This window comes from Natronorubrum halalkaliphilum (genome assembly GCF_009834785.1).
Lineage (GTDB): Archaea > Halobacteriota > Halobacteria > Halobacteriales > Natrialbaceae > Natronorubrum > Natronorubrum halalkaliphilum.
Genome location: NZ_WUYX01000047.1, coordinates 1 through 40969, shown reverse-complemented (window position 1 = coordinate 40969; position 40969 = coordinate 1). Strand labels below are relative to the sequence as shown.

The 40969-nt window shown below is 62.5% G+C and carries 40 protein-coding genes and 1 tRNA gene; 21 read left to right on the top strand and 20 right to left on the bottom strand.

From position 1 onward, the window contains the following. The first annotated feature begins 410 nt into the window (after positions 1 to 410). Complete coding sequence (locus GS429_RS15255; protein ID WP_160066217.1) at positions 411 to 1241, top strand: Nmad3 family putative nucleotide modification protein; 831 nt, start codon at positions 411 to 413, stop codon at positions 1239 to 1241. Positions 1242 to 1268: 27 nt separating this feature from the next. Here the strand turns inward: GS429_RS15255 and GS429_RS15250 are convergent, their stop codons facing one another. Next, the gene (locus GS429_RS15250) at positions 1269 to 1607 is read right to left on the bottom strand and encodes a DUF7344 domain-containing protein (RefSeq protein WP_160066216.1); all 339 of its coding nucleotides are present in this window, start codon (positions 1605 to 1607) and stop codon (positions 1269 to 1271) included. 190 nt (positions 1608 to 1797) lie between these two features. On the opposite strand from GS429_RS15250, the gene GS429_RS22505 reads away from it, so the two are divergent. After that, positions 1798 to 2382, top strand: a complete 585-nt coding sequence (locus GS429_RS22505) for an acyltransferase (RefSeq protein ID WP_328821424.1) — start codon at positions 1798 to 1800, stop codon at positions 2380 to 2382. Positions 2383 to 2519: 137 nt separating this feature from the next. Here GS429_RS22505 and GS429_RS15240 read toward each other — a convergent pair whose 3' ends face one another. Then, positions 2520 to 3689 carry an NAD(P)/FAD-dependent oxidoreductase gene (locus tag GS429_RS15240; RefSeq protein ID WP_160066215.1) on the bottom strand — a complete coding sequence of 390 codons (1170 nt, stop codon included), beginning with the start codon at positions 3687 to 3689 and terminating at the stop codon, positions 2520 to 2522. Positions 3690 to 3805: 116 nt separating this feature from the next. Next, complete coding sequence (gene rocF / locus GS429_RS15235) at positions 3806 to 4726, bottom strand: arginase (RefSeq protein ID WP_160066214.1); 921 nt, start codon at positions 4724 to 4726, stop codon at positions 3806 to 3808. A gap of 86 nt (positions 4727 to 4812) precedes the next feature. On the opposite strand from rocF, the gene GS429_RS15230 reads away from it, so the two are divergent. The 3 genes from GS429_RS15230 (at position 4813) to GS429_RS15220 (ending at position 7254) form a co-directional block, all read left to right on the top strand. Further along, on the top strand, positions 4813 to 5493 hold the full coding sequence (locus GS429_RS15230; protein WP_160066213.1) for a metal-dependent transcriptional regulator: 681 nt from the start codon (positions 4813 to 4815) through the stop codon (positions 5491 to 5493). Positions 5494 to 5646: 153 nt separating this feature from the next. After that, positions 5647 to 6579, top strand: a complete 933-nt coding sequence (locus tag GS429_RS15225; RefSeq protein WP_160066212.1) for a ZIP family metal transporter — start codon at positions 5647 to 5649, stop codon at positions 6577 to 6579. Positions 6580 to 6720: 141 nt separating this feature from the next. Next, positions 6721 to 7254 carry an Rrf2 family transcriptional regulator gene (locus GS429_RS15220; protein WP_160066211.1) on the top strand — a complete coding sequence of 178 codons (534 nt, stop codon included), beginning with the start codon at positions 6721 to 6723 and terminating at the stop codon, positions 7252 to 7254. Positions 7255 to 7512: 258 nt separating this feature from the next. On the opposite strand, the gene gyrA is transcribed toward GS429_RS15220, so the two are convergent. The 5 genes from gyrA to ggt all read right to left on the bottom strand — a co-directional run bounded on the left by gyrA (position 7513) and on the right by ggt (position 15548). Then, entirely contained in the window at positions 7513 to 10011 is a 2499-nt protein-coding gene (gyrA, locus tag GS429_RS15215) for a DNA gyrase subunit A (protein WP_160066210.1), read from the bottom strand. 16 nt (positions 10012 to 10027) lie between these two features. Next, positions 10028 to 11956, bottom strand: a complete 1929-nt coding sequence (gene gyrB / locus GS429_RS15210; protein ID WP_160066209.1) for a DNA topoisomerase (ATP-hydrolyzing) subunit B — start codon at positions 11954 to 11956, stop codon at positions 10028 to 10030. A 120-nt stretch (positions 11957 to 12076) separates the two neighbouring features. Then, positions 12077 to 12802: an archaeal proteasome endopeptidase complex subunit beta gene (gene psmB / locus GS429_RS15205; protein WP_160066208.1), complete on the bottom strand. Its 726-nt coding sequence runs from the start codon at positions 12800 to 12802 to the stop codon at positions 12077 to 12079. Continuing rightward, on the bottom strand, positions 12795 to 13535 hold the full coding sequence (gene psmA / locus GS429_RS15200; protein WP_160066207.1) for an archaeal proteasome endopeptidase complex subunit alpha: 741 nt from the start codon (positions 13533 to 13535) through the stop codon (positions 12795 to 12797). Before psmA ends, psmB begins: the two co-directional genes overlap by 8 nt. 258 nt (positions 13536 to 13793) lie before the next feature. Continuing rightward, on the bottom strand, positions 13794 to 15548 hold the full coding sequence (gene ggt, locus GS429_RS15195) for a gamma-glutamyltransferase (protein ID WP_328821423.1): 1755 nt from the start codon (positions 15546 to 15548) through the stop codon (positions 13794 to 13796). 571 nt (positions 15549 to 16119) lie between these two features. On the opposite strand from ggt, the gene GS429_RS15190 reads away from it, so the two are divergent. From GS429_RS15190 to GS429_RS15170, 5 genes are all read left to right on the top strand, one after another. Then, positions 16120 to 17376: a divalent metal cation transporter gene (locus tag GS429_RS15190; RefSeq protein WP_328821422.1), complete on the top strand. Its 1257-nt coding sequence runs from the start codon at positions 16120 to 16122 to the stop codon at positions 17374 to 17376. Between the two features lie 178 nt (positions 17377 to 17554). After that, positions 17555 to 18334, top strand: a complete 780-nt coding sequence (locus tag GS429_RS15185) for a sulfite exporter TauE/SafE family protein (RefSeq protein WP_160066206.1) — start codon at positions 17555 to 17557, stop codon at positions 18332 to 18334. Between the two features lie 129 nt (positions 18335 to 18463). Next, entirely contained in the window at positions 18464 to 18892 is a 429-nt protein-coding gene (locus GS429_RS15180; protein WP_160066205.1) for a universal stress protein, read from the top strand. A 191-nt stretch (positions 18893 to 19083) separates the two neighbouring features. Further along, positions 19084 to 19587, top strand: coding sequence for an SPW repeat domain-containing protein (locus GS429_RS15175; RefSeq protein WP_235920827.1), 504 nt, complete (start codon positions 19084 to 19086; stop codon positions 19585 to 19587). 189 nt (positions 19588 to 19776) lie between these two features. Beyond that, the gene (locus GS429_RS15170; RefSeq protein WP_160066203.1) at positions 19777 to 21024 is read left to right on the top strand and encodes a hypothetical protein; all 1248 of its coding nucleotides are present in this window, start codon (positions 19777 to 19779) and stop codon (positions 21022 to 21024) included. Between the two features lie 137 nt (positions 21025 to 21161). Here GS429_RS15170 and GS429_RS15165 read toward each other — a convergent pair whose 3' ends face one another. Further along, positions 21162 to 21392 (bottom strand): hypothetical protein, encoded by a 231-nt coding sequence (locus GS429_RS15165; protein WP_160066202.1) that lies wholly within the window; start codon positions 21390 to 21392, stop codon positions 21162 to 21164. Positions 21393 to 21494: 102 nt separating this feature from the next. Then, positions 21495 to 23447, bottom strand: a complete 1953-nt coding sequence (locus GS429_RS15160; protein ID WP_160066201.1) for an MEDS domain-containing protein — start codon at positions 23445 to 23447, stop codon at positions 21495 to 21497. A 151-nt stretch (positions 23448 to 23598) separates the two neighbouring features. Here GS429_RS15160 and GS429_RS15155 point away from each other — a divergent pair, with 151 nt between their 5' ends. The 3 genes from GS429_RS15155 (at position 23599) to GS429_RS15145 (ending at position 28295) form a co-directional block, all read left to right on the top strand. Continuing rightward, positions 23599 to 24603 (top strand): potassium channel family protein, encoded by a 1005-nt coding sequence (locus tag GS429_RS15155; RefSeq protein WP_160066200.1) that lies wholly within the window; start codon positions 23599 to 23601, stop codon positions 24601 to 24603. Between the two features lie 105 nt (positions 24604 to 24708). Beyond that, on the top strand, positions 24709 to 27207 hold the full coding sequence (locus GS429_RS15150; RefSeq protein WP_160066199.1) for a DNA topoisomerase VI subunit B: 2499 nt from the start codon (positions 24709 to 24711) through the stop codon (positions 27205 to 27207). Then, a complete protein-coding gene (locus GS429_RS15145; protein WP_160066198.1) occupies positions 27204 to 28295 on the top strand; it encodes a DNA topoisomerase IV subunit A in 1092 nt (363 codons plus the stop codon). Before GS429_RS15150 ends, GS429_RS15145 begins: the two co-directional genes overlap by 4 nt. A 31-nt stretch (positions 28296 to 28326) precedes the next feature. Here GS429_RS15145 and GS429_RS15140 read toward each other — a convergent pair whose 3' ends face one another. The 3 genes from GS429_RS15140 to GS429_RS15130 form a co-directional block, all read right to left on the bottom strand. Beyond that, positions 28327 to 29286, bottom strand: a complete 960-nt coding sequence (locus tag GS429_RS15140; protein ID WP_160066197.1) for a DUF8108 domain-containing protein — start codon at positions 29284 to 29286, stop codon at positions 28327 to 28329. Positions 29287 to 29364: 78 nt separating this feature from the next. Beyond that, on the bottom strand, positions 29365 to 30081 hold the full coding sequence (locus GS429_RS15135; protein WP_160066196.1) for an MBL fold metallo-hydrolase: 717 nt from the start codon (positions 30079 to 30081) through the stop codon (positions 29365 to 29367). Between the two features lie 64 nt (positions 30082 to 30145). Then, positions 30146 to 30883 carry a fumarylacetoacetate hydrolase family protein gene (locus GS429_RS15130; protein ID WP_160066195.1) on the bottom strand — a complete coding sequence of 246 codons (738 nt, stop codon included), beginning with the start codon at positions 30881 to 30883 and terminating at the stop codon, positions 30146 to 30148. 437 nt (positions 30884 to 31320) lie between these two features. On the opposite strand from GS429_RS15130, the gene GS429_RS15125 reads away from it, so the two are divergent. Beyond that, positions 31321 to 31395: transfer RNA gene (locus GS429_RS15125), tRNA-Glu, on the top strand. Between the two features lie 379 nt (positions 31396 to 31774). Here the strand turns inward: GS429_RS15125 and GS429_RS15120 are convergent. The 6 genes from GS429_RS15120 to GS429_RS22420 all read right to left on the bottom strand — a co-directional run bounded on the left by GS429_RS15120 (position 31775) and on the right by GS429_RS22420 (position 35919). Beyond that, positions 31775 to 32479: a TOBE domain-containing protein gene (locus GS429_RS15120; RefSeq protein ID WP_160066194.1), complete on the bottom strand. Its 705-nt coding sequence runs from the start codon at positions 32477 to 32479 to the stop codon at positions 31775 to 31777. Positions 32480 to 32532: 53 nt separating this feature from the next. Next, positions 32533 to 33300, bottom strand: coding sequence for an amino acid ABC transporter ATP-binding protein (locus GS429_RS15115; RefSeq protein WP_160066193.1), 768 nt, complete (start codon positions 33298 to 33300; stop codon positions 32533 to 32535). Continuing rightward, entirely contained in the window at positions 33297 to 34019 is a 723-nt protein-coding gene (locus GS429_RS15110) for an ABC transporter permease (protein WP_160066192.1), read from the bottom strand. Before GS429_RS15110 ends, GS429_RS15115 begins: the two co-directional genes overlap by 4 nt. 11 nt (positions 34020 to 34030) lie before the next feature. Next, complete coding sequence (locus GS429_RS15105) at positions 34031 to 34972, bottom strand: ABC transporter substrate-binding protein (RefSeq protein ID WP_160066191.1); 942 nt, start codon at positions 34970 to 34972, stop codon at positions 34031 to 34033. Positions 34973 to 35357: 385 nt separating this feature from the next. Continuing rightward, positions 35358 to 35675: a hypothetical protein gene (locus GS429_RS15100; RefSeq protein WP_160066190.1), complete on the bottom strand. Its 318-nt coding sequence runs from the start codon at positions 35673 to 35675 to the stop codon at positions 35358 to 35360. Between the two features lie 115 nt (positions 35676 to 35790). Next, complete coding sequence (locus GS429_RS22420) at positions 35791 to 35919, bottom strand: hypothetical protein (RefSeq protein WP_268892304.1); 129 nt, start codon at positions 35917 to 35919, stop codon at positions 35791 to 35793. Positions 35920 to 36020: 101 nt separating this feature from the next. Here GS429_RS22420 and GS429_RS15095 point away from each other — a divergent pair, with 101 nt between their 5' ends. Continuing rightward, positions 36021 to 36512: a DUF309 domain-containing protein gene (locus tag GS429_RS15095; RefSeq protein ID WP_160066189.1), complete on the top strand. Its 492-nt coding sequence runs from the start codon at positions 36021 to 36023 to the stop codon at positions 36510 to 36512. Positions 36513 to 36653: 141 nt separating this feature from the next. Then, complete coding sequence (locus tag GS429_RS15090; RefSeq protein WP_160066188.1) at positions 36654 to 37451, top strand: M14 family metallopeptidase; 798 nt, start codon at positions 36654 to 36656, stop codon at positions 37449 to 37451. A 121-nt stretch (positions 37452 to 37572) separates the two neighbouring features. Here GS429_RS15090 and GS429_RS15085 read toward each other — a convergent pair whose 3' ends face one another. Then, positions 37573 to 37932 carry a DUF7344 domain-containing protein gene (locus GS429_RS15085; protein WP_160066187.1) on the bottom strand — a complete coding sequence of 120 codons (360 nt, stop codon included), beginning with the start codon at positions 37930 to 37932 and terminating at the stop codon, positions 37573 to 37575. A 176-nt stretch (positions 37933 to 38108) separates the two neighbouring features. Here GS429_RS15085 and GS429_RS15080 point away from each other — a divergent pair, with 176 nt between their 5' ends. From GS429_RS15080 to GS429_RS15060, 5 genes are all read left to right on the top strand, one after another. Continuing rightward, the gene (locus tag GS429_RS15080) at positions 38109 to 38564 is read left to right on the top strand and encodes a response regulator (RefSeq protein ID WP_160066186.1); all 456 of its coding nucleotides are present in this window, start codon (positions 38109 to 38111) and stop codon (positions 38562 to 38564) included. A 190-nt stretch (positions 38565 to 38754) separates the two neighbouring features. Further along, positions 38755 to 39243: a YeeE/YedE family protein gene (locus GS429_RS15075; protein WP_160066185.1), complete on the top strand. Its 489-nt coding sequence runs from the start codon at positions 38755 to 38757 to the stop codon at positions 39241 to 39243. Next, entirely contained in the window at positions 39240 to 39707 is a 468-nt protein-coding gene (locus GS429_RS15070) for a DUF6691 family protein (RefSeq protein ID WP_160066184.1), read from the top strand. Before GS429_RS15075 ends, GS429_RS15070 begins: the two co-directional genes overlap by 4 nt. A gap of 109 nt (positions 39708 to 39816) precedes the next feature. Then, positions 39817 to 40161 (top strand): glutaredoxin family protein, encoded by a 345-nt coding sequence (locus GS429_RS15065; protein WP_160066183.1) that lies wholly within the window; start codon positions 39817 to 39819, stop codon positions 40159 to 40161. A gap of 119 nt (positions 40162 to 40280) precedes the next feature. After that, positions 40281 to 40862 (top strand): DUF7110 family protein, encoded by a 582-nt coding sequence (locus GS429_RS15060; protein ID WP_160066182.1) that lies wholly within the window; start codon positions 40281 to 40283, stop codon positions 40860 to 40862. Positions 40863 to 40969: the final 107 nt, after the last annotated feature.

Genomic DNA, 40969 nt, shown 5'->3' with positions numbered 1-40969 from the left:
TTTCCATAGACAGAATCGAATTCCTCGGCTTCATCCTTCTAAGCTAGTGATATCGGCGGATTAGATCGCTATTCAACAGAGCACTCTGTACAAATCTCGGATGCAGAGAACGCGGGCGTGTACGGTGGATGGTGGTTGCGGTCTCTCCGGTCCAATTCCGGCTTTCCGAACCGGTGACTTCAAACGAGGTAACGAGGCGAATTCCCCGGGCCACCGTGCCCAAGGTTGAATTCTGTGTTCCGAGTTGCGCCCCACCACATCGCGTAGCGCAAGGACGTTCGAGCACACGGTCGAAGCGTGTCGGTTCCGTGTGATCGTGCGATCGAGACCGGCGGCGACTCGAGTCTGGTCGCCGCCTCGCAGCCGTCCGACCGGCGGCTTTACGTCTCCGCTATCCCCATCACGAGGTAATGACAGTCGTCCTCGCCGGTGTGGGTGCCGACAGCACGAACCTGGGAGCGCTCGCTCCCCTGTACGATGACGGCCGCTTCGAGTACGTCCCGATCCCCGAAAAGACCCGCGAGACGGACGAAACGGCCACCCTCGGTTCGTGGCCCCTCCGAGATGGCGACCGGACTGCAGCCGACCTCACCACCCGGATCACGCCACAGCCGATCGGCGACGGCGACACCACCGTTACCGGCGACGCGCTCGAGTCCTGGCCGCTCCATCGCGATCCCAACTTCGCGGCGCTAACCTACGGCGAACACCGAACCAGCGGCTACGTCTCGAGACTCAGCGCGCTCGAGTCGGGAGACGTCGTCGGGTTTTACGCCGGCCTGCGCCGCCCCGACGGTGACCGTGCCCATCGATATCTGGTCGGCTACTTCACCGTCGACCGCGTCGACGTTGTTACCCCCGAGATGACTCCGGCCGAACGTCGGCGTATTCTCGACGCGCACCCGGAAAACGCACACGCGAAACGCGCCCGCGACGGCGAATGTTACCTCGGCAAACCGGTCGTGCTCATCGACGGCCGTGAACCCGGTGGGCTGTTCGACCGATACCCGATTCGGCTGAGCGACTACTACGTCAAAGAGGGCAACGAACGCGCACAGTACTACCTACGCGAGTCGATCGCTGACGACTGGGACGTCCGTGCCGGCGGCGAGAATATGATGTACAAACCGGCCTATCGGTGTGGGCTCTCGGGCGAGGCCTTCCGCCAGCGCGTCGGACTCCCCGGGGACCGAACGAGCGAGTACGCAACGCCTACCGGTGAGCCGGCGGTCACCGAGTAACGCCGTGGCCGTGTCGGCTCCCGTTTGCTACTGTGAAATCGGCTCCTCGAGATCCGAGACGAACGGTTCGACGGCGTCGAAGTTCGGGCCGATGCGGATCTCCTCGCTCGAGTGATCGTACTCGACGACGTCGTACTGGTCGAGTCGCGGAATGTGGTTGTGGAGCAACCGGATGATGACGGTCCGCCGACTGACCTCGTCGGCTCCGTCCATCGTCTGCCGTTTCCACCTGACGACGACGTCGGCAACTTCCGCTGTCGTCGCGGAGCCGGCTTCCGAGAGATAACAGAGTACGTATTCACGCTGTCGATCCGAGAGCAGTGAATACACCGTCCCACGGTCGAGTTCGTCTGATTGGCCCATCATGTTATCCCTCAGTACGACGCCATCCCGAACAACGATTGGGCCTAACGAGTTGGGTACCCGAGGGTTGTATCCGAGCCGATGACTGTCTCAACATCGAGCGTGTCCGTCAACCGCGCTACTCGATGGCTGCCAGAACGAATCGCGGTCGCAACCGGTCGGTTTCATGTGGTGACGGGTCCTATCACCGGCAGTGACTGACGAGACGGACTCCCGCCACGACCGCATTCGACGCCATCCGACACCAGGACCGGGCAACTCGCTTGCGAGTTGGCCGCGCGCTCGCAACCCCCTTCGGGTCGCGATCAATTACGTCGTCGTCTGGCTCGTCCGTATCTCGCCGAGCCTCCGACTCAAGCGCTGGCTGTTACGTCGGATCGGCGTCTCCGTCGGTCCCGGCGTCTCCTGGGGCTTAGAGGCTACACCGGACGTCTTCTGGCCCGAACTGATTACGGTCGAAACGGAAGCGATCGTCGGTTACGACGCGACGATCCTCTGTCACGAGTTCCTTCAGGACGAGTATCGCACGGGCGAGGTTCTGATCGGCGAACGGGCGATGATCGGCGCCGGAGCGATCGTTCTCCCGGGCGTCGAAATCGGTGCCGATGCACGCGTCGCGGCGAACTCGCTCGTGACGCGGGACGTGGCGCCGAACACGACGGTTGCGGGCGTCCCGGCCGAACCGATGGGATCGAGAGCGGACGGCGAAGACGGGAACGAAGACGACGAGTTCGAAGCCGGGACCGGTTCCGATGCCGTCGATAGCGACGAAGGCTGATCTGCCCGTACTCGTTTGCTAGTCTCCTGCAGCGATACCGTGTCTTTCGGGTCGATCAGTAACGACGGGTCTCGAGAGCGCACGTAGAAAACGCGAATCGAACGAGATCGGAACCAACCGAAACTGACGAGAACGACTTACAGCGACGACCAGGACTTGCGGGCCTGGTTCCAGGAGGTGATGTCTGCAATCCAACGGGCGGCGATCATCTTCTTGAGTTTCTGGGCCGGGAAGCCGCCGAAGGTGTCGACGGGGAGGGAGACGCCCATCGCTGGCTTGACCTCGTGGGCGACGGCCTTCTCGCCGACGGAGACGACGGTCCCCTTGTCGTTGTACTCCCAGGTCTTCAGCGGTCGGTTCTCGATGGCACGAGAGATGTTCTCGCCGGCGACCTCCGCGGCCTGCCAGGCGGCCTGTGCGGTCGGCGGTGCAGGCTGGTCACCCTGATCGACGATCGCCGAGTCGCCGACCGCGAAGACGCGTTCGTCGGAGGTCTGGAAGTTCGCCGCCGTGTTGACGCGGTTGTGCTCGTTGTCGAGGTCGACGTCGTCCATCGCGTCGCGACCCGTAATGCCGCCGGTCCAGACGAGCACGTCGTGCTCGAGCGGTTCACCCTCGTCGAACTCGATGACGTCCGCTTTGGCCTCGGTGATCGGGTCGTCCGTGTGGATCTGGACGCCGGCATCCTCGAGCAGGTCGCGAAGCGCCTGCTGAATTTCGGGATCGTTACCGGGGAAGATCTCCTCGAGTGCTTCGACGAGGTGGATCTCGATCGGTGCGCGGTGGTTGTCGCGGAACTCCGCGATCTCGCCGGCGCTCTGGATGCCCGAAAGGCCGGCACCGCCGATGACGACCTGTGCAGGGTCGCCGCGGGTTGCCTCCTGGCTCGCGTTCTTGATCGTCTCGTGAATCTCGAGCGCGTCGTCGAGGCTCTTGAGCGTCAGCGAGTGCTCCTCGAGACCGGGGATGCCGTAGTAGGCGGTCTGGGTGCCGAGTCCGACGAGGACGTAATCGTACTCGACGTTCTCGGTGTCGGCGAGTTCGACGACCTGTTCGTCGACGTCGAGGCCGGTGACCTCGTCCTGGACGAATCGGGTCGACGGATCCGCAATTTCCTCGACCGGGAACGTAATGTCCGATCGGACGTCGGGATCGCGGATGACGCGGTGTGACTCGTGGAGAACCAGGTGGTAGTCGACGTCTGCAATCCAGGTTAGCCGCGCGTTGCCCCCGAGCTCCGATTGGAGCTTGTTGACCGCACCAGCACCGGCATAGCCAGCGCCGAGCACGACGACGTTCTCAGTCATATTCGACAATCTGATACACTACGATACAAAGGTGTTGGAACGCACATCCTCGTGGTAGATGTTCTCACCACCCAGGATTCTGGATAGTACCGATTCGAATAGACGACAGCTGTCGGTCAGAGAATCCGTTTTCCGAACGCACTCGCGGTGAGTTCGGCCGCGACCGTCGCCGTCTCGTTGCCTTCGTCGAGGATCGGGTTTACCTCGACGACGTCCATCGAGCGGAGGATCCCGTCAGCGTCGTGGCGCTGGGAGACGGTCTCGAGGGCGGCGTGAGCCTCCCGATAGGTGACCCCGCCGCGAACGGGCGTTCCGACGCCGGGTGCCGTTTTCGGATCGAGCCAGTCGAGGTCGAGACTGACGTGGACGCCGTCGGTGCCGTCGGTCGCGACGTCGAGTGCATCCTCGACGACTGCCGTCATTCCGCGTTCGTCGATGTCCGCCATCGTAAACGCCGTCATCTCGCTTTCTCGGACCAGTTCCCGCTCGCGCTCGTCGATGCTTCGCAGTCCGACGTACGCGATGGCGTCCTCGCGGACACGGGGTGCGGTGGCCCACTCCGTCGTCTCGAACATGCCCCGCCCGAGCGTTGCGGCGAGGGGCATTCCGTGGACGTTCCCGCTGGGTGAGGTTTCGGGCGTGTTCAGGTCGGCGTGAGCGTCGAACCAGATCGTTCCGAGGTCGGCATCCCGCGCGGAGCCGTGCATCGAGCCGATGGCGACCGAGTGGTCACCACCCAGCACGAGCGGGAATTCGCCATTCGCGAGCGCGTCCGCGACCTGGTCGCTCAGTCGACGGCAGATGTCTTCGACCTCCCGGAGGAACTTCGCGTTCCCGTGACTCGGCTGGTTGGCGTCGGGATCGCGTTCTTCGGCCCGCGGCATCAAGAGGTCGCCGGCATCGACGGGATCGACACCCGCACGCTCTAACCCGTCGGCCAGTCCCGCGTACCGAATAGCCGATGGTCCCATGTCGACGCCGCGACGATCAGCGCCATAATCCATCGGCGCGCCAATAATTCTAACGGTCGTACCCATATCTTGGCGTACAGAACGGAGTGATTTGATCGTGGCGATTTTCGGGGCGACAGATTTAGGGTTAGACGGCTCTAAAACGATACACGATGATGCTGAGCGACGTGATGGAAGACTACCTCAAGGCGATCTATCAGCTCCAGCGCGAGACCGACGACCGAATCAAGACGTCGGCCATCGCCGAGGAGTTAGACGTCACGTCGCCGACCGTCACCAGTATGCTGGATAAACTCGAGGACCGCGGTTTCGTCGACCGCGAGAAGTACCGCGGCGTCACCCTGACCGACGAAGGTGAGACCGTCGCCCTCGAGGTCGTTCGCCACCACCGGCTGCTCGAGGCTTATCTTACGGAACACCTCGATTACGACTGGGCGGAGGTCCACGAGGAGGCCGACCGGCTCGAACACCACATCAGCGAGGACTTCGAGGCCCGCGTGGCCGACGCACTCGGCGAACCGACGGTCGATCCGCACGGTTCGCCGATCCCCAGCGCCGACCTCGAACCGCCCGAACGGCCCGAAGGCAAATCCGTCACGGAGTTCGAGGAGGGCGACGTCGTGATCGTCGAGGAGGTCGCCGACCGCGATGCGGACGTCCTCTCCTATCTCGCCGAACACGGCGTCGAACCCGGCGTCGAACTCGAAATCGTCGAAGTTGCCCCCTTCGGTATGGTTACTGCGCGCTCGAGCGAACGCGATGGAACCGTTTCGCTCCCCGAATCCGTCGCCCATCACGTGCGCGTCGCTGTACCGCCAGAACTCGAACAATGAGACCGAAGATCACATATTCGTACACTGTACCCGGTCAGTAGTACGTTTAGATTCGGTCTAAAGGGAAGCCAGTGGAAAACATATAAGTTTAGCCCTCTCTAATCTATCGACTATGGTCTCTCAAGTCTTGCGTACTGGAGGTGACCGCGTACGATGAGCGGTCGATGGGTAGATGACCTTCCGCGGTGGGTACTGGCTATCGGGCCCGTACTGATTCTGGGTATCGTGTTCGGACTGCTCTATTTCACCTCTCCGTTCGGCGACCTCTCGACGGTCGACTCGGCGAGTACGCTCGAGATTATCTGGATGTTGACGGTAATCGGGGCGATTGCGGGGATTATTCCCGTCGCGATCGGGATGCTCTGGTTTCCGTTCATCCGGAATCTCAACACTCGGTACCTCCACGCGTTCATGGCGCTTGCGGCCGGCGTTCTCGCCTTTATCGCCGTCGAAATGACCGAGGACGTGTTCGAACACGCCGGCGACGCCGAGAACACGGCACTTGCACTCGGCCTCGCCGTCGTCGGTGTCGGCGTAACCTTCGCTGTCATGTACCTCGCAAGCGAGTGGCGCCAGCGGAAGATGGCCACAACCGACAAGAGTGGGCTCCAGATCGCGTACCTCGTCGCGCTTGCGCTTGGACTTCACAGCATCGGCGAGGGACTCGGAATCGGCGTCGCGTACATCCAGGGCGATGCGTCGCTACTGTTGTTGCTCGTACTGGCGTTTGTCATGCATAACGTAATGGAGGGGCCGACGGTCGTCGCCGCCGTTGCTCGCGAGCGCGAGACGCCGCCACTCCGTCACTTCGCTGCGATGGGCGTCATCGCCGGCGGTCCCGTTATTCTCGGGGGCTGGATCGGAAGCTTCGCTCAGTCCGATCTGTTGGCCGCCCTCTTCTTTGCGATCGCGATCGGCGCAATCCTCCAGGTGCTCATCGAGATGGCCGACCTCATTCGGTTCGATGCCGAAGCCGTCCTGACCCGGGTGAACGCGGCGACGTTCTCGTTCGGCTTCATTCTGATGTTTATCCTCGAGGACGTCCTCACCGAACTGCTCCTCGAGGGGTGGCTGGTTCCGGCGTAATCGACCGACGGTCGGCGGGCGGAGACCGAAACGGGCGACGAATCCAAACGCCTTACTATGACCGGTTCAAACAGCAAAATCTGAGCATATCAGCCCGGCGTACCCGTCGGGTTTAAGGAAATCAATTACGAACAACAAAGTATGTCATCCATCGAACTCACCCCCAGCCAGAAGAAGATTCTCCGCGCATTGACAAACCTACACAAGGAGTCCGAATCCGCGATCAAAGGCGAGGACATCGCCGAGCAGGTCGACCGGAATCCCGGGACGATCCGCAACCAGATGCAGAGTCTCAAAGCCCTGCAGTTGGTCGAAGGCGTACCGGGGCCGAAAGGTGGCTACAAGCCGACCGCCGCAGCCTACGAGGCCCTCGAGATCCAGCAGATGGACGATCCCGCCTCCGTTCCGCTCGAGCACGAGGGTACCGCCGTCGAAGGCGTCATCGTCGAGGAGATCGATCTCTCGAGCGTCCACCACCCCGAACTCTGTCGGGCCGAGATCCACATGCAGGGCTCGATAGGCGAGATTCACGAGGACGATTCGGTCACCGTCGGCCCGACGCCGCTGTCGAAACTGGTCATCAAAGGCCGCGTCGACGGCAAGGACGACACGAACAATATCCTCATCTTACGCATCGACGATATGGTTGCGCCCGCAGAAGAGCCGGCACACTGAACGGCTGGGACTGCCACTGCCACTACCGGCATAGACACGGACACACCGTCTCGTCTGTCGTCCCACTAGCGTTGCTTTTTCTCTCGTTTCTCGCTTCCCACTTCTCGCTTCTCACCCCCAGCATCCTTCCCGTTTAGCGCTGCACGCTCTCGACTCGAGTTTCGAAGCGCTTGTCGACACGAACTGGGTGAGCAAGAGAGCACTGACGAAGACAAAGCCGGTAAACCGGACGAAGAGTCCGCACCGCTGGCTTCTGTTTTAGTTTTCCTCGGCGTCGCCGTCGGCCGTTGCCTCGTCCTCGACCGCAGCCGCAGCCGGAATCTCGTCGACGCTGGCGACCGCGTCGCCCTCGTCGACGTCCATGACGATCACGCCCATCGTGTTGCGTCCGACCGTCGAAATCTCGTCGACGCGAGTGCGAACGATCTGGCCGCGTTCGCTCATCATGACGAGCTGATCGTCGTCGTCGACGGCCTTGACGGCCGTTACGGGACCGTTTCGCTCGCCCGTCTTGATATCGATCAGCCCCTTCCCGTAGCGTGACTGGGTGCGATACTCCGAGAGACGAGTCCGTTTCCCGTAGCCGTTCCGGGTCACGGTCAACAGCGCCTGGCCGTCCTCCTCGTCGGTCGCGACCAATCCGGCGACGGCGTCGCCCTCGGTGAGCTTGATTCCGTTGACGCCTCGAGCGTTCCGTCCCATCGAACGGACCTCGCTTTCGTCGAACCGGATCGTCATCCCGCCTTCCGTCGCGATGACCAGATCCTGGGAGCCGTCGGTGACCTCGACGTCGACGAGTTCGTCGCCCTCCTCGAGATCGGCCGCGATGATCCCGGTCGAGCGGATGTTATCGAACTCCTCGCCGGCGGTTCGTTTGACGTAGCCGTGACGGGTCGCCATCGTCACGTACTCCTCGTCGCCGAAGGCATCGGTGTCGACGATGGCCGTAATATCCTCGTCGGTGTCGAGATCGAGGATGTTAACCGCCGATTTCCCCCGAGCGGTCCGACCCATCTCGGGGATCTCGTACGTTTTTAGCTGGTAGACTTTCCCCTGATTGGTAAAGCACAGCAGGTAGTCGTGGGTGTTGGCTCGGAACACCGTCGTCACCCGATCGTCCTCCTTGACGTCCGCCCCGATGATCCCCTTGCCGCCACGTCCCTGGGGATCGAAGTTCTCGATGGGCATCCGCTTGACATAGTCGTCTTCGGTCATGACGACGAAGACCTCTTCCTCGGGGATGAGGTCCTCGTGGGTAACCGTCCCCTGATCCTCGACGATCGAGGTGCGCCGATCGTCGGCGTACTCGTCTCTGATCTCGCGGAGTTCGTCTTTGATGACCGCGAGCAGTTCCTGCTCGCTCTCGAGGATCGACGTTAGTCGTTCGATCTCGGCCTGGACCTCCTCGTACTCGTCTTCGATCTCGGCCGCCTCCATCGAGGTGAGGCTGCCGAGTTGCATCCGGACGATGTGCTCGGATTGGGCCTCCGAGAAGTCATAGGCCTCCTGCAGGGCCTCTCTGGCAGCCGAACGGTCCTCACTGTTGCGGATCAGTTCGACCACGTCGTCGGCGTTCTCGACGGCCGTCAGCCGCCCCTCGAGAATGTGTGCGCGATCCTCGGCTTCCTCGAGATCGTACTCGCTGCGTCGGCGAACGACCTCGCGGCGGTGGGCGACGTACTCCTCTAGGGTCTCCCGCAGCGAGAGCACCCGTGGCTGGCCATCGACCAGCGCGAGGTTGATGACGCCGAACGTTTTCTCGAGGTGGTTCTCGAGCAGTTTGTTCTTGACGACCTCGACGTTCGCGCCGCGCTTGCACTCGACGACGATGCGGACGCCGTCGCGGTCGGACTCGTCGCGCAGATCCGAGATACCCTCGATGGTCCCCTCGTTGACGTCGTCGGCGATACGCTCGACCATCCGGGCCTTGTTGGCCTGGTAGGGCAGTTCGGTGATGACGATGCGCTCGCGGTCGTTCTTCCACTCTTCGACCTCGAACTCGGCGCGGACGCGGATGCGTCCGCGGCCGGTCTTGTACGCCGAGTAGATGGCGTCGCGACCGACGATGTTCGCACCGGTCGGGAAGTCTGGGCCCTTGACGTGGTCCATCAGATCCTCGACCGTCGCGTCGGGGTTGTCGATGAGTTCGATCGTCGCGTCAATCACCTCGCCGAGATTGTGCGGCGGGATGTTCGTCGACATCCCGACCGCGATCCCCGAGGAACCGTTGACCAGCAGGTTCGGGAACGCCGACGGAAGCACGTCCGGCTCCTGCAGACGGTCGTCGTAGTTCGCCGAGAAGTCGACGGTGTCCTTGTCGATGTCTTCGAGCAACTCTTCGGAGACGGGGGCCATCCGCGCCTCAGTGTAGCGGGGCGCGGCGGCCGGATCGCCGTCCATCGAGCCGAAGTTGCCCTGGCCGTCGACCAGCGGATAGCGCATCGAAAAGTCCTGGGCCATTCGGACCAGGGTGTCGTAGATCGCGCTGTCGCCGTGTGGGTGGTAGTCACCCATCGTCTCCCCGACGATCGAGGAGGACTTGCGGTGGCTCGAGCCGCTCGAGACACCCATTTCGTGCATCGCGTACAGGATGCGCCGGTGGACCGGCTTCAACCCGTCCCGGACGTCCGGGAGGGCGCGACCCGCGATAACGGACATCGCGTAGTCGATGTAGCTCTGCTCCATCTCGTCCTCGATTCGGACGTTCTCTACCGCTCGCGCCTCTACGTCTGTTGGATCGGGTACGTCTGAGCTCATGTCTTCGTCACCTACGCTATATGTCGATCCACTCCGCCTCCGGAGCGTTATCCTTGATGAACTGCTTTCGCGGCTCGACGGCGTCGCCCATCAGCACGGAGAACATCTTGTCCGCCGCGGCCGCGTCCTCGATCGTGATCTGCTTGAGGATGCGGTTTTCGGGGTTCATCGTCGTCTCCCAGAGCTGTTCTGGATTCATCTCGCCGAGTCCCTTGAATCGCTGGACGCGGGTCGGATTGCCGTCGCATTTCTCGTCGATGATCTCGTCGCGTTCGGCTTCGGTCATCGCGTCGTACGTTTCGCCGCGGTAGCGAACCCGGTACAGCGGCGGCTGGGTCGCGTAGACGTAGCCGCCTTCGAGCAACGGACGCATGTGCCGGTAGAAGAACGTGAGCAGCAGGGTCCGGATGTGGGCCCCGTCGACGTCGGCGTCTGTCGCCATGATGATCTTCTTATAGCGGACGTCGTCGACGTCGAACTCGTCACCGATCCCCGCGCCGATCGCGGTGATCATGTTCCGAATCTCGTCGTTCTCGAGGATCCGATCGAGACGGTGTTTCTCGACGTTCAGAATCTTCCCCTTGATGGGGAGGACGGCCTGGAACTCTGGATTACGGGCCTGTTTTGCGCTGCCACCGGCGGAGTCTCCCTCCGCGATGAACAGTTCGGCCTCCTCGGGCTCTTTGGTCTGGCAGTCGGCCAGTTTCCCCGGCAGGGACGTGGAATCGAGGGCGGACTTGCGTCGCGTGAGTTCCTCGGCCTTCTGGGCCGCCTTGCGCGCTTTCGCGGCCTCGACGGCCTTGTTGACGATCGCCTGAGCGGTGTCGGGATGCTCTTCGAAGTACGTTCCGAGACCCTCGTGCATCGCGCTTTCGACGATTCCGCGGACCTCGCTGTTTCCGAGTTTCGTCTTCGTCTGCCCCTCGAACTGCGGATCGGGGTGTTTGACGGAGATGACGGCGGTCAACCCCTCGCGGATGTCTTCGCCTTTGAGGTTGTTCTCGAGGTCGCCGAGCATGTCGTTGTCGCCGGCGTAGTCGTTGACCGTCCGCGTGAGCGCGGTCTTGAACCCGGTGAGATGGGTTCCGCCCTCGCGGGTGTTGATGTTGTTCGCGAAGGCGTGGATCGATCCCTGCAGTTCCTCGGTGGCCTGCATCGCGACTTCGATCTGGATATTCTGATCCTCGTCCTCGAAGTAGATGATATCCTCGTGCATCGCCGAGCGCGTCTCGTTCAAGTACTCGACGAACTCGCGGATGCCACCCTCGTACTCGTAGGTTTCCTCGACCGGTCCGTCGTCCGTCTCCTCGCGCTCGTCGCGCAGCGTGATTCGCACGCCTGAGTTGAGGAAGGCCAGTTCCCGAAGCCGATTCGAGAGCGTCGAAAAGGAGAACTCGTCGCCCTCGAAAATCCCGGTGTCGGGCCAGAACCGGACCTGCGTTCCGGTCTCTTCGTCCGGCTCCATATCGCGAACCCGCTCCATATCGCCGACGGGTTCGCCCTCCTCGAAGGCGTGGCGGAACACGCCACCATCGCGTTTGACCTCGGCCTCGAGGCGCTCGGAGAGAGCGTTGACGACGCTCACGCCGACGCCGTGGAGTCCACCGGAGACCTGGTAGGACTTGTTGTCGAACTTGCCGCCGGCGTGGAGGACCGTCAGAATGACCTCGAGTGCGGGTCGATCGTACTCATCGTGTGTATCGACGGGGATACCGCGGCCGTCGTCCGCGACGCTCACCGAGCCGTCCTCGTTGATGGAGACGGTGATGTCGTCGCAGTGGCCGGCCAGTGCCTCGTCGATCGAGTTATCCACCACTTCGTAGACGAGATGGTGAAGTCCTCGAGAATCGGTAGAGCCGATGTACATCGCCGGTCGCTTTCGCACAGCCTCCAGGCCTTCTAAGACCTGAATCTGTCCGGCGCCGTACTCGCTTTCCTGGGACATGTAAAACCTGCTTTCGGGTAGTGGTCGGGCCCTAATAAAAGTCACGTGTACGCGCGCGAGCGCGAAATCGACGGGCACCGGAAACGAAAATGAAACCGGGGGAGTCAGACGCCCGAGTCTCTAGATGACGTCGTCGAACGAGTCGTGGCCCTGAATGTCGACGCCGTCGGCGGTAACCGACGCGAGGAAAACACCGTTGCCGGAGCCGGTGTCACGCTCGGCGGCGCTGTGGACGGCTCGAGCCGCCGCCGTCCGCGCGTCCGCAAGCGAGAGACCCTCCTCGTACTCCTGTTCGAGGAGTCCGTAGGCGAGTTGCATCCCGCTCCCGGTGACCGTGTAGTCGTCGGCCATCACGCCGCCGGCGGGGTCGATGCTGTAGACGTGGCTGCCGTCGTCGTCGACGCCGCCAAGGATGGGGTTGATCGCCCGGAACGGACCGCCGCGGGCGAAGTTGCCGGCGAGCGTCGCCAGCGCCGAAATCGGCATTTGCTCGTCCCGTCGGGCCTCGAAGAGGTCCACTTCGGACCGCAGCGTCCGAATGAACGACTGCGCACCGCCGACGCTCCCGACGAGCGTCAGTGCCGCCGTGGGGTGGATCTGCTCGACTTTCTGGACGTTCTTGTTCGAGACGAATCGGCCGCCGAGGCTGGCGCGCATGTCCGTCGCGATGACGACGCCGTCGTCGGTCGTGATCCCGACGGTCGTCGTTCCCGTGGAATTGACGTTTGCGCCGTCCTCCCCGGTCGACGGCAGCGAGCCGAGCTCGGGCTCGTACGGCGACGGCGAGCCGTCGGCTGTGCCGTTCGATTCGGGGCTCCAGCTCTGAGTTCGGTTCCAGTTACTCATCGCTCTCGTCCCCGTCGATCTCGGCGAGGATCGACTCGAGGCGATCCTCCGGAACCGAACGGAACGTCTCGTCGTCGGTGCCGATCGTCGCAACGTCGACGTCGCCCGCGTTGACGGGGTCGTCTTCGGGCTCGCTGAGGGCGCTCAATGCGAGTTCGAGCCCCCCGTCGAGATCGAGGTCGGGCCGGTAGCGCTCCTCGAGGAATCCCTGAATCACGTCTCGGTTGCTGCCGATGGCGGCCGCCTGCCACTCGTAGTCCGTTCCCGACGGATCGGTCTCGAGCAGACGCGGTTCGCCGTCCTCGACGCCACCGACGAGGAGGGCGACGCCGAAGGGGCGTGCCCCGCCCGTCTGTGTGTACTCTTGAATGTGGTCGGTAACCGCGCGCGTCAGCGTTTCGACGCCGATTGTCTGGCCGTAGCGGAGCTGTTCGCCCTGAGCGCGCCGACGCGCGAGGTCGACCAGCCGGCGCGCGTCGGCCACGTGGCCGGCGCTTGCGATACCGACGTGGTCGTCGGCCTTGTGGATCTTTTCGACGCTCGAGGGTTCCATGAGCGACGAGTCAACCTGTCGATCGGCCGCGAGCACGACGCCCGCGGGCGTGCGGATACCGACGCTCGCGGTGCCGCGTTTGACGGCTTCGCGGGCGTACTCTACTTGATAGAGGCGTCCGTCCGGGGAGAAAATCGTGATCCCCCGGTCGTAGGCCTGTTGTTGAGATTGACCTTGCATTGGTTATCTGGCCGTTCGTGACCTTCACCTTGGGTAATGGATATCTATATATAAGGGTTGGTGAAAGATGAGTGTCAAGCGGTAATTCTGTCTGTTTTCGGTACCATAGAGCGGCGACCGGCGCGTGAATACTGCGTTTCGTCGTGACTTCCCGCAGCGATCGTCTGCGTGACGCCTCTCGATTGCAACTCGAGGCGGCTCCGGGGTAGCCCTCGAGTGTACCCCGAACGTGGTCGACGGGAGCCGGACTCCGCGCGCTCAAAAGCCGACGACCTGCCCGTCCCGCCGCGGTTCCGAGCCGCCGATCAGCGTTCCATCTGAGTCCCGATAGATGAACTGTGCGCCGCCGAAGTGGTGGGCGTCGGGCTCGAAGTACTCCGACTCGAGGATGATCTCGTGACCCCGCTCGTGTAGCTCTTCGACCGTCTCTTCGGGGAGTCGCGTCGTCTCGAGGGCAACTTCGTGGCCCTCGTCGAACCGAAACCGTGGGACGTCGATGGCGGCCTGCGGATTGAGCCCGGAGTCGAGCATGTTGACCAACACCTGTAACTGGCCCTGCGGCATCGTCGATCCCCCCATCACGCCGAAGGAAGCCCGGAACTCGCCGTCTTCGGCGAGCATCGCTGGGATGAGCGTGTGGTAGGGGCGCTTTCTGGGCTCGATCGCGTTCGGGTCGTCGGGCTCGAGACTAAACGAGGTTGCGTGATTCTGAAGGGTGAAGCCACCCACGACCAGCCCGCTGCCGAAGGGCTTGTAGCCGCTACCGAGCATGGAGACGGCGTTGCCGTCACCGTCGACGACCGTGAGGTAGACCGTGTTCGAAGCCTCGCCGGCCTTCGGTTCGTGATCGCCCACCTCCCAGCCGATGTCCTGCGCTCGCTCGCTGGCGTACGCCTCGTCGAGTTTGGACTCGAGCGGGATTTTCTCGTCTTTGGGGTCGCCCAGGTGCTCCTCGGCGTCGGCGAAGGCGATTTTGATCGCCTCGATGAGTTTGTGGAGTCGCTCCGGATCGGTCGGCTCCGTCGCCAGGTCGAAGTTCTCGACGATGTTCAGCGCCTCGAGCGCGACCACGCCGATCGTGTTCGGTGGGTGTTCGAGCACCTCGTACCCCTGGTACTCGGCACTGATCGGGTCGTTCCAGTCGCTCTCGAACTCTTCGAGATCCGCGAGTTCGAGGAAGCCGCCGTGATCTTGCACCCGATTCACGATCTTCTGGCCCAGTTCGCCGCCGTAGACGGTTTCGATCCCCTCGCGCGCGATTCGTTCCAGGGAGTCGGCGAACGCCCGGTTGGTAAAGATCGACTCGGGCGAGGGACTCTCGCCGTCCTCGAGGAACGTCTCTCGGAACGAGTCGAACTCAGCCACTCGCGGCGCGGCAACCTCCCACTGGGAGGCGATGTACTCGGTGATCGGGACACCCTTTCGGGCGTGATCGATGGCCGGCTCGAGTAGCTCGCCGAACTCGAGGGTTCCGTAGCGGTCGGCGAGTCGGTAGAGCCCGTCGATTGCCCCGGGGACCGTAACGGCGAGTGGCCCCTCCGAAGGAACGACTGGTTCGCCGTCCTCGTTCGTCTCGTCGGTGTGTTCGCGATACGTTTCCACGTCGGCGGCACCCGGCGCGTACCCCGTTCCGTTGAGGGCCTTGTACTCACCGTCGAAGTGCGTGAGTGCGACGATATCGCCGCCGAGACTGGTCATGTGGGGTTCGACGAACGAGAGTTCGGCGGCGACGGCGACGGCCGCGTCGGCCGCGTTCCCTCCCTTCTGGAGGATCCGAGCACCGGTCTGGGCCGCGAGCGGATGGCTCGTCGCGACCATTCCGTTTCTGGCCATCACGGCCGAGCGACGACCGATAAACTGCCAGGGGTACTCGAACTCACCCGTCGAACTGGCGCTGTACTCGGTCCGTTCGGCGGCCCCGATTCCCTCACCGGTCGGCGCGTTCGCACCGATCACGCCCGTGACTGCCGTTTCGGACCCGAATCGTTCGAGGAACGTGCGTCGGTTCGACACAGTCTCGCTACCTCGAACCGCTACTAAACGGTTCGCCCGGAAATGTGCGTTCGATCGTTCGACCGGCGGCAATCGGGTGTCACCCACTTCAATATATAACACAGTTCTGGGAAAAAGCGGTTCGATATGTTCGAAATCGAGAATCGAGATATCGGAGAGGAGGGCCGTTCTACCGCCCGATTACCGAGATAAACATCCGAAATCAGGGAGAGAAACGACAAATGTGATAGACGGCTTTCGTTTGCCGGGCAGCGACTCTCTTAGCTGGAGGGTGCCAGTGTGAGATGAGGCGAACCAACCGAGGTGTCACTATCGACTGTCGATGTGCCGAGTGGTCGCTACTGCGTTCGGTTGCCGGTCGGAGGCGACAGCGTTCGGCTTCGAGTTCACCTACACATGAACAGAGCATCCGTTCAGACGGACCCAAGGGTATCGAATTCAATTACCCCTTTTCGTTCACGCCGGGTCGGCTCGCCGGCTGACCCGAGGAACGCCGAATCCACGATCGGCTCTCGCGTCGTCACCGCCGAGAGCACGACCGCCGTTCGGTCGCTCAACGGAGTGATCACGCGTGAGTGAACAGTCGGCGTCGACGTCGACGCTCGTCGAGGCGGTCCCCGGCGGTGAAACGATCCACGGTGCGCTCTACAGATACGGGCTGGGCGTCCTGTTCGCTGCGAACGTGTTCGGTTCCGGTTCGGTCTACATCCTCGCCGACGCCGGGGCGAACTTCGCGTTTACCCTGCTGTGGGTACTCCCGCTCGCGTTCCTCATCGACATCGCGCTCCACGACATGAGCGCCCGTCTCGCCGTCGCCAACGAGCCGCTTGCGGACTACATCGTCGACGCGCTTCCGATTGGCGGCCCGACGGTCGTCGTCGGAATCTCGCTGATGTCCGCGCTGTGGGCCGTCTCGAACTACGCGGTCGCGGGGGCGGCACTCGCCTGGCTCATGCCGGGGCTCGACAACGTGGTCGTCGGCATCGTCCTCGCAGCCGGCGCAGGTATCGCCATCGTTCAGCTCAAGGTTTACGATCGCGTTGAGGCAGCCATCGCCACCGCCGTCTTCGCCGTTTTCGGCTCGTACGGCCTGCTCTTGATCGGGTTAGACGTTCCGTGGCAGTCGGTCGCCGCCGGTCTCCAGCCGATGCTCGCGAGCGATATCGGCTATCTTACGACGGTCATCGCCCTGTTGGGGACGACCGTCTACTGGCCGAACTTCTTCATCCAGTCGAGCATCCAGCCGACCAAGGAGTGGACGAACATCTGGCGCTACCGGCAGGACAACGCCGTCGGCATCGCGACGACGCTGCTCATCGGGAGCTTCGTGATGATCGTCTCCGCGATCACGCTGACGGAAGGAGAAATGACGCTGACCGGACCGGGCGTCCCGCTCGCGGATATCCTCGGCCAGTCCGCACTCGTGGTGTTCATGCTCGCCGTCTTCCTCGCGAGCATCACCTCGGCGACCGGGACGCTGTTCGGCGCCGGGTTCATGATCCCGCAGTCGCTCGGGAAAGACACGGTCTTCGGCGACACGGCGTTCCGGCGAACGGTCATCGGCCTGATCGTCCTCTCCGCGGTCACGGCTCTGCCGATGCTGATCTACACCGGCTTCGGTCCGGTCCAGATGGCGATCATCATGCCGGCCGTCAACGGCGCGATCGGGCTCCCGATAACCGTCTTCGCGCTCATCGGCGCCGTCAACACCTACTACGATATCGAGTGGTACGAGAACGCCGCGTTCCTGGCCGCGGGACTCGTCTTGCTGATCGGCAGCCTCACGACGATACAGTCGCTGTACGAGACGATCATCGGCATCCTTTGACCCGATCTGTCGTACTCCCCGATCGCCCGATCCCCCGATCGACGAACACCGTGCTCGGCCGCACCGCTCGTTCACTTATCGAAGATAGTGCGTTTCGATTTGATCAATCGCGTACCCGAAACCGACGAAATCAGAAGAGTCACCATCCCTGGTCCAATCGACCCGATAACGACTGCAAATGCTCGGCTTCCCCTTCGACCTCGGACTCGTGTTATTGCTCGTGTCGATCGCCTTCTTCTCCGGCATCGGCATCACGACGATCGGTCCCGGGGGAATCTTCGTCACGATCGCGCTCTACTCGCTGACGCCGCTGGCCTCGAGCCAGGTCGCCGGGACGGCCCACGCGACGTTCATCGTCACCGGCCTCGTCGGCAGCGCCGCCTACCTCCATTCTGGCGAGATGAAAACCGGCGAGAGCCGCGCGATCGCGATCGTTCTGAGCCTCTCGAGCGTCGTCGGGGCGCTCGTCGGCGCCTACATCAACACGTTCGTTCCGCGGTCGGTGTTCGGTATCCTGCTCGGCGGGGTCTCGATGTCGGTCGGTGCGATTATTCTCTACCGGGAGCGCCGCGGCTTCAGTCCACTCTACGATCTCGAACCGCTCGAGCGCCGGGGACAGGTCGCCCTGGGCGGACTCGGCTTCGTTCTCGGCGTCTGCAGCGGGCTGCTCGGTATCGGCGGACCGGTCCTCGCCGTGCCGGCGCTGGTGCTGATCGGCGTGCCGATGTTGCTAGCCGTCGCCGTCGCCCAGGTGCAGTCGATCTTCATCGCGGCCTTCGCGGCGACGGGCTACGCCCTCCAGGGGAACGTGATCCTCCCGCTCGCGGTCGTCGTCGGCACGCCGCTCCTGCTGGGCGTCGTTATGGGCTGGAAGATCGCTCACATGATCGACCCGGAGAAGCTGAAAGTCGCGCTGGGGGTCGTCCTCATCGGCGTCGGCCCGTATCTCGCGCTCTGATCGTCCGCTTACCTACGCTCGCCAGTCGTCCGCTCACTTCCGTTCGAAACGATCATCGATTTGTTCAGTCATCGGCGACAGGTACAGCACTGAAGTCGCTGCGGACCGACACCGAAACCGTACGCTTGCATGCCACCCCGGATTCTCGTCCCCTTCGACGACTCCGAGCCCGCACACGAGGCCCTCGAGTACGCCTTCGACCTGTTTCCCAACGGCGAGTTCGTCTCGCTGACCGTCGTCGACACCTCGACGCTCCCGTTTATCCCGAACAGTGCCTCCGAAGACGAGACACAGGACCAACTCGAGGCCGTCTTCGGCGATATCGACCACCGGCTGGACGTCCCCGAAACGGTCGCCGCCGAGCGCGGGGTTTCAATCGAGACGCACACGCGAGTCGGAACCCCGGCCCAAGAGATAATCGATTTCGCCGAACGCGATCCGATCGATCACGTCGTCATGGGCAGTCGCGGCCGTTCCGGCGTCAAGCGAATTCTGCTCGGAAGCGTCGCCGAAGTCGTCGTCAGACATTCACCGGTGCCGGTGACAGTGGTTCGGTGAGTCGAGTAGTGGTTCGCAAGTGACTGTTGGTTGGTGGATCGGGTGCGGACAGAGAGCCGGAGCCGGGAACCGTTCGTCGTTTCCTTTCGCTCCCTCCTCGAGCACCGACCCAATCCGCACCCGACTCGTGACCCTTGCAAGGACGGGCAGTAGGCTCTTCGAACCGCGTCACGTACGGTGCGATGAGAGACATGGGCGACCACGATCCGGACGCGAAACACGACGAGCGCGGGGGCGCTGACGCGATCGATCGTGACAGAGTGGAGTACGATCCGAACCCGGATAACCGGGGTCTGTGGCTTTCGATGGCGATCGGAGCCCTCGGTCTCTTGATGATCGTCCAAAGCGTCGCGCTCGACCTCGTCGCGAGCCAGTTCTGGAACGCAGTTCTCGTCGGTGCCGCCTTACTCTCGATCGGGGCGTACAACTCCTCCCGCCGCTCGAAGGCGGAGTTCGGCAGCGCCGGCCTCGCTGTTTTCGCCGCCGTCATCGGGCTCTGGCTCGTTGTCGGACCGTTCCTGATCGGCCCCGAGGGCGGGCTCTTCGCGGCTGCGAACGAGATCGGTGCCTGGAACGACGTTATCGTCGGCCTGCTGGCGATCGGTCTCGGCACCTACAGCGCCGCCAAAACCCGTGACCGACGGCGGGACGCCGACGCTCGAGAAACGGCGACGTTCGATCGGCGCGGTCACTGAAACCACTTCTCGATCCAAACACCGGATTTTGCGGCTGTAGACGGAACTAACAAGGCTACTTACGATGACCAGTCGACCCACGGTTCTCTACGAGTTCGGGTGAAATCATCGCGTACACGTTTCGCAGCCTGTGACAGTGGCGAATGACGGCGAAATTCACTTATCTTCGGTAGTGGTACCTCCGATCGAATGCTACCATTCGTAGCGCTCGCGTTCGTTCTCGTCGCACTCGTGATCGTGCTCGAGGTGGTCTCGTATCAATCCCTCAAACGGATTCCGGCGGTCGCCACCGAGGAGTTTCCGGGGATCGATCGGGAACTCCTCGGCAAGTTCAGCAGTTTCGACTCGGAGCTTGGCTGGTGTCCGCAACCGAACCGGGAGAAGCAAAAAGACACCGGCGACCACTTGCCCGGCGAGGAGGTCCGCAGCGTCGTCACCTACTCGACGGACGAGTACGCGAGTCGGGTCTGTCCCGCGACGGACCGAGACGAAGATGCGGACGTTACGGTCTCGACGTACGGCGACTCCTACTGTTTCTGCCGGGAAGTCGACGACGACGAGACCTTCCAGCACTACCTCGCCCAGGAACTGGATACGCACGTCGCTAACTACGGCGGCGGCAACTACGGCCTGGATCAGGCGCTGATGCGACTCAAGCGCCAGTATCCCGAGGAGGAGACCGACTACGTCTTCATGGTCGTCACCGCGTCCTCGATCGCCCGCATCCTGAGCGTCTGGAAACACTACCAGGAGTTCGGTAACATCCTCGCGGTCAAACCTCGGTACGTCCTCGAGGGCGACGACCTCGTTCGGGTGGAGAGCCCCGTCGACGAGAAGGAGGATCTGCTCGATCTCGAGTCGAAAGCCGACTTCCTCCGAGAGTACGACTTCCACTACGACCACTGGTTCAAGCCCCACTACGCGTCGTTCCCGTACACACCGGATTTCTTCGACAAACCCGAACACCTCCGATACGCACTCTATACGGGCGGCAAGGAACTCGAGCGGCGCGCCGGTCGATCGATTCCGGGGATCGATTTCGATCAGGCTCAGACGCAGTCGGCCCTGCGGATGGAACAGCCCCGCGTCCGCTACCACGAGCGGCTGTTCGACACCCACGAGGACCTCTTCGACGCCCTCATCGAGGAGTTCGTCGACTATGCGGACGAGCAGGAGTTCACGCCGGTGTTCGTGATGGTTCAACAGCTCCGGTACGCGAAATACGAGTCCGAACACGGCCCCATCTACGGGGACCTGCTGGACCGACTGGACGAGAGCTACGACGACCTCGAGACGATCGATATGGCTCGTCACCTCGATCCCGACGACGGCGTGGAGTCGCTGTACGTCGAACGCGGCGAGGGGGGCCACTACAGCCCCGAGACGAATCAGGAAATCGCGGACGTGCTGGCCGAGGTCGTCGAGGCGGATCAGTAGCCGCTCGTACGGACTGCTGTACCGATGTACCGGTACAACCACGGTCGTCGATGGTCGGATACTGACGTACAGGAGACCGTATCAGTCGTTTCATCTCGATCGCGGCGACGCTCGTCTGCCGTCGGTTACCCTCTTTCCTAACACGCGCAGTGACCCGAATCGGGCGACCGTTCGAACTGCACCGACTCGCCGCAGTCGGGACAGGAGCGGCTCTCGTCGACTTCGTCCTCGGTTACGGGGACGCGAACCGAACAGTCATCACACCAGTAGGCTCCGGCCAGATTCGAGCGCCGATCCGTTTTCGTTTCGGATTCCGTCTCGGGTTCGATCGCCCCGACGGCGCTTCGGATCGACTCGATGAGTCCCATACGATCCCTATGGTACCGACTCACAAAACGGTGGCTTCGGTCGTGCATTCGGCGCACAGAACCGGTCGTACAGCCCGCAGAATGGGTTCGATTGGTTCGCGACTATCGGTCGGGCGCCGTCGGCAACGCGACCGAAAACGTCGAGCCCGCTCCCAGTTCGGACTCGACCCAGATCTCGCCGCCGTGGCGTTCGACGATCCGCTGACAGAGCGCGAGCCCGATCCCCGTTCCCTCGTGTTCTTCGCGCGTGTGCAGGCGTTCGAAGACCTCGAAAACCTGCTCCGCGTCCTCGGGATCGATCCCGATACCTCGATCCCGGACCGTAACGATACTCGTCTCGTCCTCGAGTTCGGCGGAGATCCGGATCCAGGGCGGTTCGTCGCCACTGTACTCGATCGCGTTCGACAGGAGGTTCTGGAACACCTGTCGCAACTGGCTGCTATCACCCTGCACTCGCGGCAGCCCCCCGATTTCGACCTCGGCGTCGGACTCCTCGATCCGGAACTGGAGATCGTCGAGGACGTCCTCGAGCACGCGGTCCAGAGAGACCGGTTCGAGCGGTTCGCCCCCCGTCTCGACGCGGGAGTACTTGAGCAGCCCGTCGATCATCTCGCGCATCCGATCCGCGCCGTCGACCGCGAACTCGAGAAACTCCCGGCTCTCCGCGGAGAGTTCGTCGTCGGCCCGGCGTTCGATCAACTGCAGATAGGTCGAGACCATTCGGAGCGGTTCCTGCAGGTCGTGGGAGGCGGCGTAGGCGAACCGCTCTAACCGTTCGTTGGACGTCTCGAGCCGATCGATCGTCCGCTCGAGGTCGCGTTCACGCCGCCGTTGCTCGAGTTCGTACTTCACCCACTGGCCCATCAACTGCTGAAACGTGTGTTCGTCGTCCGAGAACGGCTTCGATCGGGGTTCCGAACTGACGAAGAAGAACGTTCTGTCGTCGCCGCCCTCGATGTCGACGGCCGTTCCGAGATACGTCCGGAAGCCGAAATTGCGGTGCACCGTGATGTTTTCGTAGCCCGCCGCCGCGGGATCAGTTACACTCGCGACGCCACCGTCCTCGGTGGCTGCATCACAGTAGGTCTCCGAGAGCGGGAGCGCCACGCCCGGTTCGAAGTAGTCGTGGTCGGCGCTCGTGTACTCGATCTCGAATCGGTCGGCCTCGGGATCGACGCGGGCTATCGCGCCGAGTTCGAGATCGAATCGCTCGCAGCCGAGTTCGAACAGCGCCTGTAACTTCGCTTCGAACGATCGGTCGGGATCCGAGGTGATCTCGCTTTGGTCCTCCAGGAACGCCTTCCGCTCGCGGAGTTCGGTCTTCGCTTCGGTTCGCTCGAGCAGCGTCCCGAGCATCCGTTCGATTTCGTGGCTCGACTGCTCGGGGCCGCAGAACTCCTCGGGCGGAATGTAGTAGAAATTGTGACAGACGGTGTTGTCGTAGATGAGATGCGGGTGGACCCGAACGACGTCGCAGATGGTCTCGGACGGAAACGCCGTCGTATCGTACTGGCAGAGCGCGATGGCGTCGGTGTCGTCGAACAGATCGTTTATTTTGCTTTCGTAGGCCATGCATTCCTCGGTCGTCACGTCGCCGTCGAGAATCCAGGACATCTCGGCGGCCAGCCGGAAAGCCTCGAACCCCTCGGTAGCCTCCTCGACGGCGTCGGCGTAGAACGCCATCATCTCGTCCGCGTCGAACTCCCCGTCACTGAGATACGTCTCGTCCACGGTCTCGAACGTCAACGCCCCAGAATCGAGAGCGGCGTCGACGTCGATTCCCGCCTCGATCATCGCCTCCCGAACCGCCGCTCGCGAATTCTCGGCGACGACGTACATGCATCGCTCGCCGCGCTCGAGTCCCTGGCGAACGAACGGCACCGCGGCCGCGAACTGCTCCGCTTTGTCTTCGTAGAGGAGCGCGAAGTGATCGTTGCAGTGGTTCCCGTCGAGGGGTTCGACGGGGCCCCGAAACTCCGGGCTGGATTGTAACGCTTGGATCGGGTTCTCGAGGCTTAGCACGTCGTCTGTCGGGGGATGAAGGGAGTTGCTCATGGGATGATCAGGGGACGGGGCAGCCACTATCCGGAACAGGAGATTGACGTGTATAAGGGCGACGGTCAGGGACCGGTTCCCGCCCCCGCTGAAAAACCCGTGTCAGTGACCGGGGTATCGTTGACGGGGCTCTGTCACGTATAGCGACGAAATGGAACCGCTGTATCTGGCCGTCGGTATCGTCGTACTCGTCGCCGTGATCGTCGATATCCTCTGGACGACCCTCTGGGTGGACGGCGGCTCCGGGCCGCTCTCCGGGCGGTTGACGACCTGGACCTGGCGCGGACTGCGAACGCTGAGCGGAGACCATCCGCGAGCACTGAGTCTCGCCGGCCCGCTCATTCTCGCGTTCACACTCGCGATGTGGATCGCGCTGCTCTGGATCGGCTGGACGTTCCTCTTTGCCGGCGACAAGACCGCACTCATCAGTCCGCAGACCGGTGAGTACGCCGACTGGACGGGCCGATTCTACTACGTCGCCTACACGATGTTTACGAACGGCAACGGCGACTATTCGCCGACGACCGGGACGTGGGAGATCGCCAGTTCGTTCACGACGGCGACGGGAATGGCCTTCGTCACCCTCGGCGTCTCCTACATCCTCACCGTTCTCGGTGCGGTCTCCGAGAAACGATCGTTCGCCAGCGACGTCACCGGACTCGGCGAGCGCAGCGAGGCGTTCGTCCGCGCGGGCTGGAACGGCACCGACGAGGAGTTCCGCGGGCTTGACCTGCCGATGGAGTCGCTCTCGACGCAACTGTCGCTGCTGGCCGATCAGCACAAGGCCTACCCGATCCTCCACTACTACCACAGCGAACAGCCGTCGAGGGCCTCGGCCATGGCCGTCCCGATCTTCGACGAGGCGCTTACCCTCTTTCGCCACGGCGTCGACGAGGACGCACAGCCGAATCCCACACTGGTCGAGAACGCCCGCGCGAGCGTGGATAGCTACCTCGACACCCTCGAGACGGCCTTCATCGAGCCAGCCGACGAGGTGCCGCCGCCGCCGGATCTCGAGCGCGTTCGCGACGAGGAGATTCCAACCGCCGACGACGACGAACTCGACGAGGCGCTCGAGGAACTCTCCGAGCGCCGACGGAAGTTACTCGGCGTCGTCCGAGCGGATGCGTGGTACTGGCCGTCGCTGGACGAGTGAGGCTCGTCGACGACGACCTGATCCGTGCGACGGTCGCCGAACACCCCATTCACTTTCACTCCGGTAACGCACACCTTTTAGCCCCGCCGTTAGTATGGGGGGACAATGACGTCGTTCCAGTCGACACTCGGTGAGGAAGCCGGGATCGCCGAGGAGCTGGCAGAGAGCCAGCAAGCGATCTCGATCGCCGAGTTCTTCGAGAAGAACAAGCATATGCTCGGCTTCGACAGCGGTGCTCGAGGCCTCGTTACGGCGGTCAAAGAAGCCGTCGACAACGCCTTAGACGCCGCCGAAGAAGCGGGTATTCTCCCGGACATCTACGTTGAAATCGAAGAGGCGGGCGACTACTATCGCCTGATCGTCGAGGACAACGGGCCGGGTCTGACGAAAGAAACGCTTCCCAAGGTCTTCGGGAAACTGCTGTACGGATCGCGTTTCCACGCGCGCGAACAATCCCGCGGTCAGCAGGGGATCGGGATCTCCGCCGCGGTGCTCTACGCCCAACTCACCAGCGGGAAACCCGCCAAGATCACGAGTCGAACCCAGGGTGCGAGCGAGGCGGAGTACTTCGAACTCATCGTCGACACCGACGATAACGAACCCGAGATCAGCGTCGAAGAGACCACCTCGTGGGACCGTCCTCACGGTACGCGCATCGTCCTCGAGATGGAGGCGAACATGCGTGCGCGCAACCAGCTTCACGACTACATCAAGCACACGGCGGTCGTCAACCCCCACGCACGCCTCGAACTCCGCGAACCGCAGGAACACTTCAAGTTCGAGCGGGCGACGGATCAGTTGCCCGAAGAGACCGAAGAGATCCGTCCACACCCCCACGGCGTCGAACTCGGGACCGTCATGAAGATGCTGACGGCGACGGACTCCCAGACGGTCTCCGGATTCCTCCAGGAAGAGTTCACCCGCGTCGGCAAGAAGACCGCCGATTCGGTCATCGACGAGTTCCGCGACCGCCACTACGGTCGCGAGATGCGCTGGCGACCGCCCGCGAGTCGCGAGGATATCGATCTCCACGCCGCCGTCTCGAACGCGACGTCGAACAAGGGCGCCGACGCGACGGCCGCCTTCGCCGACGCCATCGCCGACGCGGTCGACGATCACGACCGGATCGCCCACCACGAACTCCTCGAGGTCGTCGATTCGGCGGCCGATGCCGTCGAGGACGACCACGGCACCACGTTCGGCGACACCGTCCGAGAAAACGCCGTCGAGGCCGTCTGGCTCGCGCTGATCGACGCTCGCGAACTCGAAGACGAGACCGAAGCCGACGCCGACGCCGCAAGCGCTACCGACGATAACCCGAGCGAACCCGACGTCTCGAGACTCGTCGCCGGCCTCTACGAACTCGCCGACGAGGCGACGAGCACCCGCAAGGACGACGAGGTCATCCACGCCTTCGCCGAGCGGTTCGCGGCCAAGTTCGAGGACGCACGCGAGGCCGAGGAAAACGTCCGCCATCGACTCACCCGAACGGAACTCGAGGCGTACGTCGACCGAGCGGCGGATCTCACCGAGGAGTACGACGATATTACGTTCGGCGACACCGCTCGCGAGAACGTCGTAGACGCGGTCTGGGGCGTGATGTCGACCGTTCCCGACGACCCGCCGCTCGTTCGCGAACTCAACAACGACCGTGACGCCACCAGCAACCTCGTCGACGGGATGCGCGCGACCGACATCATGGCCCCGCCGACGCGGTGTCTCGCCCCCATTACCGAGGACCTGATCTCGGCCGGCCTCGAGAAGGAGTTCGACGCCGACTTCTACGCCTCCGCGACGCGAGACGCCGAGGTCCACGGCGGCGACCCGTTCATCGTCGAGGCGGGTATCGCCTACGGCGGCGACCTCCCCGCGGAGGGCAGCGCGGACGTCATGCGGTTTGCAAACCGCGTCCCGCTGGTCTACCAGCGCGGTGCCTGTGCGACGACCGACGTGGTCAAATCCATCGGCTGGCGAAACTACGGCCTCGACCAGCCCGGCGGCTCCGGTCTCCCGAACGGACCGGCCGTCATCATGGTCCACGTCGCCTCCACGAACGTCCCCTTCACCAGCGAGTCGAAAGACGCCGTCGCGAACGTTCCGGAGATGGAAGACGAGATCGAACTCGCGATCCGGGAGGCCGCACGCGAACTCAAGAGCTATCTGAACAAGCGCCGCTCGATGCAACAGCGTCGGAAGAAACAGAACGTCCTGGGCAAGATACTCCCCGAGATGGCCGAGAAGGTTGCCGAGGTGACCGGCCGAGAGGAGCCGAACATCGACGACGCCATCGCCCGGATTATGAACAACGTGCTCGTCGAGCGCGGCGTCGAGGAAAACGGCGACGGCCAGGCCGTCTCGGTCACCGTCGAAAACAACTCGAGTACGAACGAATCGCTCGAGATTACCGATATCGTGACCGCCGAACCGACTGGCCTCCCCGACGACGCGACCGTCGTCGAGATGGACGGCGAGTGGTTCATCAAGTGGGCTCCCGAGGTGTCGAGTAACGACGAAACCGCCCTCGAGTACGAGGTAGCCGACGGTGCCGAGTTCGATCTCGACGTCAAGGGTGTCGAAAGCGAGAAACTTACAGTGAAACAATGAGCGCAGACAACGAGCAGCAGGCACGAGAACAGTTGATCGATCTCGCGGCGCAGTTTTACGACCAGTTCGAACTGGGCGAGATCCCTCACATGTCCGTGCCGACGCGGACCAAGAACAACATCGAGTACGACGAGGACTCGAACGTCTGGGTCTACGGCGACCGGGAGTCGACTCGCTCCGCGAACTCCGTCAAGGGTGCTCGAAAGCTCCTCAAGGCGGTCTACACGATCGAGTTCCTCGCCGAGCAACTCGACGAAGACCGGTCGTCGACCCTGCGTGAACTCTACTATCTCTCGGAGAGTTGGGACAACAACGAGGCCCAGTTCAACGATCAGGACGAGTCCAACAGCATGATCGAGGACTTAGAGATCGTCTCTGGGGTCACTCGCGAGGACTTCCACATGCGCCCCGAGGAGTCGGGTGCGACGATCATGGGCCCTCTCAACCTGCGCGAACAGACTCGCCGCGGCGAACGCGAAATCCACTGTCAGGAAGACGTCGGCGAAGGCGGATACCAGATCCCGAACAACCCCGACACGATCGAGTTCCTCGACAACGACGCCGACTTCATTCTCGCGGTGGAGACCGGTGGTATGCGCGACCGACTCGTCGAGAACGGGTTCGACGAGGAGTACAACGCCCTCATCGTCCACCTGAAGGGCCAGCCCGCACGGGCGACCCGCCGCATCACCAAACGACTTCACGACGAACTCGACCTCCCCGTTACGGTCTTCGCCGACGGTGACCCGTGGTCCTATCGTATCTACGGGTCCGTCGCCTACGGCTCGATCAAGTCGGCCCACCTCTCGGAGTATCTCGCCACACCCGAAGCCAAGTACATCGGCATCCAGCCCGCCGATATCGTCGAGTACGAACTCCCGACCGATCCGCTCAGCGACTCGGACATCAACGCCCTCGAGAGCGAACTCGAAGACCCGCGATTCCAGACCGACTACTGGGAAGAACAGATCGAGTTACAGCTCGAGATCGGGAAAAAGTCCGAACAGCAGTCGCTCGCTGCACGCGGTCTGGACTTCGTGACGGATACGTATCTGCCGGAGCGACTCGACGAGATGGGGATCCTGTAACGCCGCTTTCGTTCGGACGCACGCGCCGGTTTCAGGTACGTTCCGATTCGCGATCTCGGTCCTGAGCCGTCGCCGACTCGCCGTGAGTCCGCTCGGTCGATGACGACTGGGCAGCGTTGGCACACTGCCGACAGTAGTAGTTACGGCCCTCGGCGGCCGTCAGGGGAATCCCGAGGACGCAGAACTCCTTCCGATACGTCCGTTCGACCCCGCGACCGACGGGATCGGCGCAGGCCGAACACGGCCTGTCGTAGGCGACGACGGTACGTTCGTCCACCGAGTGAACTCGTCCGTTGGCCGTTACCGGGTGACGGTTCGCGAGCCGGCGACTCACCGACGGGAGCACGCTCACCCCCATGGCGGCGAAGACGAACGCGAGCGCGAAGAGGATGAAACTCACCGCCGGCGGGCCCAACTGGACGCCGATCGCCGCGATAATCGCGGCCGTCAGCCAGCAGACCGCTGCAGTCGCCCGTCCGAGAAGGAGAGAGCCGGACGTCTTCTCGGCGTCGTCCCCGTTCTCGGTCTGCTCCGCTCGCAACACCATCCGCTCGGCGTCGCCGAAATACCGATACGCTCCGTAGAGTGCGTTGCCGAGCCCCATCGTGAACCAGACGGTGAGTACCGCGACGGCCAGATGCTCGTTGACGCTGCCGACCGTCCGGCGGACCATGACGGCGTGGTCGCCGAAGTCGTGCTCGAGTTCCCACCCGTCCCGCGAGGCGTTCGCGATTCGATACTCGAGGACGTCGCGATCGGTGGTTTCGGAACTCGACCCTGGCCGAAGCTCGTTGGTTCCCGACGCGGTCGCGGTCGACCCCGGTCCCGGTCCCCTGCTCACGTCGCGTCGCGTCTGGGACTGCGTCCCGGTCTGGCCGCTCGGAGCGCCACAGTTCGGACAGTAGTTCATCGAGGGCTCGAGACCGGTGCCACAGTTCGAACAGTACAGCGTCCCACCGGAATCCCGACTCGAGCGACGGTCTCCGCCCATACTCGAAGGGGCGACGAGGACGACACTAACTCTTTGGTCTTCTAGAATCCCCGACGTGTTCTCGAACGGCGTGACGGGTTAGTTCACGGCTCGTTCGTCGAGTACCACCGGGACACCGCGATTCGCGACGTCGACGACGAACGCGTCCGCATCGGTTTCGATCGATTCGAAAGTATCGTAGTGGACCGGGAGGACGAGGTCGGGCCGAATCCGCTCGGCTAGCGCGGCGGCTTCGTGGCGATCCATCGTGAACGTTCCGCCGATCGGCGGACAGAAGAGATCGACGTCCAGCTGCTCGTGGGACGGGAGGACGTCGGTATCGCCCGGCCAGAACGTTGAGACGCCGTCGACGGTGACGGCGAAGCCACAGCCGTCTCCCTCCGAATGGTACGGATCGCCCCGTTCGTCGACGTGAGCGCCGGCAGGATCGTTGTACGCGGGCGTGGTGAACAGATCCAGCGGCCCGAGGACGAACGACTCGTCCGCGCGGACGCGCTCGACCTCGTAGGGGAGGGCTTCGGGCTGTTCTTCGGCGTGATCAATCTCGCGGGCGTCGATCGACTCGTGGACGACGACGATGGCGTCCTCGTGAGCGACCCGCCGGATCGAGTCGGGATCGTAGTGATCGCCGTGGCTCACCAGAACGAGGTCGCCGTCGCGAGCGTCGTAGCCGTCGAGGACGCCGGCTGACTCCGGGCCGGGGTCCATGTAGATGACCACCCCGGTCTGGCCCTCGAGGCGGATCGTCGCGAGACCGAACCAGTCGACGGTCACCGCACCGAAACGAACAGTCATACGCCCCCTTTGTGCGACGGGATCGAAAATGGTTTGGCTCGTCGCGGGTCGGTCCGTGTGCTCGTCAGGGTCGTCGAATCGAGTGTGAGAGCGTGCCAACGCCTTCGACTTCGATCTCGACCTCGTCGCCGTCCTCGAGTGGTCCAACGCCTTCCGGCGTTCCGGTTGCGATTACGTCACCCGGCTCCAGGGTCATGTAGGTCGTAATCTCGGCGATCAGTTCCGGAATGGGGAAGATGAGCTGTTCGCGGGAGCCGTCCTGTTTCAGTTCGCCGTTGACCCGCGACCTGACGCTCGCGTCCTCGGGCACTTCGTCGGGCGTGGCGAGCACCGGGCCGAGCGGCGCAGCGCCGTCGAAGGCTTTCCCGCGGATCCAGTTCTGTTCCTCGCGCTGATCGTCTCGATTCGAGATGTCGTTGACGCAGGTAATGCCTTCGACGACGTCCATCGCGTCGGCGACGGGCACGTGCCGACACTGTTCGCCGATGACGACGCCCAGTTCGGCCTCGTGGTCGATCCGTTCTTTGCCCGCGGGCGCGGTGACGGTGTCGCCGTGGGCCGCGACCGCGTTTGGTGGTTTCAGGAACAATAGCGGACGGTCCGGCACGTCGTTGCCCATCTCGTCCGCGTGGTCGGCGTAGTTGCGTCCGATACAGACGATTTTCGACGGCTCACAGGGCGGAAGGATATCGATTTCGTCGCTCTCGAGTGCGAAACTCTGGTTGCCAAAGTGGACGGAACCGCTTTCGAGTTCGCCACGGCGGACGGCACCGGCAGGGTCGCGGAATCGAACGTATTTCATGCGGGAAGGGTCGTGTCGCGGCATGAAAAGAATTGAGATGGCGGCACTCGAGAGACGGTCGCTCTGTCCCGGCGCCAGCGAGCGCCGGAGCGTCGTGAGATTCGTACTGCCGGACGACGATGTGAAAGCCGGACGTGCTGCTGGCCATCGCGGTCGGAGGCGTCCGCAGAACCACTGCGTGTTGCTGGGCACCGTAATCCGGTGGTTTGGTCACCGGCCGTAAATTCGCGACCGACTTCGTATTGATCCCTGTCGGGCAGCATCAGAAGCGACGATACCAGTCGAGTAACGCAGTTATCGGGGCGAACTCGTCAGGGAGCGATTGTGACCGCAGTCTCGGTAGAAACGTGACGAGTATTTGAGCACGTGAGGGCGTGCCACTACGGGCACGGAACGGAACGTTTTTTACTAGGCCCCAGCAATCAGCTAATGCGCTCGCTCCGTTGGTGTAGTCCGGCCAATCATTTCGGCCTTTCGAGCCGATGACCTGGGTTCAAATCCCAGACGGAGCATTTTTCGGCGAACAAACTCGTGAGCCGAAAATGCGATCCTGGATTTGAATTAGACCAGACGCGCGCAGCGTAGCGAGCACGTCTGGGCGTAGTTCAAATCCCAGACGGAGCATCCCACGGCTTTTCCGCCCCGTATTTTCTGGAGATGAACGTATGTCCGCCGCTCAGGCCGTTGTGATTCGCCGCATTGGCCAAAAACCACGGCGTCTTGCGCTTCTATCGGTTCGTCAAATCGGTGTCCAATACCCTCGACATTCCGTGTGCCACCGCAGTCTGGAGAACGGCTGTCCGAGCGCGAGCTGATCGACTGCGGATCCGTTACTGGGACCACGCGTTGGGAAAGCACGATTTCAGCATCAATCAGTACGGGTACCGCCGCTTACTCGAGAGGGTCCGACTCGATCGAGATCGCTCGGGCAGCCGTTGCTTTGAACGAGACGGTGATCGTCCGCTCTGGCTCGAGCGCCAATCGATCCGAACTGGCTTTGGTGATCAGCGCCTGAATCGTACTGTCCGCTCCGAGTTGAACAGATACTCTCACGACCGCGTCACCGGGTTCGATTCCGTCTACGGTACCAGTAAATTGATTCCGTAAACTCGTTCCGTCCGTTTGCGGCGCTTCGTCCGGGTCGGTCAAGACGACTGCGTCGGAGCGAACGGTAATTTGGGCTTCGGTCGCCCCGTCGGGAACCAGCGCGAGGACCGAACCGATGTCAGTATCGACGGTCGCAAGTTCCCCGGATCGATCTCGGACAGTCCCCGTAAAGACGGACTCCGTTACCTGTGCAACGCCGTCGAGTTCCGCTTCGTGCCGGTCGAACTGCTGGCGTAGCTCTCGGGCAGTTTGCGTCAGTTTGGTTCCGCCGCCACCGCTCCCGCCTCGCTGTCGCTCCGTGATCGTCCCCACGGCGTCTTCGATCTCGACGACGCGATTTTGTAATCGTGCATACGACCGTCCCAGCGCATCGGCTGCTTTGTGCATCGAACCGTACTGGTCGATCGCGTCGAGCATTTCGATGTCGCGCTGATCGATAGTGATGCCATCGACCGAGAGTTTCGTACTGTATTCCTTTTCAATCGTCATTATCGCGGACCTCGCTTCGGTACCGACGGAGATGGAACATGAGCTATCGTTCCTCAGTATATCAGTTCGCCCTCGATAAATTTCCGGGTGCGTTCGTCAGTCGGATTTTCGAAGACCGTTTCGGTATTTCCAACCTCGATAATGTCGTTCCCGAGGAGAACTGCGACTCTATCGGCGATCCGTTCAGCTTGATGCATGTCGTGCGTTGCGATAACGACGCCGATTCCGCGACGTCTCGCCTCGAGAATTGCGTCTTCGATAACCGCCGTATTTCGCGGATCGAGATCCGATGTCGGTTCGTCGAGAAGCAGAATATCCGGCTCGTAAGCCAGAGCGCGGGCGAACGCAACTCGCTGTGCCTCGCCGCCGGAGAGCGACGAGGCGTCTTGGTCGGCTTGCTCTCGTAATCCGACGGTCTCGAGGGCGTCGATGGCATCGCCCGTCCCGTTCGTCTTCCCGACCAGACTCGAGAGTTCGTGCCGAAGGCGATCGGTCCAGGATCGTCGAACCCGTAACCCGTATTCGGCGTTGCGACGGACGCTCGCGTCGAAGAGACTCGCTTCCTGAAAGACCATGCCAATTCGGCGGCGGTACTCGAGCCGCCGCTGCTCCGAGACGTCCCAGACGGCCTGGTTCTCGTACTCGATCGACCCCCGATTCGGCGCGTCGAAGAGGGCGAGCAATCGGAGCAGCGTGGATTTCCCGACACCGGACGGTCCGATGATTGCGACGACTTCGCCGGGCGACACCGAGAGCGAGACGCCTTCGAACACCGTTTCGGTCCCGTAGCCGTGATGGACGTCTATCGCCTCGAGTGTCATTCGTACCGACCACCTCCGCCGCCGTTCCCGAGCCGAACCACAATCGCGTTGACGATCAACACGAGGACGACGAGAATCGCTCCGAGGATCATCGCCGTTTCGAACCGTCCCTGTCGCGCCTCGAGCTGTATCGCCGTCGTGATCGTTCGCGTAACCGAGGTTCCGTCCGAGCTGGCGATGTTCCCGCCGACGATAAGGACGGAGCCGACTTCGCTGATCGCCCGTCCGAAGCCGGCGAGAACCGCCGTCGCAATCCCGTAACGGGCTTCCTTGATCGTGACGAGCGCGACGTCCGTCTTCGTGCCACCCATCGCATACGCCGCATCACGGACGTTCTGTTCGACGCTACTGACGGCAGCGAGGCTGACGCCCGTGATTACCGGTGCGGCGAGAATGAACTGTGACATGATCATCGCTTCGGTCGTGAACACGAGATCGAACGATCCGAGCGGCCCCTGATTCGACACTGCAAAGAGGACGACGAGACCGACGACGACGCTCGGAAACCCCATCCCCGTGTTGATGATCGAGGTGAGCAGCGTCTTCCCGCGAAAGTCCTTGAAGCCGACGAGGAGCGCCACCGGGAGGCTGAATAGCGTACTCAGTACGACCGCAGTGAGGCTCACGTACAGGGAGACGTAGATGATACTCCGAATGTAGTTCCACTCGAAGGGGAAATCGATCAGGAGCGGCGTCAGCGTATCGGGTTCGAGGGGCATTCTATCGGACCTTACTCGTCACTGTTCGAACTTTCCCATCCTTCGGGGACGTACTGTTGGAAATTCGGTTCCTCGGACAGCGCTTCGGCGAAGAACAACTGCTCGCCCTCCGACGTGTATTCCTCGATGATCTCCTGTCCCTCGATGCTCGTGATGTAGCCGATGTACGCCATCGCGAGATCGTATTCGACGTGATCGTGAACGGCGGGATTGACGGCGACGATTCCGTACGGATTCATGAGGGGTTCCGGCCCGCCCTCGACGGGACCCTGGACGTGAATATCGAGATTGATCTCGCTCTGCATGTCGATGAACGTCCCGCGATCACTCAGCGTGTACGCGTCCTGCATGCTCGCCTGGTTCAGGATTTCACCCATGCCGCCGCCGCCGTCGATGTACCACTCGCCGAACGCTTCGACCGTCAGCCCCGCCGTGTCCCAGAGTTCGAGTTCTTTCGTGTGCGTTCCCGAATTGTCGCCGCGAGAAACGAACTCCGATTCCGCCTCGCTGATCTCGGTTAGCGCGGTTTCGATGTCCGTTTCGCCCGAAATACCGCCGGGGTCGTCCGGCGGGCCGACGAGGACGAAGTCATTGAACATGAGGTCGCGGCGGTTGACGCCATATCCTTCGTCCATGAACTCGTCCTCGAGCGAGCGAGCGTGAACCATGACCACGTCCGAGTCCCCGTTCCGAGCGGTCTCGAGTGCGGCACCGGTCCCCTGAGCGACGGTATCGACGGTAACACCGTATCGGTCTTCGAACGGGGCGTTCAATTCATCGAGAAGGCCCGTATCGTACGTACTCGTCGTCGTGGTCAACGTCAACGTTTCACCGCTGATCTCTGGACTGTTCTCGTTGTCACCGGTATCGCCAGCGAGAGCCGCACAGCCGGCTAATCCGACCGCGGCGCTGCTTCCAATCGCAGCGACGAGCCCCCTCCGTTGTATCTCCATAGATACTTCGATAGGAGGACGGCTGAAATACCTTTGGATGACAGCGGCTCACCCGGATTGTCGGCCTCGCACGAGAACTCTGTTACATGACCCAGCGGGAGCCGCGTCGGACCCTCGAGTGCGATCGAGTGTGCACCGACTTCCAGTGGCTCCTATGGTTTCAGTCGTTACTGTAGGGGTGGTTCCGATGGTTTTTCTCACGCTAATCTCGAGGCTCGACAGTCTCGCATACGACAAAAGCCGCTCATCTCTCGAACCGCTGGGTCAGCGCGTAGGCTCGAGTCCGCGATTCAAGCCCGCCCTCATACGGTTTACTGTAGTCAATTACCGTCGATCACCGACCCCGTCCCTGGTGATCGGCGGTACATAGTTACAGCAATCCGTATCAGTGATCGATACCGGGTCGTTGGAAGGTTGTTTCTTCCGCGGACGGGTTCTCGAGCGCGTGGTCGATTTCCGGCGCGGCCAGAACGTCGTTTCGGTCGGATTCGTTCGGCCGTTTGAAGTAGTACGTGTCTGCACAGCCGGCAACCATATTCGTGAGTGACTGATCGTCCTCGTGAACGACCGAAACGAGGTCTCCCGTGACGGCGATCAGTACTGCGTCGGCTGGTTTGTGCAGTTCCTCCCGAAGTTCGTCGACAGTACACTCCTCGGGTAGCTGTAAGTGCACGCCGTCGACGGTCGCCCATCGCGTCTCCATGCATCGTTCTTGTGGCGTCGCGCCCTATACTATTGGGCCCGCAGCTACAGGCCGCTTACGAAATGCCGGCACTCTACTGCGCTCCGGTGTCGTTTCGGCCCCGTGGAACACTCTCTCAAACGGCGTTCCCCTCGAGTTCGTCGATGGAGTACCGTCGTCCGCAGTTCAGACACTGATAACCGACCTCAACGTGCTCGTAGAGTCGCTCCCCACAGTTCTGACACCGCCAGTCGGGGTGCCTCATCCCAGTTGAAACCCGGGACCGGAAAAGAATAAACGCACGGGTGGGCAAGCAGGCGAGCGGCCGGCGACGGAGTTACCCGTTCGCCCATCGAACACGCCCGCATGGACGACCACACCAGCGACCCCGCCGTCGCGCCGCCGCCCGGCGCCGAGACGCCGACGGGCTGGCTCGTCGACGACCGACGCTGGGAACACGCGACGCTTCGTCGAGCGACGGACCACGGCGTCCGGCTGTTCAACGCGGGTGCCTACCACGAGAGCCACGACTGCTTCGAACTGGAGTGGTACAACTACGGCCGCGGCTCCACCGAGAGCGCCTTTCTCCACGGGATGGTCCAGGTCGCTGCGGGCGCGTACAAACGCGTCGACTTCGAAAACGACGACGGGATGCGGTCGCTCTTCCGAACCGCATTGCAGTACTTACAGGGTGTACCCCGCGACTACTACGGCGTCGACGTCCTCGAGGTCCGAACCGCGCTCACGAACGCGCTGGAGGATCCGGGCCGAATCGACGGCTGGCAAATCCCCCTGGACGGCGAGCGACCCGAGGCTCGAGCGCTCGATTTCGAGTACGCCGACGCACTCGAGGAGTGACAGTTTTCCCCCTCTCATCGTGTCGGGAGGGGCTTCACTGACGGACAGTAGCCCGGTCTACTCGAACGCAACTGGGAACCTGAATATTCGCGAATGTGAGAGACCGAATCGCCTTTGGCCTCCCAGCCCAATACTAGACCAATGAGAGTTGCACAGATCGGGTCGGGAACGCCGGAGATCGCCGTCGTCGCGGGCGTCCACGGAGACGAACCCTGCGGCGTCCGAGCCGTCGAACGGCTCCTCGACGAACGCCCGACCGTCGAACGGCCGGTCAAACTCATCGTCGCCAACGAACGCGCTCTCGAGCGACAGGTCCGGTTCGTCGACGAAGATTTGAACCGTGCGTTCCCCGGTGATCCGGACGCAGCGACCCACGAAGCCCAGCTTGCACACCGACTCGTCGACGAACTCGAAGGCTGTTTCACCTTCTCGATGCACTCGACGCAGAGCCACGCCGATCCGTTCGCGATCGTCAACAGCGTCAGCGAGACCGCAAACGAGCTTGTTCCACAGCTTCCCGTGTCGGCGATGGTCGAGACGAGCAACTTCGCGGAGGGGCGACTCTTCTCGGAGATCGACACGATCGAAGTCGAGTGCGGCCTGCAGGGGTCGGAGACGGCCGCCCAGAACGCCGATCGGCTGACGCGGGCGTTTTTGACAGCGGTGGGTGTGTTACCGGGCGATACGGTTCACCGAGATCTGCCCGTCTATCGGCTCACCGACGTGATCCGTAAGGCGCAGGCGGACACGTACGAGGTGTTCGTCGACAACTTCACGGAAGTCGAAGCCGGTGATCCGTTCGCGGCCGCCGACGGCAACGAACAGGTCGCCGAGGAGGCGTTTTACCCGGTCCTTATGTCTTCGAACGGCTACCGCGACGTGTTCGGTTACGCTGCAGAAAAGGTATCGGTCCTCACGCCGTCGACAGCCGCCGACTGACGCCGACGTCTCGAGGCACTGTTTTCGACTCACTGCTGCCGGCGGAGCCACGGTATCGCGGTGCTCGTTTCCGGCGTCGGTCTTTCGAAGCCAGCACGTGACTCGTCGACCCCGACTCCGGTCACGAGGACGGTTCGGGCTGCTCCAAGAGACCGTCCGGCGGCCACCGTTCGAGTTCCGCCGCGGCTGTGAGCAGACAGTCGACGTCTTCGGTATCGACCAGCGATACCCGTTCTTCGGTCCAGTCGACAGCGATAATGTCGTGCGATATCAGCCGCGGGAAATGCTGGTGGACCAACCGGACCTGCGCGCGGTCGACTTTATCGTCGCTAATCGTTCCGGTCGGGATCCGGTGTCGGCGAGATGCGACCCGTTCTGCAAGTATCGAGACGGACATTGATCCATCACTGTCTAACAGCTCGTGAAGGATGAGCTGACGATCAGCGCTCGCGAGAACTCGAAAAGCGTCCGTCTGGTTCATTGCCGTTCGTTCCTTCGAACGGGCTGTTCCCGAATAGGTTCCGTGCCTAAAGGCGTTGGATCGTTCCGGTACGCGACGGCCAGCGAACCCAAGCCGCCGGGACGCTCGCACCGTCCCAGTCAGAACGACTGTGATTCGTCAGTACTTTCATCTGGCTTCGTACCGAAGAGACGGTAATGAGTAATTTGTCCTCTCGAGCGTTGGATCTCCTGATCGTCGAAGACAACCCGGGAGATGCGCGACTCGTGCAGGAAGCCTTCGGCGAGCCGGACGACGCGAGTTCACTCCACGTCGTCTCCGACGGCGACGAAGCGCTCGATTTCGTCCACCAGCGCGGCGATCACGCGGCCGCACCGAGGCCCGACCTCATTCTCCTCGACTGGAATATCCCTCGAACCAGCGGGAAAGCCGTCCTGACGGAACTGAAGGGGGATCCGGATCTCAAGCAAATTCCGGTGACCGTTCTGACGGGGTCACAGGACGAGAGCGACATCGTTACCTCGTATACGAACCACGCAAACGCCTGTCTGACGAAAGCGGTCGAACCCGGCGAGTTTATGGACACTCTCGAGACGTTCAAGAAGTTCTGGCTCTCCACCGCACAACTGCCGACGACGGAGGAAGAGCGCTGAGACGGACTGTTGTACGAGGTCCCGGAAACCACGGCCGGGTGCGGCTGTATTCGCGTCGGTACTGACTGACGGTAGACCGCCCGAGTCGGGTCGATCGACTCTTCGCCTCCACTCGAAGGCCCATCCGAGATATACACAATTTTCCCCGCGTCGGTAGCTTTGATACGCTGGCAACCTCTTCCGACGAGTGATGACTGTAACGCTTCCCGTCGCCATGCTCGCGGAACTGTTCCCCAACGGGATCAGCCACTACGCGATCGGCGGCCTGTTCGTCGGCCTCGGAGTCGCCGTGATCTATCTCGGGACCGGCATTGCGGCCGGCGCGAGCACGTTCCTCGAGTCGACGCTCTCCTACGGCTCGTCGCTCTCTCGGTTTCAGCGGTATCGCCCCTCGCGTGACTGGCGAGTCGTTTTCACGCTGGGAATCGTCGCCGGCGCGGCCGTCTACGCGCTCGCCTTTCAGGACGGACTCTGGACGACCGACGTCCAGTGGTGGCGTCTCCTGCTCGGCGGCGTCCTTATCGGGATCGGGACCCGCGTCGGCAAGGGCTGTACCTCCGGCCACGGCGTCTGTGGCGTCGGCTCGGTCTCGAGTGCCTCCTTCGTCGGCGTGATGACGTTCCTGTTGATCGCGATCGGAACCGCACAACTGGTGCAGGCTGCGGGGGTGAGCCCATGAGCGCCGACCACGAACAACACCGGCTGTTCCTGCCGCTGGTGTTCGTCGGCGGACTCATCTTCGGCTTCGGCCTTGGCTTCAGTCAGATGGCCCAGCCCGAGGTCGTCCTGAGCTTCCTGCAGTTCGAGGACTTCGGCCTGTTGTTCGTCATGTTCGGTGCCGCAGTCGTAACCGGGATCACCTTTTTCGGCGTGAAACAGCTCCGCAGTACGGCACCCCTTACGGGTGCGGTCTACGGTCGGCGGCTGAAGACGCTCGATAAGAACGTCGTCATCGGCGGCGGCATCTTCGGCGTCGGCTGGGGCCTGTCGGGTATCTGTCCCGGTGCGGCCTACGCCAGTCTCGGTATCGGCAACTACGCCATCCTCTGGGGGATCGCCGGCATGTTCATCGGCGCCTACATCCAGGGTTTCTGGCGCTCGACTCGCGCCGACCACGGGTTACCGGCGGCGACCGCCGACTGATACGGATTGCTGTAACTATGTACCGCCGATCGCCGATCCGTTCTGGTGATCGGTGGTAACAGCTCGAATGACGCAAGGCCTATCCCCGTTCATCACCAACGAATCGAACATGGACTTCCCACCGAACCAGGGGCTCGATCAGGACGAGGTCGACGAACAGGTCGCGGAAACGATCGACGAAAACGACGTCGTCCTCTTCATGAAGGGGACCGAGCTGATGCCACAGTGTGGGTACTCCCGCAAAGCGCTCGGACTCATCGACCAATACCGCGACGACTACGAGACGGTCGACGTCCTCGAGTCCTTGGACGAGTACCGCGTGGCACTCAACGAACACAGCGGCTGGGAGACGATTCCGCAGACGTTCGTCGACGGCGAATTCGTCGGCGGCTCGGACATTCTGGAAGAACTCGAGGAACGCGACGAACTCGAGGCGACGCTGCAGGGGGAGTAACCCCCGTTTCAAACTGCCGGACATTCATCAGGACGGATAACTCACGCATATAATAGCAGATCATATAAGTCACGCCTACGTACTAGGACTCAACGGCTGTCGTCGCACACCATCCCACTATGTCAACAGAGGAATCCAGACACGTATATCGGCTGCACTCGACCCTTGAACTGCCCCTCGAAGACCTTCGCGAGCACATCGAGGAAGCCACGTACCCGGATGGCGTCGCCGACGTAGAGATTACGCGGCGAAACAACACGCTCATTCTCAAGGCCGTCGCCACGGACGAATCGGTCAGCAAGTACACCCCGACGGCCCAGCTCAAGGCCAGCGTTACCGAAAACCGAGTCTACGAGGAGGATCCCGACGAACGCCGGAACTCCTTCCGGTGGGACGAAGAGGAAGAAGAGGAGATCGAGTCCGAACTCGTCGAGTTCGCGGCGTTCAAGGGCGACCGCGAGACCGTCCTACAGAACTCGCTGTTACAGTATCAGATGTTTCTCGTCCTCTGTGGGATCGCCGAAGCCGCCGAAAAGGGAACCCTGACGGCGATTTCGGAACGTGACGGCGACCTCGAGGCGACGCGGATCGTCGAGGGCGAGCCTCGTCCGGCCGACATCGAAGTCGTCGAAGGGCCCCGCGAACACCAGTCCGGCCAGGGAGGAGTCAACTGGCGGGACAACAAGTTCATCAGCGACTGAGCGGACACCGCGTTTTCCGCTAGCGTACGTGTTTAGCCCCAGCTGATTTCGTTAGTATCTCGTAGGGGGCGATCTACGGTGGAGATATGCTTTGTCGGCAGGGGTCA

Coding starts and splice junctions, on each gene's coding strand:
- GS429_RS15065 (WP_160066183.1), top strand. CDS start 39,817: ATGGACTTCCCACCGAACCAGGGGCTCGATCAGGACGAGGTCGACGAA.
- GS429_RS15130 (WP_160066195.1), bottom strand. CDS start 30,883: ATGAAATACGTTCGATTCCGCGACCCTGCCGGTGCCGTCCGCCGTGGC.
- GS429_RS15145 (WP_160066198.1), top strand. CDS start 27,204: ATGAGCGCAGACAACGAGCAGCAGGCACGAGAACAGTTGATCGATCTC.
- psmB (WP_160066208.1), bottom strand. CDS start 12,802: ATGAGTAACTGGAACCGAACTCAGAGCTGGAGCCCCGAATCGAACGGC.
- GS429_RS15150 (WP_160066199.1), top strand. CDS start 24,709: ATGACGTCGTTCCAGTCGACACTCGGTGAGGAAGCCGGGATCGCCGAG.
- GS429_RS15095 (WP_160066189.1), top strand. CDS start 36,021: ATGGACGACCACACCAGCGACCCCGCCGTCGCGCCGCCGCCCGGCGCC.
- GS429_RS15175 (WP_235920827.1), top strand. CDS start 19,084: ATGGGCGACCACGATCCGGACGCGAAACACGACGAGCGCGGGGGCGCT.
- GS429_RS15240 (WP_160066215.1), bottom strand. CDS start 3,689: ATGACTGAGAACGTCGTCGTGCTCGGCGCTGGCTATGCCGGTGCTGGT.
- gyrB (WP_160066209.1), bottom strand. CDS start 11,956: ATGTCCCAGGAAAGCGAGTACGGCGCCGGACAGATTCAGGTCTTAGAA.
- GS429_RS15105 (WP_160066191.1), bottom strand. CDS start 34,972: ATGGAGATACAACGGAGGGGGCTCGTCGCTGCGATTGGAAGCAGCGCC.
- GS429_RS15140 (WP_160066197.1), bottom strand. CDS start 29,286: ATGGGCGGAGACCGTCGCTCGAGTCGGGATTCCGGTGGGACGCTGTAC.
- psmA (WP_160066207.1), bottom strand. CDS start 13,535: ATGCAAGGTCAATCTCAACAACAGGCCTACGACCGGGGGATCACGATT.
- GS429_RS15165 (WP_160066202.1), bottom strand. CDS start 21,392: ATGGGACTCATCGAGTCGATCCGAAGCGCCGTCGGGGCGATCGAACCC.
- GS429_RS15220 (WP_160066211.1), top strand. CDS start 6,721: ATGTCATCCATCGAACTCACCCCCAGCCAGAAGAAGATTCTCCGCGCA.
- GS429_RS15080 (WP_160066186.1), top strand. CDS start 38,109: ATGAGTAATTTGTCCTCTCGAGCGTTGGATCTCCTGATCGTCGAAGAC.
- GS429_RS15090 (WP_160066188.1), top strand. CDS start 36,654: ATGAGAGTTGCACAGATCGGGTCGGGAACGCCGGAGATCGCCGTCGTC.
- GS429_RS15075 (WP_160066185.1), top strand. CDS start 38,755: ATGACTGTAACGCTTCCCGTCGCCATGCTCGCGGAACTGTTCCCCAAC.
- GS429_RS15155 (WP_160066200.1), top strand. CDS start 23,599: ATGGAACCGCTGTATCTGGCCGTCGGTATCGTCGTACTCGTCGCCGTG.
- GS429_RS15070 (WP_160066184.1), top strand. CDS start 39,240: ATGAGCGCCGACCACGAACAACACCGGCTGTTCCTGCCGCTGGTGTTC.
- GS429_RS22420 (WP_268892304.1), bottom strand. CDS start 35,919: ATGAGGCACCCCGACTGGCGGTGTCAGAACTGTGGGGAGCGACTCTAC.
- GS429_RS15170 (WP_160066203.1), top strand. CDS start 19,777: ATGCTACCATTCGTAGCGCTCGCGTTCGTTCTCGTCGCACTCGTGATC.
- GS429_RS15160 (WP_160066201.1), bottom strand. CDS start 23,447: ATGAGCAACTCCCTTCATCCCCCGACAGACGACGTGCTAAGCCTCGAG.
- GS429_RS15060 (WP_160066182.1), top strand. CDS start 40,281: ATGTCAACAGAGGAATCCAGACACGTATATCGGCTGCACTCGACCCTT.
- rocF (WP_160066214.1), bottom strand. CDS start 4,726: ATGGGTACGACCGTTAGAATTATTGGCGCGCCGATGGATTATGGCGCT.
- GS429_RS15110 (WP_160066192.1), bottom strand. CDS start 34,019: ATGCCCCTCGAACCCGATACGCTGACGCCGCTCCTGATCGATTTCCCC.
- GS429_RS15120 (WP_160066194.1), bottom strand. CDS start 32,479: ATGACGATTGAAAAGGAATACAGTACGAAACTCTCGGTCGATGGCATC.
- GS429_RS15185 (WP_160066206.1), top strand. CDS start 17,555: ATGCTCGGCTTCCCCTTCGACCTCGGACTCGTGTTATTGCTCGTGTCG.
- gyrA (WP_160066210.1), bottom strand. CDS start 10,011: ATGAGCTCAGACGTACCCGATCCAACAGACGTAGAGGCGCGAGCGGTA.
- GS429_RS15135 (WP_160066196.1), bottom strand. CDS start 30,081: ATGACTGTTCGTTTCGGTGCGGTGACCGTCGACTGGTTCGGTCTCGCG.
- GS429_RS15085 (WP_160066187.1), bottom strand. CDS start 37,932: ATGAACCAGACGGACGCTTTTCGAGTTCTCGCGAGCGCTGATCGTCAG.
- GS429_RS15100 (WP_160066190.1), bottom strand. CDS start 35,675: ATGGAGACGCGATGGGCGACCGTCGACGGCGTGCACTTACAGCTACCC.
- GS429_RS15230 (WP_160066213.1), top strand. CDS start 4,813: ATGATGCTGAGCGACGTGATGGAAGACTACCTCAAGGCGATCTATCAG.
- GS429_RS15250 (WP_160066216.1), bottom strand. CDS start 1,607: ATGATGGGCCAATCAGACGAACTCGACCGTGGGACGGTGTATTCACTG.
- GS429_RS15255 (WP_160066217.1), top strand. CDS start 411: ATGACAGTCGTCCTCGCCGGTGTGGGTGCCGACAGCACGAACCTGGGA.
- GS429_RS15115 (WP_160066193.1), bottom strand. CDS start 33,300: ATGACACTCGAGGCGATAGACGTCCATCACGGCTACGGGACCGAAACG.
- GS429_RS15225 (WP_160066212.1), top strand. CDS start 5,647: ATGAGCGGTCGATGGGTAGATGACCTTCCGCGGTGGGTACTGGCTATC.
- GS429_RS15180 (WP_160066205.1), top strand. CDS start 18,464: ATGCCACCCCGGATTCTCGTCCCCTTCGACGACTCCGAGCCCGCACAC.